The organism is Paracidovorax citrulli (assembly GCF_900100305.1).
GTDB classification, from domain to species: domain Bacteria; phylum Pseudomonadota; class Gammaproteobacteria; order Burkholderiales; family Burkholderiaceae_C; genus Paracidovorax; species Paracidovorax citrulli.
Genome location: NZ_FNEY01000028.1, coordinates 13,497 through 70,222, shown reverse-complemented (window position 1 = coordinate 70,222; position 56,726 = coordinate 13,497). Strand labels below are relative to the sequence as shown.

The following is a 56,726-nucleotide window of genomic DNA, read 5'->3' as shown; positions in this document are numbered from 1 at the left end:
CTTTCAAGGCCGGGCTGGTGCAGGGGCGAGCTCATGGGCATGGAAACGGGCAGGTGCGGCGCCTCTGGAAAGAGGCGCTGTCGCGTGGGAAATGGGCTGAACAGGGGATTCTACGGGCCCGGCTCCGGGGGGCCGCGCCGCGGGCGGTGTCTTGTTTTGTTACGTGCCGGTGGTGGACCGCGCCGGGCCGGCTGCGAATAATTCTCGGCTCCGCCACCGCGGGCCGCCCGGAGGGGGCCGGCCGCGCCGGTGATGAAAACCATTCCAACAAAGCGCAGTGCCGATGAACGCATCTTCCGAATTCCGCAAGGGCCTCCTGAAAGTGGCCTTGCTCACCCTGGTTTCCCTCTTTCTGGTTCCCGCCGCGACGATGCTGTTCGCGCGGCACGTGCAGGGCGCGGAAGATGCCCGGTTCCTGGCGGACATCGAGCGCCGCATCGATGCCGAGGTGTCGATGCCCGCGGCCGAGAAGGAGGCCCAGCGCACGTTCTTCCGCAGCCATCCGCCTTCCGGCGCCTGCCATGACGCGCATCCGCGCGTCGCCGCGGTGCGCGAGGGCCTGTGCGGCCGTTTCTCGCCCGCCTGGCAGTTCGATCTGGCCCACCGGCTGTCGGCCGCGACGCTGCTGGGCGGCGCCGCGCTGCTGATCGCGGTGCTCGGGCTGGGGGCGCTGGCGTTCGTGAACCGGCCGCTGCAGTATGCGAGCTTCGTGGCGGGGTGGCGGCTCACCACCTGGGCGAGCGCGGTTTCGCTGGTCGTGCAGGGCGCCATGCTGACGTGGCTCGCGTTCTGGGTGCCTGCGTTCTTCTTCCACCGGTACTCGCCCAAGCTCATCGTGGTGGTGGCGCTGGGCATGGCCGTGGCCGTGGTCCTGGCCGTGGCGGCGATCTTCCGCAGGCTGCCGCGGGACAACGCGGTGACGGGCGAGACCATCGCCCAAGCCGATGCGCCGCAGCTCTGGCAGCGGGTGCGCGCCCTGGCCGCGCGCCTGGGCACGGAGCCCCCGCGCCACATCGTGGCGGGCATAGACGCCAACTTCTTCGTGACCGAGGCGCCGCTGACCGTGCAGGGGCGCGAGCTCACGGGCCGAACGCTGTTCGTCAGCCTTCCGCTGCTGCGGGTGCTGGACCAGCACGAGGCCGATGCGGTGCTGGCGCACGAACTGGCCCACCTGGGCGGTGGCGATACGCGCAGCAGTGCCCGCCTGGGCCCCAAGCTGGTGCAGTTCGACCACTACCTGAACGCGGTGCGCGGGGGCGGCCTGTCGGCGCTGGCGTCGCCGCTGCTCACCCTCTATCGCACGATCTTCGGGATCGCCCTCGCGCGGGACAGCCGCGAGCGCGAATTCCGCGCCGACCGCACGGCCGCGGACGCGGTGTCGCCCGAGGGCATCGCCCGGTCGCTCGTGAAGATCGCCGCCTACGCGCAGTACCGGCACCGCATCGAGGAAGACCTGTTCGGCCGGGACCAGCGCCACGGCCAGGCGCTCGGCATCGCGGGCTTCATCGCGCAGGGGCTCGGGCCCTATGCGGAGTCGCCCGGTTTCGCCGAGGCCATGCGCTCGGCCCACGTGCCGCATCCGTTCGATTCGCATCCGCCCACGCCCGAACGCATCGGGCGCGTGGGGGTGTCGCTGGCCGAAGCCGACTATGGCGCCATCGTGCGGCGCGCGCCGGCCTCCACCTGGGCGCAGGAGATCCTCACGGCGGAGGCGATCGAGTCGCGGCTGTGGTCGGAGTACGAGGCGGCTTTCGCGGAAAACCACGAACGCAGCCTGGCCTACCGCTATGAGCCCGCGAACGATGCGGAACGGGCGATCGTGCTGCAGTACTTTCCCCCGCAGTCGTTCGAGGTCAAGGGTGGCCAGATGGTGGAGGTGAGCATCGACGGCATCCGGGCCACGCGGGGCGACCAGCACGTGCCCTGGGATGCCGTGAAGGCGCTGCAGTTCAGCGAGAGCGCGTTCACGAACGCGCTGGTGGTCACCCACCCGGAAAGGCGCCTGCTGCGGCACCGCACGACGAATATCGCGCTGGCGGGCATGCGGTCCGAGAAGGACCGGTTCAAGGCCGTGGTGAATGCCTACTGGCAGCGCCACCAGGTGATGCGCATGCACCAGGCCGAAGGCTGAGTTCGGCTGCGTCCCGCCACGGCCCCGCGCGGGCCGGACTGCAGACCGACTGGCCTGCCCGCGTGCCTGCCTCAGGCCGAGGTGCCCGGCACGTACTCCGGCCGGTCGTTGGACTGGGGCTTGAGCGGGGCTGCCGACCTGCCTTCGGCGCGCTCGCGGCGCCACTGCTCCTTGCGGGCCGTCCATTCGGCGAGGCGCTGGTGGGCCACCTTGCTGTCCTTGGCCATGTGCTCCTCGTCGGCCAGCTGGGCGGCCAGTTCGAGCCGGATGCCGTTGGGGTCGAAGAAATAGATGCTCTTGAAGATGTGGTGATCGGTCACGCCGAGCACCTCGATGCCGTGCGCCTGCAGGCGGGCCTTGGTGTTTTCGAGTTCCTCGACGGTATCGACGCGGAAGGCGACGTGGTTGACCCACTGCGGGGTGTTGGGCGAGGGCTCGGGCTTCACGTCGTCGCCCAGGTCGAAGAAGGCGATGAAGGAGCCGTCCCGCAGGCGGAAGAAGAAGTGCGTGTAGGGGCAGTATTCGCCGGTGCTGGGCACGTAGTCGCTCTGGATGATGTGGTAGAGCGGCAGGCCGAGGATGTCTTCGTAGAAGTGCCGCGTTTCTTCCGCGTCGCGCGCGCGGTAGGCGTAGTGGTGCAGTTGCTGCACGGCGGCGGGCGGGGGCAGGGTGGCCGGATCGGGGCGGGGCAGTGCGCTCATGGCTGTCTCCTGGTAGCGAATGGACTGATTGTACTATTCGTAATCAGTTTCATATAGAGCAACTTGCGCAAGACCCTGGAGCGGACGTATAGTCATTGGCAGAGGCCTTCGCGGCCGTCTGTCATCTTTTCTCCATCCCTTTCGCTTTCCTGCCGAGGTATCCGCCGATGCGCCTGTGAGCCCCCCACCCATCCGTTCCACCCCTTTTTGTTGCGGGTGGCCGATCTCGATGGCTTGGAGTGCCCGGCATGGCGACCTTCAACGCGGACAACCGTCCGCCTTCTTCCCGCAGCGCGCCGCGCGCTGCCTCTTCCTTTTCCGATCAGACCTTGTCCTCCCATGGCGCGGAGGGGACGGCCTCGAGGCTTCAGTTGCGCCAGGTGCAGTGGTGTCCTCCCGGCGGCGAGCCGCTGTGGGCCGAGCCGCCGACGTTGAGCCTGCCGCCCGGCGTCACCGGCCTGGTGGGCGACAACGGCGTGGGCAAGAGCGTGCTGCTGTCGATCGCGGCCGGCGTGTTGCAGCCGTCTTCCGGCAATGTGCTGTGCACGGGGACATTGCGGGCCGTGGGCCAGCATCCGCCGGGCGCGACCCTGGCCGCCCTGGCAGGCCTCGACCGCGAGCTGGAGGCATTGCGGCGGCTGGAGTGCGGCCTGGGCAGCGCCGAGGACCTGCTTCTGGCGGACGGCCGCTGGGACTGGCCGGCCCGCTGGCGGCAGGCACTGGAGGGGGCCGGCCTCGGCCACCTGCCGGGCGATGCCGATGCGAGCCGCCTCAGCGGCGGAGAGCGTGCGCGAGTGGCGCTGGCCGGCACCTTTTTTTCGCAGGCCGAGGTGCTGCTGCTGGACGAGCCCACCAACCACCTGGATGGCGAGGCACGGCGCTGGCTGCGGCAGGCGCTGGATGGCGGGCGTGGCGGACCGCGCGCCGTGCTGGTGGCGAGCCACGACCGGGCGCTGCTGGAGGGCGCGGACCGCATCGCGGAGCTGTCACCACGCGGCTTGCGCCTGTACGGCGGCGGCTGGAGCGCGTATGCGGCACGGAAGGCTGCCGAAACCCAGGCCGCGCACGAAGCGTTGCGGCAAGCGCGTGCGCAGCGCGATGGGGCGTTGCGCGAACTGCGCCGCCAGCAGCAGGCCCAGGCCCGGCGCACCGCGCGCGGAAGTGCATCACGCCGGGACGCCAACCAGTCGCCCCTGGTACTGGACCGCATGAAGGACCAGGCCGAAGCGCACGCCGGACGGGAGGGCGTGCGCCGGCAGCAGGTGCGTGAACGGATCGAGGAGAGCGTGCGCGAAGCGTTCGCCAGGGTGGGGCCGGAGGCGGCCGTGGCGCTGCCGCTGCCTGCCAGCGCCATTCCGCCGGGCAAGCCGGTGCTGCGGCTGGAGGGGGCGGTGCCGCCGTTCGGGCCGAAGACGCCGCTCGACGGGCTCTGGAGCGGCCCGGTACGCATCGCCGTGACCGGGCCCAATGGCTGCGGCAAGAGCAGCCTGCTGCGCATGCTGGCGGGGCACCTGGTGCCCGTAGCCGGCCGCGTTGTCTGCCAAGTGCGTTCGGTCTGGCTGGACCAGGATGCCCGGGCGCTGCTGCCGCCGGAGCGCAGCGTGATGGAAGTGCTCGCGCTGGCGGAGTCGCCGCTGCCCACGGCGGAACTGCGCACGCGCCTGGCGCAGCTCGGCCTGGACGCGGACCGTGTGCAGCGCCCTTCCGGCAGCCTCAGCGGCGGCGAGCGCGTGCGGGCGGCGCTGGCCCGTGCGCTGTGGGGTGGCGCGCCCGCGCAGCTGCTGCTGTTGGACGAGCCCTCCAATCACCTGGATGCCCGCGCGGTGCAGGCGCTGCAGGAGGCACTGTCGTCGTTCACCGGGGCGATGGTGGTGGTGTCGCACGACCGGCATTTCCTGCAGGCGCTGGCGCCGCAGGTGGCCTGGAGCTGGGAGGACGGGCGCTGGAACCTCGACGGCGTGCTGGAGCCGGCGGGCTGAGCGGGGCGAGGCGGCCCCCGGGCGCCTTCTGGAGCGCCCGCCAGGCCCGCGGCTCAGGATGCGAGCGCGGCGTGCTTCCAGGCCGTGGCGGCGGCTTCCGTGTCGCCGCGCTGCTCCGCGAGCTCGGCGAGGTGGCGCCAGGCGCGGCAGCGCAGCGGACCTTCGTCGAGCTGCTGGGCGGCCTGGGTGAACAGCTGCTGTGCCTTGCCCCAGAGCTGGCGGCGCAGGCAGGCCATGCCGGACAGGTACTGCAGGCGCGCGTCGCGCGGATTGGCCTGCTGGGCGGATTCGATGCGCGCCAGCCAGGCCGCGTCGAGCGCGTCGAGGTTGCTTTCCAGCACGCGCACGAGCTTGAGCGCATGCGCGTCGGGCAGCGGGTTGGCCGCGTCCACCATCCGCTCCCAGGCGGGCAGCAGCCAGGTGCGCACCTGCCCGTGGTCGCCGCCCAGGGCGGTGAGGCGCTGCGCGGCATGGATGGCCAGTTCGGGCATGGCGCGCTCTGCCGCCTCGAACGACATCCAGGTCTGCTGCAGCTGGGCGGGGTCGTGCGCGCCGTTGAGCAGTTCGATGGCGAGCCCGCGCACGATGCTCTGCGCCGCGGCGGGCGAGAAGGCGCGGTGCTTGCCGAGCAGGCGGGCGGTTTCCAGCGCCTCCTGGGTCTGGTGCGAAAGGCGCGTGGCCTTGAGGCGCGCCCGCAGGGCCAGCGTGCGCCGGGCCGCGCCCTGCGGCAGGGCGGCGAGGTGCTCCAGCGCGGTGGCCGCGTCACGTTCGTCGAGCGACCAGCGGGCGGCGCGCAGCTGGGCGCCTTCGCGCAGCTCCAGCTCGCTCACGGGGGCGCGTGCCGGGATGTTGTCCAGGGCGTTGCGCAGGTGCGCCTCGCGGGTGGCGCGGTCCTGCAGGGCGTGGGAGCTTTCGGCGGCGACCAGGTGGGCCAGCGTGCGCAGCTGGCGCCCGTGCGGCACGGCTTCCCCGGCGGCTTCCAGGGCGTTTTCCTGGGCGAGGGCGGCCATGGCGGCCTTGCGCGAGCGCAGGAAGCGCCCGGCCAGCAGCTGCGAGAGCGCGTCGAGCAGGGCAGCGTGCATGGAGCGCTCCTTCTGCTGCACGCGCCAGCGCCGTGCCTGGCCCGGCAGTTCGAGCAGCGCCGACAGGGCACGCAGCGCGGCATAGAGGATCGCGAAGCCGCCGAAGAACAGCAGCAGCACGAAGTTGAGCGACAGGTCCACGCGGTAGGGTGGCCAGAACAGGGTCACGGTGCCCTGGTTGTTGCCCGCGAACAGGGCGGCGGCCACGGCCGTGCCGAAAAGTACCAGGAACCAGAGTGCTGCGCGCATGGGTGGGTGGTCTCCTGCGCGGGTCAGCGGCCGGCGGCGGCGGTGGCCAGCGCGGCGAAGGTTTCGTCCAGCGTGGGCAGGGCGGCGCCCTTGAGGTGGACCTGCGCCTGCTGCAGCACCGTGGCCGCTGTCTGCGTGCGGCGCGATGCGGGATCGAAGTACCGGCCCAGGGCGTTGTTGGCGGCGGAGAGGTCTGCGCGCGCCGATTCGTACTGGCGCGCCAGCAGCGCGAGGCGGGCGTTCATCAGCTGGAGCTTGAGGTTCTCGCGCAGGAAGAAGGCCTGATCGGGGGCGATGAGGATGGCTTCCGGGCGGTCGATGCGGGTGACGCGCAGCAGCTGGCGGGCCTCGTCGCGCACGACTTCCCAGCCGCGCTGCAGCGCGGCTTGCCACCAGGGCAGGGCGCCGTCGGCTCCGGGCGCGGCCGGGCCCTCGGACGGGCGGGCGGCGGCATTCATGCGCCGCGTGGCCGCGGCCTGGGCCACGGCGTTCTGCAGGGGCAGTTCGTCCACCTGGCGCATGAGGTCGTCCAGGCGGGCCAGCAGGCCGGCCGTGTCGGTGACCTGCGCCGAGCCCACGCGGTCGAGGTCGCGGCCGATGGCGCGCGCCACGGGGGCCAGGCGCGGCTGCGCGGCCCGCTCGATGCGCTGGCTGGCGCTCTTGAGCGCGGCCATGACGGGCTCCAGGCTGCCGGTGAGCTGGGCCTGCTGCTGCGCGAGGCGCAGCGCGGATTCGATGTCCACCACCAGGTTCTCGTCGCGCGAGCGCGAGAGGCTCTGCATGAGTTCCTCGAGCTGGCTGCGTTGCAGGGCGACTTCGCTCACGCGGGTTTCGTTCACGGCGATGCGCGCCGAGACGTCGCGCGCCATGTCCAGCGCCTGGTTGGCGAGGGTGCGGGCCTCGATGGACTGCGCGCCGGCATCGGCCGACTGGCGCGCGAGCTGTTCCTGGATGCTGCCGAGGCGCTGCCACAGCATGACGCTGGTCGCGAGGCCTGCGACGGCCACGACGCCGAGCAGCGTCAGCACGGCGCGCTGCACGCCGGAGGCCTGGGGCGCCGGGCCTGCGGGAGGCGCGGAAGGTGCGTGGGTGGGCTCGGAACTCATGGGTGGGATTCTATCGATGCGACCACGTCGTTCAGGGCCGGGCGGCACTGGCGCACGGCCCCGAATCCGGCGTCCTGCGCGGCCTGCGCGATGCGGGGATGGGTGGCGAGCGCGCGCGCGCCGGACCAGTCCTGTCCGGGCAGCGCTGCGCCCAGATGCGCCACCGCCTCGGAACTGCTGAAGAGCCACAGCGAGCCGTCCGTGGCCGCGGCGCGGGCGAGGGCCAACTGCTCCGCGCCGAGGTCGGGGGCGCCGCGTTCGTAGGCCGCGACGAATTCGGCCTGCCCGCCGGCCGCGGCGATCTGCTGCGCGAGCCAATCGCGGCCGGTGCCCGCCACGGTGTCCGAGCCGTCGCCGTCGGCCTGCGCGCCGCGCACGATGAGGATGCGGCCGCCGTGCCGCACCTGCGGCGCCACCTGTGCCCAGAGGGCTTCGGAGTCGAACTGCGTGGCGTCGGGCGCGGGCCGGTCGATGGCTTCTGCGGGCACGCCGGCCTGCCGCAGCGCCTGGGCGGTGCCGGGGCCCGGCGCCCAGATCCGCGGCAGCGCGGCCGGGTCGCCGGCGAACAGCGCGGCGCCCGTTCCTGGCGGATCGAAGAAATAGTGGGCCGCGTTGCTGCTCACGAACATGACCGCGCGCCAGCGGGGCCACGCCTCGCGCGCTGCCTGCAGTGCCGCGCGGGCCTCGGGACGGGCGCATCCGCGGATGGCGATGAGGGGCAGGGCGACGGCATCGATGCCGCGCGCATGCAGGTGCACGACCCACTGCGTGGCGTCGCGCTCCGGGCGGGTGACGATGGCGCGGCGCGGGGCCGCAGGCGGGGGGGCGCGGTGCACGGGGTGGATGGGGCTCGGTGTGCGGACGCGGCGGTCAGGCCGGGATCTGCGCGCCGTCCGCGCGCAGCCGCGCCGCGACGGCGGAGCCGAGCGCTTCGGCTTCGGGCAGGGAGGCGACCGGCGCGGATATCTGCACCCGCACCAGGGGGCGGATGCCTTCGGGGTCGCCCCAGGCACCGTCCAGGCGCAGCGTGCCGGCGTCCGTCCAGCGGCCATGGGCCGCCAGCGGCACGGAGCAGCTGCCGCCCAGGGCGCGGCTCACGGCGCGCTCGGCGGCCACGCAGAGCCAGGTGGCCTGGTGGGCGAGCGGTGCCACCGCCTGCAGCAGGTCATGGCGTTCGGATCGCACCTCCAGGCCCAGCGCGCCCTGGCCGGCGGCCGGCAGCATTTCGTCGGGCTCGAACAGGGCGCGGATGCGGCCTTCCAGGCCCAGGCGCTTGAGGCCCGCGGCCGCCAGCACGATGGCGTCGTACTGGCCTTCGTCGAGCTTGCGCAGGCGGGTGTCGAGGTTGCCGCGCAGCGGCTGGATGACGAGGTCGGGGCGCAGCGCCTGCAGCAGCACCTGCCGGCGCAGGCTGGAGGTGCCCACCACGGCGCCCTGGGGGAGGTCGGCGAGGCAGGCATGGCGGGGCGAGACGAACGCGTCGCGCGGATCCTCGCGCTCCATCACGCAGGCCAGCTCGAAGCCCTCGGGCAGCTCCATGGGCACGTCCTTGAGCGAATGCACGGCCACGTGGGCGCGGCCTTCCTCCAGGGCGACTTCCAGTTCCTTCACGAAGAGGCCCTTGCCGCCCACCTTGGACAGGGTGCGGTCGAGGATCCGGTCGCCCTGGGTGGTCATGCCGAGCAGTTCGACGGCGTGGCCGCGCGCGCGCAGCAGGGCCTGCACGTGCTCGGCCTGCCAGAGCGCGAGGCGGCTTTCGCGCGTGGCGATGACGATGGGAGGAAGGCCGGAGGCGGCGGAGGTCGTGGGGGGGGGAGAGGGATGCATCGCGGTGTTCCAGGCCGGGCGGGCGGAAGGCTCGGCAGGCCTGGCGGGGATGCTAGCATGCTGCGCCGCAGCACCTGCCCGTCGTGCGCGCGCCCCAGGAGACCTTCTGCATGAATGCGACGCCTTCCCGCAAGACCGACACCGCGCCCGAACCCCAGGCCTCGCCGTCGCCCGGACGCCGCGCCGACAAGGACCAGCCGCTGATCCAGGACATCCGCCTGCTCGGGCGCATCCTGGGCGACGTGATCCGCGAGCAGGAGGGCGTGGCCGCCTACGACCTCGTGGAACAGGTGCGCAAGCTGTCGGTGGCGTTCCGCCGCGATGCGGACCAGGAGGCGGACAAGGCGCTCAAGAAGCTGCTCAAGGGCCTGTCGGGCGACCAGACGGTGAGCGTGATCCGCGCCTTCACGTATTTCAGCCACCTGGCGAACCTCGCCGAGGACCGGCACCACATCCGCCGCCGCACCGTGCACGAGCGCGCCGGCAGCACGCAGGAAGGCAGCATCGAGGTGGCCCTGGCCCGGCTGCGCTGGGCGGGCATCGCGCCGCGCGCCGTGGCGCAGACGCTGGCACGCAGCTACGTGTCGCCGGTGCTGACCGCGCACCCGACGGAGGTGCAGCGCAAGAGCATCCTGGACGCGGAGCGCGACATCGCCGAACTGCTGGCCGAGCGCGACGAGATCCAGGCGCGGGGGCTGTTCTACAAGTCCGCGCGCGATGCGCTCACGCCGCGCGAGCTGGCGGCCAACGAGGCGCGGCTGCGCGCCCGCGTCGCGCAACTGTGGCAGACCCGGTTGCTGCGCTATTCGAAGCTCACGGTGGCCGACGAGATCGAGAACGCGCTCTCCTATTACGAATCGACCTTCCTGCGCGAGATCCCGCGCCTGTACGAGGACCTGGAGCGGGCGCTGGGCAGCCAGCCGGTGGCGAGCTTCCTGCGCATGGGCCAGTGGATCGGCGGCGACCGCGACGGCAATCCCAACGTGAGCGCCGACACGCTGGCGCTCGCACTGCGCCGCCAGGCCGAGGTGGCGCTGCGCCACTACCTGACCGAGGTGCACTACCTGGGCGGCGAGCTGTCGCTGTCGGCCCGGCTCGTGCAGGTCTCTCCGGAGATGCAACAGTTGGCCGAACGCTCGCCCGACACCAGCGAGCACCGCCAGGACGAGCCCTACCGCCGCGCGCTCACCGGCATCTATGCGCGGCTGGCGGCGACGCTGCGCGAATTGACGGGCGGCGAGGCGGCGCGCCATGCCGTGGCGCCCCAGAACCCGTACGGCGACGCTTCGGAGTTCCTGGCGGACCTGCGCGTCATCGAGGCCTCGCTGCGGTCGCACCGCGGGGCGCCGCTGGCGGCGCAGCGGCTGCATCCGCTGGTGCGGGCCGTGGAGGTGTTCGGCTTCCACCTGGCCACGGTGGACCTGCGGCAGAGCTCCGACCAGCACGAGCGCGTGGTGGCGGAGCTGCTGGCCACGGCCCGGATCGAGGCTGATTACGCGGCCCTGCCGGAAGATGCGCGCCAGGCCCTGCTGGTGCGCCTGCTGTGCGACGCCCGGCCGCTGCGCGTGGTGGGCGCGGAATACTCGGAGCACACGCGCGGCGAGATCGCCATCTTCGAGACGGCGCGGCGCATGCGCGACCGCTACGGCGCCCAGGCCATCCGGCACTACATCATCAGCCACACCGAGACGGTGAGCGACCTGCTGGAAGTGCTGCTGCTGCAGAAGGAAGTGGGCCTGATGCACGGCACGCTGGACGGGGCCGATGCCCGCGCCGACCTGATCGTGGTGCCGCTCTTCGAGACCATCGGCGACCTGCGCAACGCCCAGCCCATCATGCGCGCGCTCTACGAGGTGCCGGGCTTCGCGGCGATGGTGCAGCGCGGCGGGGCCGAGCAGGACATCATGCTGGGCTACTCGGACAGCAACAAGGACGGCGGCATCTTCACCAGCAACTGGGAGCTGTACCGCGCCGAGATCGCGCTGGTGGAGCTGTTCGACGCGCTGGAGGCGCGGCACCGCATCCGCCTGCGGCTCTTCCACGGCCGCGGCGGCACGGTGGGGCGCGGCGGCGGCCCGAGCTACCAGGCCATCCTGGCGCAGCCGCCCGGCACGGTGCGCGGGCAGATCCGCCTGACCGAGCAGGGCGAGGTGATCGCCTCCAAATATGCCAACCCGGAGATCGGCCGGCGCAACCTGGAGACGCTGGTGGCGGCCACGCTGGAGGCCACGCTGCTGCAGCCCACCAAGCCTGCCACCAAGGCCTTCCACGAGGCCGCGGCCGAACTCTCGCAGGCGAGCATGGCGGCCTACCGCGCGCTGGTGTACGAGACGCCGGGCTTCGCCGACTATTTCTTCAACTCCACGCCGATCCGGGAGATCGCCGAGCTCAACATCGGCTCGCGCCCGGCCTCGCGCAAGCCGAGCCAGAAGATCGAGGACCTGCGCGCCATCCCCTGGGGGTTCAGCTGGGGCCAGTGCCGGCTCACGCTGCCGGGCTGGTACGGCTTCGGATCGGCCGTGGAGGCCTTCGTGAAGGCCGCGGGCGAGGATCCCAAGGCCCGCATGGCGCTGCTGCAGAAGATGTACCGGCAGTGGCCGTTCTTCCGCACGCTGCTGTCCAACATGGACATGGTGCTGGCCAAGAGCGATCTGGCCCTGGCGTCGCGCTACAGCGAACTGGTGGCGGACGCGCGCCTGCGGCGCAAGGTGTTCGGTGCCATCGAGGCCGAATGGCAGCGCACGGTGGATGCGCTGGCGCGCATCACCGGCGACCGGCAGCGGCTGGCCCACAACACGGCCCTGGCGCGCTCGATCCGCCACCGTTTCCCCTACATCGATCCGCTGCACCACCTGCAGGTGGAACTGGTGCGGCGCTGGCGCGCGGGCGAGGGCAGCGAGCGCGTGCAGACCGGTATCCACATCTGCATCAACGGCATAGCGGCGGGTCTGCGCAATACCGGCTGAGGGCGCGGGCCTGCTTCTTGCTCGCGATGGTGCCGGCGCGCGATGGCGCCGTGCACGGACACCGGCGAAGGCAGCGTGAATGGAACCGAGAACAACGACAACCACGATGGCGGCGGCCGGCCAGGCGGCGGAGCGCGGGCGTGCCGGCTGGCTGCGCCGGCTGTGGGCGCAGGACGCCTTCGTTTACAGCCTGCGCGTTTTCATCGCGCTGAGCGGCGCGATGGCGCTGTGCTGGTGGCGCGACCAGGTGGCGCTGGTGACGCCGCTCTTCCTGGGCATCATCGCCAGCGCGCTGGCAGAAACCGACGACAGCTGGCGCGGGCGCCTGCGCGCGGTGTGGGTCATGCTCGCGTGCTTCGCGCTCGCGGCGTTCTCGGTGCAATTGCTGCTGCCGCATCCGGCCTGGTTCGTGGCGGGCCTGGCATGTTCCACCTTCGGCTTCACGATGCTGGGCGCCATCGGCGAGCGCTACCGGGCCATCGCGTCGGCGACCGTGATCCTGGCGCTCTACGCGGCCATCAGCGCGTCTCCGGGGACGGTGGCCGGGCACGTGCCGGCCGGCGGCCCCTGGCATGTACCGCTGCTGCTGCTGTCCGGCGCGGCGTGGTATGCGCTGCTGTCGCTGGTGTGGTGCGCGGCGTTCCCGCACCAGCGCGTGCGGCAGAACCTGGCGGGGCTCTACGACCAGCTGGGCGCCTACCTGCGGCTCAAGGCCAGCCTGTTCGAGCCGGTGCGCGGCGTGGACGTGGAGCGGCGGCGCCTGGCGCTGGCGCAGACGAACGGCCGCCTGGTGGCGGCCCTCAATGCCACCAAGGAAAGCATCTTCAGCCGCTGGGGCGCCGGCGCGCGTGCCCTGCCCACGGGGCGGATGCTGAGGCACCTGAATCTCTACTTCATCGCGCAGGACATCCACGAGCGCGCCAGTTCCTCGCACCACCATTACAACGAATGGGCGGACGTGCTGTTCCACAGCGACGTGCTCTACCGCTGCCAGCGCGTGCTGCAGCTGCAGGGCGTGGAATGCGCGCGCATCGCCCAGGCGCTGCAGATGCACCAGCCCTTCGAGCGGGACGGGGCGGTGGCGCGGGCCATGGCCGATCTGCGCGACGCGATCGCCTACCTGGAAGCCCAGGGCCGGGCCGAATGGCAGCGCCCCCTGCGCAGCCTGCGCGCGCTGGCGCGCAATCTCGGCACGCTGGACGCGCAACTCGATGCCGCGACCCATCCCGACGGCGGGGAGCGGGCGGGGGACAGCAGCCTGCTGGACCGCTCCCCGCGCTCGCTGGCCGACGCCTGGGGCCGCGTGCGGGTGCAACTGCACCGCGGCTCGCCACTCTTCCGGCACGCGGTGCGGCTGTCCCTGGCGCTGGCGGCGGGCCACGGCGTGATGCAACTGATCGATCCCGTGCATGGCTACTGGATCCCGCTGGCCACGCTGTTCGTGTGCCAGCCCACGTACGGCGCGACGCTGGCGCGCGTGGCGCAGCGCATCGCCGGCACGGCCGTCGGCCTGGTCGTGGGCTGGGCGCTGCTGCGCCTGTTCCCGAGCCTGCCGCTGCAGGCGCTCTTCGCGGTGGCCGCGGGGGTGCTGTTCTTCGTCACCCGCACCACGCATTACCTGACGGCCACGGCCGCCATCACGCTGCTGGTGCTCATGTGCTTCAACCAGGCCACCGGCGCGGCGAACGGGCTGATCCTGCCGCGCCTGCTGGACACCATGATCGGCAGTGCCATCGCCGCGGTGGCGATGCTGTGGGTGCTGCCGGACTGGCAGGGACGCCGCCTGGCGGCCGTGGCGGCCCAGGCCCTGGCCGCGCATGCCCATTACCTGCGCGAGATCCTCTCGCAGTACGCCACCGGCAAGTCCGACGACCTGGACTACCGGCTCGCGCGGCGCAACGCGCACAACGCGGATGCGGCGTTCTCCACGACCCTCTCGCACCTGCTGCAGGAGCCGCGCCACGTGCGATCGCATTCGCTGGCCGGCATGCGCATGCTGGTGGCCTCGCACACCTTGCTGAGCTATCTCTCCGCCCTGGGCGCGCACCGGGCGGGGCCTGCGGGCCCTGCCGCGGACCTGGCCCAGGAGGCCGGGGCGCATGCGGTGGCGCGGCTGGAGGCGCTGGCGGCCGCGCTGGAACAGGCGGCGGATGCCATGGCGCTGCGGGGGGATGGTGGTGCGGGGGAAGTGCCGGCGGAGACGTTGCGCATCCTGCTGACGCAGCTGGCGCTGGTGTGTGGGCAGATGGGGGCGATCGAGGGGGCTGTGCGGGAGTTGTTGGGGTGATTTTTTTCCCGGGGCCGGGATGTGCGCCCGGCGGCGCACCTACTTTCTTTTGCTTCGCCAAAAGAAAGTAGGCAAAGAAAAGGCGAGCCCTGGTGTCTGCGTCCCCCTTCGCCCCGCAGGGGCGAAGGGGGCAGCCTGCGGTGCTCGGTCGCGGGGCGGCGCCGTGGAACTCGCTTCGCGCTGGCGCGCTGCGCTCGGACAACCACGGCGAGCCAGATCACGAAGCAGGCGTGTCCTGCGGCACGCCTGCCCGCCCCGCGCCCTGCGCTCCTCGGCGCAGCCACGAGGGCGGGGTGGAGCATACGGGCCATTGCTTCGCTCGGCCCTTGGTGCGCGAGTGCTGCGCACCGCGCACCGTTTTTCTCGGGGCGGAGCGCTGGGGCTTTTTGCCGAGCGCTGCGATGGCCTGGAGGCCGAGCAACGCGAAGGCCCGAGTGCTCCCCATCCCTGCTGGATGCGACCCCGTTCTTTGGTTACTTTCTTTCGGCGAAGCGAAAGAAAGTGACTCGGCCGCCGGGCCGAGACCCGGCCCCCGCCCTCAAAACAAAAACCCTCAATCCCCCAACAACTCCCCGATAGGCCTCAGATCCTCCACCCGATCGCAGACAGCCTTCACCACCATCATCACCGGAATCCCCAGCAACACTCCCCACAACCCCCACAGCCATCCCCAGGCCAGCACGCTGACGAACACCGCGACGGGGCTCATGCGGCTGGTGCGGCTGGTGAGCCAGGGGGTGAGCAGGTTGCCTACGATGGTGTGGATGAGCAGGGATGCGCCGCCGATGGCCAGGGCCATGTCCACGGTGCCGAACTGCAGGAAGGCGACGAGGGCGGAGGCGCCCGTCACGACGATGGAGCCGACGTAGGGAGCGAGGTTGAGCACGCCGGCCACCACGCCCCAGACGGCCGCGTTCTCCAGCCCGAGCAGGGCATAGGCCACGCCGGTGCCGATGCCCACCAGGACGCTGGTGGCCACCTGCACGAGCAGGTAGCGCTGGATCTGTCCGGTGATGTCGTCGAGCACTTCCATGGTGATCTTGCGGCGCTCGAGGCTCTGGCCCGCGATGCGCACCAGCTTGCGGCGGAAGAGGTTGCCCGAGGCCAGCGAGAAGAAGGTGAGGAAGACCACCACGGTGAGCTGGCCCGCGGCCGATACCAGGCCCACGGTGCCGGTCCATACGTAATCGCGGATGTTGAAGGGCGCGCGCTCGATCACCACGCGCTGCACGCCGCGCCGCGTCTGGGGCGGGATGCTTTCGGTGGCGGCCTGCTCGATCTGGCTGGCGGCCTTCTGCATGGTGTCGAGCGGGCTCGGCCCGCGCATGTTCGTCCGCATGGCATCCCGTACCTTGCGCGCGGCCACGGGCAGCGAGTCCACCAGTTCGGCCGCGCCGTCGGAGAGCGACCAGGCCGTGCCGCCGAGGCCGCCGACGATGCCCAGCAGCAGAACGCCGGCACTGAGCCAGCGCGGGATGTACCAGCGCCGCAGCGCCGTCACGATGGGCTGCAGCGCGATGGTGAGCAGCAGGCTCAACATCAATGGAATGAAGACGGCGCTGGCCCAGTGCAGGAGGGCCACGGCGGCGAAGAGCGCCAGCAGGGCGAGCGACAGGTTGCGCACATCCACGGGCATGTGCAGCACGAAGGGGGGCGGTGGCGAGGCGCCTGCCGGTGGCGGCGGAGGCTCCGCCGGGCCGGGGGCCGGCGCGGGCGGGTCGCCTGCCGGCGGCGAGGCCGGCGGTGGATCCCCGGCGGGCGGTGGTTCGGCGGGCGGGTCGCCCGCGGGCGGCGGCGCGGAGGCACGCATGGCGGTGGCGTCGGGCGGGGAGTCCGGGGCGGGGGCGGAAAGCTGCATGCGCGGATTGTGGCGCGGCCGGAGCCCGTGCGGGCGTAGGCGGGCACCCGGCCATGGCATCGGCGGGGCGCGGTCGGCGCGATGGACGCAGGCGCCAGACTGGGCAGGGAAAGCGCCGTTGTTCCGCCCATTCGCCGGGCGCGCGGCCGTTAGCATCCAGCCATGCATTCCGAGGAAAGGTGCGAGCGCATGACCCCCGTTGCGGAATTTCCGCCGTTTTCGAACGCCCGCCGGAGCGGTCCGGCGCTGGCAGCCGTGCTGTTGTGCACTGCCGGGCTGGCCGGCTGCGCGGCGCCTCCGGACCTGCCGCAGCCCGTGGTGCATGCCCCGTCCACGCAGAAGACGGCGCGGGCCGTGCACCACTGGGACGTGCTGGCCGCCGATGTCGCGGCGCGCACGGCCGTGAAGCTGCGCGAATGGCCCGCGGGGGCGCATCCGATCTACGTGGTGCCGGCGGCGGCCGACGGCCCGGACGTGCCCGGCTTCGTCGCCGGATTCCGGACGCTGCTGATCACCCATCTGGTCGAGCGCGGCCTGGCGCTGTCCACGCAGCCTTCCGGCGTGCGGCTCGCCGTGGACGTCCAGCTCGTGCAGCACGTGGCGCCGCCCGGCGAAGGTGGGCGGCCGGTGCTGCTCGGCGATGGCGTGCGCGTGGCGCGGGACGCCTCCATGGAAAACGGCGACTACCTGCTGGCGGCGCAGCCGGTGGCGGTGCCCGCGGCCGCACGTTCCACGCCGCAGGGCCTGGCGCGCGTGCCGGCACGCACCGAGATCCTCGTCACCACCTCGCTGGAGAGCGAAGGCCGCTACCTGGCCCGCACGAGCGACGTCTATTTCATCGACCAGGCCGACGCGGCCGTGTATCTGCCCCTGCCTCCCGCGCCGCAGGGGTACCCGGCGGCTGCCGGCTCCGCGCCGGCAGCGGTCAGGACCTGGCAAGTGGTGGCGCCATGAAGAACGCAGATTCCATCCTGCGGCAGGCGCCGCGGCGCGCCTGGCTGCGCATGGGCGTGGCGGTGGCCGCCGCGGCCTGCCTGCCGGGCTGCGCCCGCTACTACTATGGTGCCGCCGCGCCGTCCGCCGGCGGCAGCGGCGTGATGGGCGCGCTGGGCATCGGCTCGCCGGCGGAGTCGCTGCTGGAGGCCAACCAGGCCGCGGCCGATGCGCTGCTGCGGCAGGTGCCGCAGCTGGATCCGCGCCAGCCCGTGCTGGTGGCCACGCTGGTGCACATCGACCGGCTGGGCGAGGCGTCGCGCCTGGGGCGCCTTTTTTCCGAGCAGATCGCCGGGCGAATGGTGCAGCGCGGCGTGCGGGTGACCGAGCTGAAAATGCGGCAGAACCTCGCGATGGTGCCCGGGCAGGGCGAACTGCTGCTGTCGCGCGAGGTGCGGGACGTGAGCCGTGCGCAGGCCGCGCAGGCCGTGGTCGTGGGCACCTATGCCGCCACGGCGCAATCGGTGTTCGTGAGCCTGAAGCTGGTGGGGCCCGAGGGCAATGCCGTGCTGGCGGCCCACGACTACGTGGTGCCGGTGGACGACAACGTGCGTATCCTGCTGTCCATGCGGTGATCCAAAAAAAATCCCGGCACAAGGCCGGGACAAGGGGAACTCGCGTTTGGAAAAATGTGCCGGGGCATGGGTCCCGGAAATGCGTACCGTGCCGGCGGGCGGACAGCCGCCGGGCCGCGGGAATGGATCAGTGCAGCATCAGCGCGCCGGCCGACTTGCTCTTGCCGGCGCGGGCCGGAGGATTGCACAGCCCGCAGGTGTAGGCACGTGGATTTTCGTACATTTCGGTGACGAAATGGCCGCCGCACCGGGAACACTTGGTGCGCGTGAGCATACCGGCATCCACGAACTTCACCAGGCGCCATGCGCGGGTGAAAGACAACAGGGGTTCGATCTCGGCCGTGGCGACCTGCTCGCTGTAGAGCCGGTAGGCCTTGGTGAGCAGTTCCACGGAATCCAGGCTCACACCCTTGGACAGGTATTCGTAGATGTTCAGGAACAGGGAGCTGTGGACGTTTTCCTGCCAGGTGAGGAACCAGTCGGTGGAGAACGGCAGCTGGCCCTTGGAAGGCGACTTGCCGGCGATTTCCTTGTAGAGCCGGATCAGGCGTTCGTACGACAGGGAGGTCTCCGACTCCAGCACCTGCATGCGGGCGCCCATCTGGATCAGCATGGCGGCGCGCTCGATCTGCTTGGATTCGTTCAGGACGCTCTTCACGGGGGCGGCAGCTGCGGTCATGGCGGTCTTTCGGAGGCGGATGGGCGGGAAGGTCGGACGGCGGCAGGGAAGGTTCAGAGCACTTCCGACACGCGGCTGGCCATGAGGATGTTGGCGTGCAGCGTGTTGGTGGCTTCGTTGCCGACCTTCTTGGGCGTGTTGTGGTTGGTGAGCAGGCTCCAGACGAGGTTGTCGTCCACGCGGAAGCTGCACAGCAGGGTGTTGCGGGAGGCCAGCTTGAGCACCTGGGCCGCCGAGAGGGAGGCCAGGATGTCCGCGGCGTCTTCGTTGATGCCCAGGCGGAACACGGCTTCGGCCTTGTCCTGGCGGATCAGCGTCTGGGCCAGCATCAGGTAGGTGAGGTTGGCTTCGCGGATTTCAGCGAGAAGTTGTTCCGAGGTCATGGTGCATTCCTTTCCGTTAGCAGATCCCGAGGCCCCTGGCGGTGTGCAGGTGTGTCGCGATCCGTTGAAATGGATTGTGAATTCGGTCCAATCGGAAATTAAGTCGGGGTTTGGAGGTGCGTCGTGTCTCGTCGGCAAGCCGGGCATGTAGGAATTTGCTTTACAGGCCCGCCAGCGGCGCGACAGGAATGCGAGGAACAGCGTGCTGCGCAGGGAGGCGGAGCCGCGCCGGGGCGGCAGCCGCGGCTATCGGGTGGATACGGACTGCCTATGGCTCGGCCGTAGCTCGGCCGTAGCTCGGCCGTAGCTCGGCCGTGGCCCACCGCACGCCGGCGGGTCGCGGCGCGTGTGTCGCCGGCCGGATCCGTGGGGCATGTGTGCGGCCTTGCTGCAGTTCGGGCACCACGAGGCATGGCGGCAGTAATCCCGGTACTTGTCCTCGGCCTCCTGGCGGGTGGCGCCGGGCACGGCGGTGAGCCTCCCTCCACCACCTTCACGTCGCCGGGGTGGCGGCCCGCGCGCACGACCTCCGCGCGCAGGGCGCGGACCAGTTCCCGCGTGGGACAGGTGCCGCGTGGGACAGGTGCCGCGTGGCGGCGGCCATGGCGGGCACGACCAGCACGGGGGCGCTGACCGGCAGCTGCACCGATTCGCGCAGGGTGACATCGGCCGACTGGCCGTAGGTGTCGTACACGCCGACGATGTCGGCCAGGAAGAGGCTGTCGAACAGGCCGCGCTCCAGTTCGCGCGCGAGCCCGGTCCGGTAGTCCAGCGAGTGGTATTCGCCCGACCGGTCGCGGGGATGCGTCCAGAGGCCGTGGTTGATGTGCCCCACCGTGTTCATGCTGAACGCGTTGAGGACGATTGGGCGTGTGCGGTGCGCGCCGGGCATCACAGGGCTCCGTGGCGCGGCGGCCGGGTGCCGTTGAGCACATGGTTGCCCACGGCGTGGTACTTCCACCGCACCGGATCGTGCAGCGTGTGGGTGCGCACGTTGCGCCAGAAGCGGTCGAAGCCGTGTTCCGCGGCGGTGGCGGAGGTGCCGCCCAGTTCCAGCAGCTTGTTGGCAGCCAGCAGGCCAGCGCGGTGGGCGAGCGCGCGGGCCTCGGCCACGGCCACCGAAGCGGCGGCCACCGTGTCTTCATCGGGAGCGTGCCGGGCGGCATCGACGAAGCGCGCCGCCCGGCGCAGCATCGCGCGGGCCGCGCGCAGGCGCAGGTCCACCTCGCCCACGGCGTGCAGGGTGAGCGGGTCGTCCGTGGCGCGCTCCACCTGCGCGTCGATCCAGGGGCGCGCGTGGTCGCGGATGAAGGGCAGGGCGGCCTGCAGCGCCCCTTCGCCAATCCCGAGGTCGATGGCCGCGTGCATGAGCTGCGCGAACGGTCCGATGGCCGTGGGCCGGTCGAAGCTGGCCTGGAACGGCACGATCCATTCGGGCTGCACCGGCACGCCGTCCAGCGCGACCGATCCGCTGCCCGTCACGCGCTGGCCCATGCCGTCCCAGTCGTCCTCCACCGTGATGCCGGGGGCATGGCGCGGCACGAAGGCGATCACGCTCACCTCGCGGCCATCATGGAACTGCTGCATCGCCTGCGTGGGAATCCAGTGCGCGAAGATCGCGCCGGTGCAGTAGGACTTGCGCCCGTGCAGCACCCAGCCGCTGCCCGAGCGCTCCAGGCGGGTGCGGCGCCGGTAGTCCCGGTGGCCGGTTTCGGACAGGGCGTTGCCGAAGCGCTCGCCCTGCAGCACGCGCCCGTGGAAGAAGCGCTGCTGGGCTTCGGTGCCGCCCACGCGCAGCACTTCGAGGGCGTGGAAATGGTTCTGCGGGATGTGGCCCAGCGATCCGTCCGCCGCGGAGACCGTGGCGATGGTCTGCGCGAGCGTCCAGGCGTCGGCGCCCGGACCGCCGTGGGCCAGCGGCACGGTGATGCCCCAGAGCCCGCTGGCACTGTAGGCCTCGATTTCCGTCCAGGGCAGCCGGCGCTCCCGGTCGCGCGCCAGCGCCTGGGGCGCCCATGCGCGGGCGAGCGCGGCGGCGGTGCCGAGGATCTGTGCGGGCGTGTCCAGCACCGGCGGCCGGTGCGCGGGCGCCGGCGGCACCGGCGATGCCGGCGGGGTGGGGCCTGCCTGCTGCAGGGAGTGCCGTTCCTGCGGGGTGTGTGCGGTCATGGGCGGTCTTTGGTCAGTTCCACTGGTGGCGGCGCGGCGCCTGGCCGTTCAGCACGTAGCGGCCGATGAGGTGGTATTTCCAGCGCACGGGGTCGTGCAGCGTGTGGACACGCGCATTGCGCCAGTGCCGGTCCAGGTTGTGGACGGTGCGCGATGCCGAGGCGCCGGCCAGTTCCAGCAGGTGTTCACCGGCGTGCAGCGCGGCCTCCGTGGTCAGCACCTTCGCGCGCGCGACCGCCACCGAGGCCTCGGCGCTGGCGGCGTCCGTGAGCGGTGCCTGGGCTGCTGCATCCAGCAGGTCAGCGGCCTCGGCCAGCACTTCGCGCGCCGCATGCACGTCGATGGCCAGTTCGCCGACCTCGCGCAGGATGTGCGGATCGTCGTGGGCGTGTTCCACGCCGGAGTCCACCCAGGGCCGGGTTTTCTCGCGCACGTAGGCGAGGGCGTCCTCCAGGGCACCCTCGGCGATTCCCAGGTCGATGGAGGCCTGCAGCAGTTGCGAGAACGGCCCCGTCAGCGTGGGCCGGTCCTGCGATGCGTGGAGGGCGACCACGTCGCCATCCTCCACGGGCACGTCCTGCAGCACGACGCTGCCGCTGGCCGTGGTGCGCTGGCCGAAGGCGTCCCAGTCGTCGATCACCTGCAGCCCGGGCGCCGTGCGGCGCACCCAGACCTGCACCGGGCGGCCGGACTCGTCCTGCGCGCGGAAGGGCACCCAGTGCGCGAACAGCGCCCCGGTGGAATAGTGGCGCGTGCCGCTGGCGCGCAGCGTTCCCTGCGCATCCCGCCGCAGCCGCGCCGTCGCATGGTGGACGGCGGCCGCGCGGGCCTTGCGCTCCGGGCCGGCATTGCCCAGCCGGTGCCCCGCCAGTACGTCCGCGAAAATGCGGCGCTGCAGCGACGGGCTGCCGAACTCCACCAGGTGGCGGATGAGCGCATGGTGGTTCTGCGGAATCTGCCCCAGCGACGGATCGGCCGCGCACAGGATGGCGAATACCTCCGCCAGCGTGCGGAACGAGGCGCCGATGCCGCCGTGGGCGCGCGGCACGCCGATGCCGCCGAGGCCGCTCGCGGTGTAGCGCTCGATCTCGTCCCAGGGCAGGCGGCGCTCGCGGTCGCGCGATGCCGCGTCCTGGCGGAATTCGCGCGCCAGCGCGCGGGCGATGTCGAGTGCCTCGGCCTCGCTGGCGATGCGGTGCGGCGTACGCGGCGGCAGCGGCAGCCGTGGTGTGGAGTCGGTGCGGTCATCTTCGGCCCTGGGGCGGTCATGGGCCATTCTCATGACGGTCCCCGCCGCAAGGGAACGAAGATTTCCAGACTAGCTTATGCGTTTCAGCCGCGCTCGACGGGGCGGGACGGATCGCCGCACCACTCGCTCCAGCTGCCCGCGAACAGCGCGGTCCGGCCCAGCCCGGCGACCTGCATGGCCAGCACGTTGGGCGTGGCGCTCACGCCGCTGCCGCACTGGTGCACCACGGTGGAAGGATCGCGGCCCGCCAGCAGCGATTCGAACTCGGCCCGCAGTTGCGCGGCCGGCTTGAAGCGGCCGTCGGGCCCGAGGTTGTCGGAGAACGGGCGGTTCAGCGCGCCGGGAATGTGGCCGGCGACCGGATCGAGCGGCTCCACCTCGCCGCGGTAGCGCGCGGGCGCGCGCGCATCCACCACCGTCTGGCCCGGCTGGCCCAGGGCGGCCTGGACCTCGGCGGCCGTGGCCAGCCGCTGCAGGGGCTCGCCCAGGGCGAAGTTCGCCTGGAAGTGCGCGGGCTCCTCGCCGTGCGCGAGTTCGCCGCCGGCCTGTTCCCAGGCCTGCAGCCCGCCGTCGAGCACCGCCACGGCCTCGTGGCCCACCCACTGCAGCATCCACCAGAGGCGCCCGCAGAAGTTGGCGCCGTTGCGGTCGTACACCACCGCCTGCATCGCGTTGGAAAAGCCCACCGAGGAGAGCCAGGCCGCGAAGCGCTCGGGGTGGGGCAATGGATGGCGGCCGCCGGATACCGGCATGTCGCCTTCCGTCGCCACGATCGTGCCGCCCGCGCCGGGCGCACCGTGCCGGGCGCTGAGCGATTCGTCGAGGTGCGCGTACACCGCTCCGGGGATGTGCGATTCGAGGTACTGCTGGTGCCCGCGCGAAGGATGCGCCAGATCGAAGCTGCAGTCGAAGACCATCAGGGGGGTGCCGCTCGCGCGCAGCGCCTTGAGTTCGTCGGCGGAAATGAGGGTGGTGTAGGCCATGGCGTGTTCAGTCGATGGAGCGTGAGGGAATGGGAAACCGGCGTTCCCGGAAAGTACGGCCGGGCAGGCTCCCATGGTGCGGATTGTGCGGCGTGCGGGGCCTGCCCGGCGTCGGCGCAGGCCGCCAACCGCGTGGCACGACGTCGGCATGCCGCGCCCGTGCCCCGCGCCGGCTCAGTGCTCTTCCGCCGGCGCTCCCGGTGCCGCACGCGCGCGCAGCACCGTGGCGACGATCCCGCTCACGATGATCAGTGCCATGCCGGCCCAGCCGATGGGCGGAATGTCGTCGCCGAACAGCACCACGCTGTACACCCCCGCGAACACGATGCCGGAATACTGCAGGTTGGCGACCACCAGGGTGCCGCGCTGCGAGCCCGCCCGCGCGTAGGCGCGCGTCATGCAGAGCTGGCCGGCGGCGGCCAGGAAGCCGATGGGCAGAAGCCACAGGCCCGGCCAGCCCGGCCAGGCCGAGGCGCCCGTGAGCAGCATGGCCGCGCCGCCCGCCACGGCCGAGCCGACCGCGAAATAGAACACCGTGCGCGTTTCCGGCTCGCCGATGCGCGACAGCGCCATCACCTGCATGTAGGCGAAGGCGGCGGACAGGCCCGACAGCAGGCCGATGAGGCCCGCGAACATCTGGTGCGCGTCCAGGCTGGGGCGCAGCATCATGACCACGCCCGCGAACCCGGCCATCACGGTCATCACCAGCGGGGCCTGCAGGGGCGGGCGCGTGCCGCCGGTGCCGCCCGACGGCCGCCAGGCCAGCAGGGCACCGCCCACGATGAAGGCCGCGATCCACACGCTGCTAATGTAGTTGAGTGTCATGGCCGTGGCGAGCGGCAGGTGCGCGATGGCGTAGAACCATGCGCCGAGCGAGACGACGCCGATCAGGCTGCGCCAGGCGTGCATGCCCGGGTAGCGGGTGCCCAGTCCCACGCCCTGGCGCCGCGCCAGCGCCCAGAGGATGGCCATGCCGATGATGCCCCGGTAGCACACCAGTTCGGCCGCGTTGAAGTGTTCCGATGCCATCTTCACGCAGACCCCCATGCTCGCGAAGAGGAATGCGGCGAGGACCATCCAGAGGGCTTGCATGGGCGTGGAGCGGAAGATGAGGGGCGGGTGGGGGGCGTCCCGCCGATGTTAGGCCAGGCCCGAGGGCCCGGCCCGGAAAGATGGCACGCAAAAGCCCACCTTCCGGGATTCGCGGCGGCCGGGCGCATGCCCGGGCCGCCGCCAGGCGCTCAGTCCCGCGGGACGGCGGCGCCCATGGCGTCCCGGTACCACTCGTGGAAGTGCTGCATGCCGTCTTCCATCGGGCTCTGGTAGGGGCCCACCTCGTTGTCGCCGCGGTCGAACAGCGCCCGGCGCCCCGCATCCATGCGCTCGCCGATCTCGTCGTCCTCGATGCAGGTTTCCATGTAGGCCGCCTGCTGCGCCTCGACGAACTCGCGCTCGAAGGCGGCGATCTCCTCGGGGTAGTAGAACTCCACCAAGTTGAGTGTCTTCGTCGGGCTGACGGGGTGCAGCGTGGACACGGTGAGCACGTGCGGATACCACTCCACCATGATGTGGGGGTAGTAGGTGAGCCAGATCGCGCCGCGCTCGGGCATGCGGCCCTCGCGGTAGTTCAGCAGCACCTCGTGCCATTTCCGGTACACGTCCGAGCCGGGCTTGCCGAACGTGGAGGCCACGCCCACGGTCTGCACGGAATAGTGCTTCTGGAACTCCCAGCGCAGGTCGTCGCAGGTGACGAAGTTGCCCAGCCCCGGATGGAACGGGCCCACGTGGTAGTCCTCCAGATAGACCTCGATGAAGGTCTTCCAGTTGTAGTTGCACTCGTGCAGTTCGACCTTGTCGAGCACGTAGCCGTCGAACGACAGCTCCGAGCGCGGGCCCATGCCGGCGAGGTCGGCGGCGATGTCGCGGCCGTTGTCCTCGAAGAGGAGGCCGTTCCACTCGCGCAGCGGGTAGTTGTTCAGGTTCAGGCAGGGGTCGTGCGAGAAGTGCGGCGCGCCCAGCAGTTCGCCCTGGGGCGAGTACGTCCACCGGTGCAGCGGGCAGACGATGTTCCCCGCGGCGTGGCCCTTGCCGTTCGTGCGCAGGTTGCCCCGGCCCTGCAGCATCACCGCCTGGCGGTGGCGGCACACGTTGGAGACCAGTTCGATGCCACCCTGCGCGTTGCGCACCAGGGCACGGCCCTGTCCTTCCTGCGGCAGCGCGTAATAATCGCCCGGTTCGGGCACGCTCAGCTGGTGCCCCACATAGCGGGGCCCGCGCTGAAAGATGGTGTCCAGCTCGCGCCGGAACAGCGCATCATCGAAATAGCTTGAAACTGGTAGTTGGCTTGCGGCCTGCTGCAGTTGAAGACTTAAATCAGACATGGGTGACCTGACCTAAAGACTCCCCACAGGGAGGGTGCGCGTGCGCACGGGACGTGGAAAAAAACGAAACCGGCCGAGCAAAGTACCCACAGCCGGTTCGACGAAGAAATGGGATTGTAGCCAATGGGGTTATTTCCGCGCCCCTTGTGCGTGTATTGTGTTTTCGTGGCCGGCGTGTGACGCATGCCTGCGCGACGCTGCCGCCGCAGCCATGCGCCTAAAATGGCCCGTTTTACCCGTGCCCGCCGGCGCGGCTGCTTCCATGCCCAAGGCCTCTTCCCCCGCTTCCACCCCCCCGTCCCCCGAGCCCGCGAGTTACGAAGCCGCGCTGGAGGAACTGGAACAGCTGGTGGGCCGCATCGAGTCGGGCCAGTTGCCGCTCGAACAGATGCTGGCCGGCTACCAGCGCGGCGCGCAGCTGCTGGCGTTCTGCCGCGGCCGCCTGGAGGCCGTGCAGGACCAGATCAAGGTGCTGGAGAACGGCACGCTGCAACCGTGGACGCAAGACTGATGGGCACCGCTGCGCTTTCCCCGCACGCCGGCGACGCCGGCTTCGACCTTTCCGCCTGGAGCGCGCAGGCACTGCGGCGTGTCGAGCAAGCCCTGGAAACCTGGGTGCCCGCCGATGCACCGGGCGGCCTGGGCGATGCCATGCGCTACGCGGTGCTGGGCGCCGGAAAGCGGCTGCGTCCGCTGCTGGTGCTCGCCGCGGCCGAGGCAGTGTCGGGCCATGCCGGCGCGGCCCTGCGCGCGGCCTGCTCGGTGGAGCTGATCCACGCGTATTCGCTGGTGCACGACGACATGCCCTGCATGGACAACGACGTGCTGCGCCGCGGCAAGCCCACGGTGCACGTGCAGTTCGGGCAGGCCCAGGCGCTGCTCGCGGGCGATGCGCTGCAGGCCCTGGCCTTCGAACTGCTCACGCCCGAGGACGACGTGCCCGAGGCCATGCAGGCCCGGCTGTGCCGCCTGCTGGCGCGGGCCGCGGGCGCCGACGGCATGGCCGGCGGGCAGGCGATCGACCTGGCCAGCGTGGGCGTCGCGCTGTCGGAAGACGAGCTGCGCCGCATGCACCGCCTCAAGACCGGGGCGCTGCTGCAGTCCAGCGTGCTGATGGGCGCGGCCTGCGGAGCGGTGGCGCCCGCTGCGTGGGACGCCCTGTCGCGCTACGGCGCGGCCCTCGGGCTGGCCTTCCAGGTGGTGGACGACGTGCTCGACGTGGTGGCCGATTCCGCCACGCTGGGCAAGACGGCCGGCAAGGACGCGGCCAGCGACAAGCCCACCTACGTCTCGCTGCTGGGGCTGGACCGCGCGCGCGCCTATGCGGCCGCGCTGCGCGACGAGGCGCACGCCGCCCTGCAGGACAGCGGCCTGGCGGGCACGCGCGTGCTGGCGGCGCTGGCCGACATGGTGATCGACCGATCCCGCTGAGACTGGGGGCCGGACCGCGCCGCGTCCCGCCCCGTTCCCCGGCGCATGCGTGCCGGCGCCACCCAACCAAGAGCAATATGTCCACGAATTCCTTCCCTCTCCTGCAGACCGTGAACGACCCGGCCGACCTGCGCCGCATGTCGCGCGCCCAGCTGAAAGAGCTGGCCGCGGAGTTGCGCGCATTCGTGCTGGACAGCGTGTCCAAGACGGGAGGGCACCTCAGTTCCAACCTGGGAACGGTGGAACTCACGGTGGCGCTGCACACCGTGTTCGACACGCCGCGCGACCGCCTCGTGTGGGATGTGGGCCACCAGACCTATCCGCACAAGATCCTCACCGGCCGGCGCGACCGCATGCCCACGCTGCGCCAGCTGGGCGGCCTCTCGGGCTTTCCCCAGCGCACGGAAAGCGAGTACGACACCTTCGGCACGGCCCACTCCAGCACCAGCATTTCCGCGGCGCTCGGCATGGCCATGGCCGCCCGCCAGCGCGGCGAGGACCGCCGCGCCGTGGCCATCATCGGCGACGGCGCGATGACGGCCGGCATGGCCTTCGAGGCGCTGAACAATGCCGGCGTGGCCGACGCCAACCTGCTCGTCATCCTGAATGACAACGACATGAGCATCAGCCCGCCCGTGGGGGCGCTCAACCGCTACCTGGCACAGCTCATGAGCGGGCAGTTCTACGCGGCCGCGAAGAACGTCGGCAAGACGGTGCTCGGGCCCGTGCCGCCACTGCTCGAACTCGCCAAGCGCTTCGAGCAGCAGGCCAAGGGCATGGTGTTGCCGGCCACGCTGTTCGAGAAGTTCGGTTTCAACTACATCGGCCCTATCGACGGGCACGACCTCGATTCGCTCATTCCCACGCTGGAGAACATCAAGGGCCTGAAGGGCCCGCAGTTCCTGCACGTGGTCACGAAGAAGGGGCAGGGCTACAAGCTGGCCGAGGCAGATCCCGTGGCTTACCACGGCCCTGGCAAGTTCGACCCGAGCGTGGGCCTGACCAAGCCCGCCACGCCGCCGAAGCAGACCTTCACGCAGGTGTTCGGGCAGTGGCTCTGCGACATGGCCGCGCAGGACGACCGGCTCGTGGGCATCACGCCGGCCATGCGCGAGGGCTCGGGCATGGTGGAGTTCGAGAAGCGCTTCCCCGGCCGCTACTACGACGTGGGCATCGCCGAGCAGCATGCCGTGACCTTCGCCGCGGGCATGGCCTGCGAGGGCGTGAAGCCGGTGGTGGCGATCTACTCCACCTTCCTGCAGCGCGCCTACGACCAGCTCATCCACGACGTGGCGCTGCAGAACCTGCCGGTGGTGTTCGCGCTGGACCGCGCAGGCCTCGTCGGTGCCGACGGCGCCACGCACGCGGGTGCCTACGACATCCCCTTCGTGCGCTGCATCCCGAACATGAGCATCGCCTGTCCGGCGGATGAGCGCGAGTGCCGGCAGCTGCTGTCCACCGCCTACGCACAGGACCATCCCGTGGCCGTGCGCTATCCGCGCGGCAGCGGCGCGGGCGTGGCACCCCTGCCGGGGCTGGAGGGGCTTCCCTTCGGCAAGGGCGAGGTGCGCCGCACCGGGCAACGCATCGCGATCCTGGCATTCGGCACGCTGCTCTATCCCGCGCTGCAGGCCGGCGAGACGCTGGACGCCACGGTGGCCAACATGCGCTGGGCCAAGCCGCTGGATACCGCATTGCTGCTGGAGATCGCGGCCGGGCACGACGCCCTGGTGACGGTGGAAGAGGGCGCCGTGCTGGGCGGTGCGGGCAGCGCCGTGTGCGAAGCGCTGAATGCCGCCGGCATCCAGAAGCCCGTGCTGCAGCTCGGCCTGCCGGACGTGTTCATCGAGCATGGCGACCCGGCCCGCCTGCTCGCGCTGCAGGGTCTCGATGCCGAGGGCCTCGTGCGCTCCATCACGGCGCGCTTCGGTCCCGCCGCCGGCTGATGCATGGCGCCCGGCCGCACGGCCGGGCCGAACCCCACCGAACGAACCGCGCGGCAAGCTTGCAGAAGGCTGAAGGGCCGCCCGCGCGGCTTTTTCTTTCGCGGGAAAACCCCCAACGGCCCGCAGTGGCCCCTTCCTACAATCGTTTCCGGCTGAAACAGTCCGTCCCGGCCGCCCCGTGATCCGGAGCCCCGCGGCCGTTCGCTCGCAAATCATTACCGGAGACCCATCCATGGATCGTCGTTCCATCCTCAAGCACGCTGGCATCGCCGGCGTGCTGGCGGCCGGCGCAGCCCCCGCTGTGCACGCCCAGGCCAGCATCCGCTGGCGCCTCGCGTCCAGCTTCCCCAAGTCGCTCGACACCATCTATGGCACGGCGGAAGTGTTCTCCAAGAAGGTCAGCGAAGCCACCGGCGGCAAGTTCCAGATCTCCGTGCATGCCGGCGGCGAACTGATGCCCGCCTTCGGCGTGGTGGACGGCGTGCAGAACGCCTCCGTCGAGATGGCGCACACGGCGCCTTACTACTACTACGGCAAGGACCCGACGTTCTGCCTGGGCTGCGCCGTGCCCTTCGGCCTGAACGCGCGGCAGATGAACGCCTGGATGTACGAGGGCAACGGCCTGAAGCTGATGCGCGAGTTCTACGCCAAGTACAACATCATCAGCTTCCCCGGCGGCAACACGGGCGCGCAGATGGGTGGCTGGTTCCGCAAGGAGATCAAGTCCGTCGCCGACCTCAAGGGCCTGAAGTTCCGCACCAACCCCTTCGCGGGCAAGGTGCTCGAGCCCTTCGGCGTGATCCCGCAGTCCATTCCCGGCGCCGACCTGTATCCGGCGCTGGAAAAGGGCACGATCGATGCGCTGGAATGGGTGGGACCGTACGACGACCAGAAGCTGGGCTTCAACAAGGTCGCGCCGTTCTACTACTACCCCGGCTGGTGGGAGGGTGGCCCGCAACTGGACTTCTACATCAACACCAAGGCCTGGGAAGGCCTGCCGGCCGAGTACAAGGCCGTGGTGGAAGCCGCCGCCTCGCACGCGCACGTCACTATGCTGTCGAAGTACGACGCGCGCAACCCCGTGGCGATCAAGCAGCTCGTGGGCTCGGGCACCAAGCTGCGGCCGTTCACGCAGGACGTGATGAACGCGGCGTTCAAGTCGGCGCAGCAGATCTACGCGGACCTGAACAACACCAATCCGGAGTGGAAGAAGGTCTATACGGATTACGCCAAGTTCCTGGCGGACGAGAACGCGTGGTTCCGGTTCACGGAAGGCACGTTCGATCGATTCATGCAGGCGCAGAAGCTCTGAGCTGGTTGCCGGGTACAAGAAGAAGCTACGTGTTTCTTTGGGGCGGCCTTCGGGTCGCCTTTTTTCTTTTTGGAGGTGGTTTTTTCCCGGGGCCGGGATGTGCGCCCGGCGGCGCACCTACTTTCTTTTGCTTCGCCAAAAGAAAGTAGGCAAAGAAAAGGCGAGCCCTGGTGTCTGCGTCCCCCTTCGCCCCGCAGGGGCGAAGGGGGCAGCCTGTGGTGCTCGGAGGCAAGGCGCGGCTGCGGAACTCGCTGCGCGCTGGCGCGCTCCGCTCGGACAACCGCAGCCAGTCAGATCACGAAGCAGGCGTGTCCTTCGGCACGCCTGCGCGCCTTGCCTCCTGCGCTCCTCGGCGCAGCCACGAGGGCGGGGTGCCGTACACGGGCCATTGCTTCGCTCGGCCTTTGGTGCGCGAGTGCTGCGCACCGCGCACGATGTTTTTTGGGGGCCGAGCGCAGCGACGGCCCGGATCACCCCTTCTGGTTGCGCCTGGGGCGCGCAGGGGGTGGGGTGGCGGGCGTGCCGCAGGACACGCCCGCTTCGTGAACTGACTTGCCGTGGTTGTCCGAGCGCAGCGCACGGAGTGCGCGCAGCGAGTTCCACGGCACACCCCACCCCCGAGCACCTCAGGTTGCCCCGTTCGCCCTTTGGGCGAACGGGGTCGCGTCCAGCAGGGTCGCCCTTTCTTTGGTTACTTTCTTTCGGCGAAGCGAAAGAAAGTGACTCGCCCGCCGGGGCGAAATCCCGGCTCCGGGAAACAAACCCTCAGCGAGCCTGTGCCTCAGGCGGAGAAGAGGACAGGGCCGAAGGCACAGCCCCCACCCTCACCACACTCTCCCCGAACGCCACCAGCAACCCCGCATCCGCCGCATGCACCCACGTGATCCCCCCGCCCTTGCGCCGCAGCAGGATGCGCGGCGCGATGACGGCCTGGAACCACGGCCAGTGCACGATCTTGAAGCTGGCCACGTCGGCCGCGCGCACCCGCTTGTCCCAGAGCCATGTCTGCACGATCACGCCACCGTCTTCGGTCGAACGGAAGCGCGTGCGGCTGAAGACCATCCACCAGCCCATCCAGCCGATCAGCACGGCCGCGATGCCGAAGGTCGCCAGGGCGGGAAAGGTCCATTGCGCGTTGCGCAGCGCGGGGATGGACCAGAGCGCGAAGGCCGCCAGCCCGCCCACGATGGCCACGGCGAGCAGCCGCACCAGGGGCGGGAAGGCGGCGCTTTCGATGTCGATGGCGGCCCTGCCGTTGCCGGGCGTGGGCTGCTGCCCATGGTGCTGCGTCATCGCGGCGTGCTGGCCGCGCCTTCCGGCGCCGCCGGCTCGGGCATCGGTTCCGGCATCGGTTCCGGCATCGGCATCGCGGGCTCCGCGCCCGGGGCGTCCGAGGCGCCGTCCGCGGGTTTGCCGGTGCCGAAGGGGTCGTCCATGTTGATGGTCGGTTCCGCCGAGCTGTCCGCGGGCATGTCGAGCTGCACCTTGTCCAGATCGACCACCTTTTCCTTGTCGAGGAAGATGGTCACGGTCTGCGGGAAGAAGATCACGATCGCCACGAGGATCAGCTGCATCACCACCCACGGGATGGAGCCCATGTAGATGTCGCTCGATTTCACCGGCCGGTCGATGCGCTTTTCCTTGAACAGCGTGTCGGCGATGCCGCGCAGGTAGAAGAGGGCGAAGCCGAAGGGCGGGTGCATGAAGCTGGTCTGCATGTTCACGCACAGCAGCACGCCGAACCACACGAGGTCGATGCCCAGCTTGTGGGCCACGGGGCCCAGCAGCGGCAGGATGATGAAGGCGATCTCGAAAAAGTCGAGGAAGAACGCCAGGAAGAAGATGAAGAGGTTCACCACGATCAGGAAGCCGATCTGGCCGCCCGGCAGGTCGCTGAGCATGTGCTCGATCCAGATCGCCCCGTCGACGCCCTGGAAGACCAGCGAGAACACGCGCGAGCCGATCAGGATGAACACCACCATGGCGGTGAGGCGCATGGTGCCGTCCATGGCTTCCTTGATGAGCTTCCACGTCAGCCGCTTGTGGATGGCCGCGAGGATCAGCGAGCCCACGGCGCCCATGGCGCCCGCCTCGGTGGGCGTGGCGATGGCGTGGTCCATGAACGGCAGGCCGCCCATGGAGCCGAGCACCGCGAAGATCAGGATGGCCGAGGGGATGATGCCACGCAGGCATTTGCCCCAGAGGGCCCAGCCGTGCAGCGTGCGCGCCGATTTGGGCAGGCCGGGCACGTATTCGGGGCGGATGCGGCCCAGCAGGAAGGTGTAGATCGCGAAGATCAGCACCTGCAGGATGGCGGGACCCCACGCGCCCTTGTACATGTCGCCCACCGAGCGGCCGAGCTGGTCGGCCATGACGATCAGCACCAGCGAGGGCGGCACGAGCTGGGTGATGGTGCCCGAGGCGGCCAGCACGCCGGTGGCGTAGCGCATGTTGTAGTTGTAGCGCATCATCACGGGCAGCGAGATCATCGCCATGGCGATCACCTGGCCGGCCACGGTGCCGGTGATGGCGCCCAGGATGAAGCCCACGATGATGACCGAGTAGCCCAGGCCGCCGCGCACGGGGCCGAAGAGCTGGCCCATGGAGTCGAGCATGTCCTCGGCGAGGCCGCATTTCTCGAGCACCGCGCCCATCAGCGTGAAGAACGGGATGGCCAGGAGCAGGTCGTTCGACAGGATGCCGAACATGTTGATCGGCAGGTTGGCCATGAAGTTGGCCGGGAACCAGCCCATCTCGATGGCGAAGAAGCCGCTGAACAGGCCCAGGGCCGCGAGCGAGAACGCGACCGGAAAGCCGATCAGCATGATCACGATCAGCCCCGCGAACATGATCGGGGCGAAGTTTTCCATGTGCATGGGGAGAGTCTTCCTGGAGAAGTCGGGTCGGTCGGCGCTTTTTGTCGATGCGTTTACTGCACCGGCTTCTCGTAATGGGTGCTGATCTGCAGGTGCCCCGTCAGGTAGGCCACGCGCTTGACGATCTCGGCCAGGCCCTGCAGGAAGACCGCGCCGAAGCCCACGGGCAGCAGCAGCGCCGCGGGCCAGCGGATCAGGCCGCCGATGTTGCCCGACATCTCCTTGGTGACATACATGTTCCAGAAGAACGGCCACGTGAGCCAGGTGAGCAGGCCCATCACGGGCAGCAGGAAGAAGATGAGGCCGAACAGATCGACGAGGACCGGCCCGCGGCCGCGCAGCTTGCCGTAGATGATGTCCACGCGCACGTGTTCGTTGAGCTTGAGCACCACCGGCGCGCCGAGCATCACGGTGGTGCCGAAGAGGTACCACTGGATCTCGAGCCACGCGTTGGAGCTGAGATCCAGCCCGTAGCGCACCAGGGCGTTGCCCGCGGAAATCAGGGCGGCGGCGAGCACGGCCCAGCCCGCGATCTTGCTGAGCCTGGTGGAAACCCAGTCCATGCCCCTGGCCAGTTGGAGGAGTCCTGTCACGCTTGCTGTCTCCTGTCGTTCACGTTGTTCGATGGATGCGCGCGGCAGGAAGAAACCACGGCGCCGCGCCCGCCCGGGATTAAAGCGGATCGTACGGCGCCTGGGCTGAGAAAAGGCTGACGCGGGGGGCTGGGGTTTTCCCGTGCGTGGCGGTGCGCAGCAGGCCGGGGGCGCAGGGCGGCAGCCCGCCGGCACCGGTGGATTCCATCCTGCGGCAGGATCGGCGGGGCGGCCGGAGCGTCCGGAGGGGAAATGAAAAAGCCGGCCCGGGGCCGGCGTCGTTCAGGGTCGCGGATCCCGGGGCGGCAGCCTGTCCGCGCCCGCGGGCGGTTCGCGCCGCCGGCGCGGCCACCACTGCTCGATGCACTCGGCGGCCCGGTCCCGCCCGCCCAGGCCGAAGGCCAGGGCCAGCGCGAAGACCACGCCCGCCAGCAGGATGAGGAAACTCTGGCGCACGATGTCGCCGCCGATGCCGAGCTGGTCCAGCGCGATCAGCACCGAGAACACCACGATGGCGTACTGGGCCGCCTTGCCCGGCAGGGCCGTGTCGGCCATGCCGGCGCGGCGCAGGTACGCGGAGACGAGTTCGCCGACCACGCGGCCGAAATACGTGCCCAGCACCAGGATCAGCAGCGCGACGAAGAGGTTCGGGATGAACCACAGCACGCGGCTCAGGAGGGCGGTGACGTAGCTCAGGCCCAGGCTGTTGAAGGCGACCAGCAGGGCCGCCAGCAGCACCAGGCCGTACGCCAGCAGGCCGAAGATGGCCGTGGCGTCGCGGCGCGAGCCGGCCTGCCGCAGGAAGTCGTCCAGGCCCGCGCGTTCGGTGAGCACGTGGAAGTTGATGGCGCGCAGCCCGCGCGTGACCGCGAAGCGCACGGCCTTCGCCACCAGCCAGCCCGCCGCGAGGATGAGCAGGGCGAAGAGCAGGCGCGGCAGGTAGGCGCCGAGCTGGAAGAGGAAGGCACGGGCCGGTTCCAGGTGGATGGATAGGTTGTCCATGGGAAGAAGCCTCGGGGATCGGTCGGTGGCGGGAAAGCGGCGGCGCCGTCAGGCGGGGGTGTCGGGCAGGTTCGGCGTGGGCGTGGGCGCCGCGGCCGCGCCGATCAGCGCCAGGATGCCCTGCAGCGGCACCTGGGCCCAGTCCACGCGGTTGCCCAGTTCGTAGCGGAGTTCGTAGAGCGCCTTCTCCAGCTCGAACAGGGAGATCAGGGCGGGATCGGCCGCAAGGCCTTCCGCCGCGTAGGCGGCCAGGAAGGCATCGCGGACCTGGTGCTCCCAGTGCCGCGCGGCCTCGTCCAGGCGCACCATCTCCTCGGTGGACTGGGTCATGTGCTTGAGGGCGGCCCAGCGCGCGTAGTTGAACGAGCGCAGCATGCCGGCCACGTCGCGCAGGGGCGAACTCTTGGCGCGGCGTTCCTCGAACGGCCGGCCGGGTTCGCCTTCGAAATCGATGATGACGAAATCATTGCCCGTCACCAGCACCTGGCCCAGGTGGTAGTCGCCGTGGAAGCGGGTCTTGGTGCCCGCGGGCGCGTCCGCGCCGCCGGCCGCGAGGCGCTCCATGATGAGGGCGCGCCGCGCCAGCACCGCCTGGGCGTCCGTCTGCGCCGCGGGCGGCAGTTCGTCCAGGCGCTGCTCCAGCAGGACGAGCGTGTCCTCGGCCTCGGCGCGCGCGCGCTGGCCGAAGGCGGCCACGTCCTGCGTGGTGACGGGTTCGGGGTCGAAGGCGGCATCGCCGGTGCGCCGGGCCAGCGCCTGGTGCAGTTGCGCCGTGCGCTGGCCCAGGGTGGCGGCCAGGGCCAGATAGCCGCCGTGCATGTCCGCCACGGGGCCGGCCGCCTGCGCCAGGCGTGTGTCTTCGAGGAAGCGCTCCAGGTAGCCGAGCGTGTACTCCCATCCGTCGCCCTGGTTGGCCACATAGGACTGCACCAGCGCGAGCGTCATGGTGGCGCCGTCCGGCGCCACGTACTCCACCGATCCCGCCACCGGCACGCAGTGCGGGAAGCGGGCGACCTCCGTGAGGAAGCGGCCGACCTCCAGTTCGGGATTCACGCCCTCGCGCAGGCGGCGGTAGCCCTTGAGGAACAGGGTTTCGCCGAGGGCGACCACGGTGTTGCTGCTCTGGGCGCCGGGGCGCTCCACGGGCAGCGTGTCCAGTTCCGCGGCCAGCGCGTCGAAGGCCGAGGTGCGCCGGAATCGCACCCGTCCGCCCTGGTCGGTGGCGAGTTCGGTGCCTTCGCCCATGGCACGCACCACCATGCGGCAGAAGGACTCGTCGTGGAAGGCATCGCCCATCACGCCCACCTGGGCCTGCTGGCGCACGCGCGCCACGCCGGCCGGAGAGATGCGGCGCATGCGCTCCTCGCTGCCTTCTTCCCAGGCCAGGGCCAGGGGCACGAAGTAGGTCGCGCCCGCCCCCTGGGCGCCGCCGGGCTTCGCGGCCGGCTCCACGCCCAGCAGCGGCAGCATCCATTCGCAGCCTTCGCCGGCCTTCCAGACCGTGTGGTCCAGGATGCGCGCGCCGGCGATGGTCGCGCCCTTGTCCGCATACCAGCGCTGCAGCTCGATGAAGCGCGGCAGGGTGTCGTCCTCGAATTGCGCGCGCATGCGCTCGGCCATGCCGATGCGCCAGGGCATGACGCGTTCGCGGAAGAAGCTGGTCCACCCGTCGAACAGCACGAGCACGGGCCTTTCCTGCAGGTCCAGGCCCTCCTGGTGCCATGAGGGCATCGGGGCCTCGTTGGAGAGGCGGAACCAGTAGAAGCCGTAGGAGTGCAGGGTGAGCAGGTAGGGCAGGTCGCCGATGGGCGGGAAGGTGACCCGACCCAGCATCTCGATCGGCGTGCGGCCCCGGTAGGCCGACAGGTCCAGCTCCACCGGCTGGGCGGCGCGCGAGAGGTTGAACACCGTGAGGATGACGTCGTCCTCGTGTTCGCTCACGTACGCCAGGATCTTGCGGTTGCCGGGCTTGAGGAAGGTGCGGCGCCCGCGGCCGAAGGCGCGGCTGGTCTTGCGCACGGCCAGCATGCGGCGTGTCCAGTGCAGCAGGGAGCTGTGGTCGCCCGACTGGGCCTCCACGTTCAGCGCCTCGTAGCCGTACACCGCGTCCATGATGGGCTGCAGGTAGAGCCGCTGCGGGTCGGAGCGCGAGAAGCCGCCGTTGCGGTCGGGCGACCACTGCATGGGCGTGCGCACGCCGTTGCGGTCCCCCACGAAGACGTTGTCGCCCATGCCGATCTCGTCGCCGTAGTAGATGATGGGAGAGCCCGGCATGGACAGCAGCATGCCGTTCATGAGCTTGACCCGGTCCAGGTCGTTCTCCATCAGCGGCGCGAGCCGGCGGCGGATGCCCAGGTTGATGCGCGCGCGCATGTCGGCCGCGTACATGCTGTACATGTAGTCGCGTTCCTTGCTGGTCACCATCTCCAGCGTGAGCTCGTCGTGGTTGCGCAGGAAGATGGCCCACTGGCAGCCTTCGGGGATGTCGGGCGTCTGCTGCAGGATCTCGACGATGGGGTGCCGGTCTTCCTGGGCGATCGCCATGTACATGCGCGGCATCAGCGGGAAGTGGTAGGCCATGTGGCACTCGTCGCCGTCGCCGAAATACTCGCGCACGTCCTCCGGCCACATGTTGGCCTCGGCGAGCAGGAAGCGGTTCCTGTATTCGGCGTCGATGGCCGCGCGCAGTTTCTTGATGACGGCGTGCGTCTCGGGCAGGTTCTCGTTGCTGGTGCCGTCGCGCTCCACCAGGTAGGGAATGGCGTCGAGCCGGAAGCCGTCCACGCCCATGTCCAGCCAGAAGCGCATGGTCTTGAACACGGCTTCCAGCACCAGCGGGTTGTCGAAGTTCAGGTCCGGCTGGTGGCTGAAGAAGCGGTGCCAGTAGTACTGCTTGGCCACCGGGTCCCAGGCCCAGTTCGAGGTTTCGGTATCCGTGAAGATGATGCGCGTGCCCCGGTAGATCTGGTCGGTATCGCTCCAGACGTAAAAGTCCCGCTCGGGGGAGCCGGGCGGGGCCCGCCGCGCGCGCTGGAACCAGGGGTGCTCGGACGACGTGTGGTTGATGACCAGCTCGGTGATCACGCGCAGGCCGCGCGCGTGCGCGGCGTCGAGCATCTCCTTGAAGTCCGCGAGGGTGCCGTACTGCGGATGCACGTTCTCGTAGTCGGAGATGTCGTAGCCGTCGTCGCGCAGCGGCGATGGGTAGAACGGCATGAGCCAGATCGTGTTGACGCCCAGGTCCTTCACGTAGTCCAGCTTGGCGGTCACCCCCTTGAAGTCGCCGTAGCCGTCGTTGTTGCTGTCGAAGAACGCTTTCACGTTCAACTGGTAGATGACGGCGTCGCGGTACCACTGGGGGTCGCCCTGCGTGTCGATCTCCGGGGTTTCGGGCATCACCACGGGGCCCGGCTCGGGCAGCGGCCCGGCGGCGGCGGCGTCCGCGGCCGGGAGGGGTTGGCGCAGCAGGGGAGCGTTCATGGCATCACTGGAAGGGGTCGATGTCTCCGGCGCCCGCGACGCGGCGCCGCACGGCGAAGATGTGGGCGGGCGCGCGCTGCGGGTCCAGCAGCACGTAGTGGGTGTCGCCCTGCCAGAGGAAGCGCTGCTGGCTCAGCAGGTCGTGCATCTGCCAGTCGGCCGCGGGCGGGTCGCCCGCCGCGATGGCGATGTCGGCCGGGGTCAGGCGCATCCAGCCCGACTGCGCGTGGTGCGGATCGAGGTTGACCACCGTCACGATCACGTCGCGGCCGTCCGGCGATCGCTTCAGGTAGGCCAGCAGCATCTCGTTGTCCACCGGCAGGAAGCGCAGGCTGTGGTCGGCCTGCAGGGCAGGGTGGGCGCGACGGATGTGGTTCACGCGGGCGATGAGCGGCCGCAGGTTGCCGGGCCGCTCCAGGTCCCAGTGCCGCAGCTGGTACTTTTCGGAGTCGCGGTACTCCTCGCTGCCGGGCTCGCGGGGCACGTGCTCCAGCAGTTCGTAGGCCGGACCGTAGATGCCGTAGTTGGCCGAGAGCGTGGCGGCCAGCACCAGCCGCAGCGCGAACATGGCGGGCTCGCCGCCCTGCAGTTGCGCATGCAGGATGTCGGGCGTGTTGGGCCACGCGTTGGGGCGGAAGTAGTCCCGTCCGGGCGCGGTGTTGAGCTCGGTGAAATAGTCCTGCAGTTCCTGCCGCGTGTTGCGCCAGGTGAAGTAGGTATAGGACTGGGTATAACCCCGCTTCGCCAGGCCGTGCATCACCTTGGGGCGCGTGAAGGCCTCCGCCAGGAAGATCACGTCGGGGTGCTCGCGCTGGATGTCGCCGATCACCCATTCCCAGAAGCCGAAGGCCTTGGTGTGCGGGTTGTCCACGCGGAAGATGCGCACCCCCTCGCCGATCCAGTGCGCGAACACGCTGCGCAGTTCCTGCCAGAGGCCCCGCCAGTCCTCGCACTCGAAGTGGAAGGGATAGATGTCCTGGTACTTCTTGGGCGGGTTCTCCGCGTATTGCACGGTGCCGTCGGGGCGCCAGCGGAACCAGTCAGGATGCTCGCGCACGTAGGGATGGTCCGGCGCGCACTGGAAGGCGATGTCCAGCGCGATCTCGATGCCGTGTTCCCGGGCCCGCGCGACAAGGCGCCGGAAGTCTTCGGGGGTGCCCAGTTCCGGGTGGATGGACTTGTGCCCGCCTTCGTCGGCGCCGATCGCCCAGGGGCTGCCCACGTCGCCGGGCGCGGCCGCGAGGGCGTTGTTGCGGCCCTTGCGCTGCACCCGGCCGATGGGGTGGATGGGCGGGAAATAGAGCACGTCGAAGCCCATGGCGGCGATGTCGGCCAGCCGGCCCTCCACGTCGCGGAAGGTGCCGTGCATGCCCGGCACGGCCGCGGTGGAGCGCGGGAAGAGTTCGTACCAGGTGCTGAAGCGCGCGCGCTCCCGGTCGGCCCGCAGCGGCAGCGCGACGGGGTGGCGGGTTTCCAGGCTGCGGTCGGGGTGGCGGCGCATCGCCTCGGCCGCGGCTTCCTGCAGCGCCAGCGCCTTGAGCGGCGCCGCATCGGTGCTGTCCTCGCGGGCGCCACGTTCCAGCGCCTCCGCCCATTCCTCGAGCTGCCGCGCGTCGGCCGGCGCGGGATGCGCCGCGGCCCGCATCGCTGCGGCCCGGGCGTCGGCCGCGCCCACGCGCGCCGCCACGCGGATGTCCGCCGGATCCACGCGGCGCTGCATGTCGTGCCGCCAGGATTCGAAGGCGTCCACCCAGGCGACCACCGTGTAGCGGTAGAGCCCCGGGTCGGGCGGCGTGAACTCGGCCCACCATTCATCGTTCACCTCGGGGTGCATCGGCACCTCGGCCGGCGCGGTGGGGGCGCCGGGGCCTTCTTCCTTCCACCACTGCAGCATCGCCCGCGGCACGTCGTGCCCGTCGGTGAAGCAGTGGGCGGTGATGCGCACCGCCTCGCCCGCCACGCGCTTGACCGGGAAGCGGCCGCCGTCCACCACCGGCAGCACCGCGTCGATCACCGCGCGCGCGCGCCCGTCTGCCGGAAGCGGCGGCGCGGCGCGCGGCACGGCCTGGGCGGTGGCGGCGGGCGGGGGCAGGCGGCGCCCCGCGCCGGCGGGCGCGGGGGACGGCACGGGCCGGCCGGTGCGGGAGGAGGGCGCGGAGTCAGGCGGGGAAGGCATGGCGTGCAGGCTCCAGTCGGAGGATGAGGGTGGACAGCGGCGGCAGCGTGAGGCACAGCGACTGCGCCCAGTGGTGCGAGCGCACGGGCGCGGCTTCCACTCCGCCCAGGTTGCCCCAGCCGGCGCCGCCGAACTCGCGGGCATCGCTGTTGAACAGTTCCCGCCAGTAGCCGGCGGAAGGCACCCCCACGAGGTAGTTCTCTCGCGGCACCGGCGTCATGTTGCAGACCACCAGCACCGGCGTGGCGCCCTGGCGCTGGGCCTCGGCGCCGGGTTTGCGCAGGAAGGCGATCACGCTGCGGTCGGCGTCGTCGGCTTCCACCCACTGGAAGCCTTCGGGGGAGAAATCGATGTCGTGCAGGGCCGGCTCGCTGCGCAGCACGCGGTTGAGCTCGCGCACCATGCGCTGCAGGCCGCCGTGCAGCGGGCCGTCGCAGACCCACCATTCGAGCTCGCCCTCGTGCGTCCATTCGCGGCGCTGGCCGAACTCGCCGCCCATGAAGAGCAGTTTCTTGCCGGGGTGGGCCCACATCAGGCCGAACAGCGCGCGCAGGTTGGCGAACTGCTGCCATTCGTCGCCCGGCATCTTGTTGACGAGCGACCCCTTGCCATAGACGACTTCGTCGTGCGAGAGCGGCAGCACGAAGTTCTCGTTGAAGGCATACACCAGCGAGAACGTGAGCTTGTGGTGGTGGTAGCGGCGGTGGACCGGGTCTTCCTTGAAGTACGACAGCGTGTCGTGCATCCAGCCCATGTTCCACTTCATGCCGAAGCCCAGCCCGTTCATTTCCACGGGGCGCGACACCATGGGCCAGGCGGTGGATTCCTCGGCGATGCTCACCGTGTCCGGGTGGTCGCGGTAGAGCGAGCGGTTGAGCAGCCGCATGAACTCGATCGCCTCCAGATTCTCGCGCCCGCCGTGGCGGTTGGGCACCCATTCGCCATGCTTGCGTGCGTAGTCCAGGTAGAGCATGGACGCCACCGCGTCCACGCGCAGGCCGTCCAGGTGATACTTGTCGATCCAGAACAGGCCCGAGGAGATGAGGAAGCTGCGCACCTCGTTGCGGCCATAGTTGAAGATGGCCGAGTTCCACTCCGGATGGAAGCCCTGGCGCGGGTCGGCGTGCTCGTACAGGTGCGTGCCGTCGAACTCCGCCAGCCCGTGCCCGTCCATCGGGAAGTGCGAGGGCACCCAGTCCAGCAGCACGCCGATGCCGCGCTGGTGCAGGTGGTCCACGAAGTACATGAAATCCTGCGGCGTGCCGTAGCGCGCCGTGGGCGCGAAGTAGCCGGTGGTCTGGTAGCCCCAGGAGCCGTAGAACGGATGCTCGGTGATGGGCATCAGCTCCACGTGGGTGAAGCCCATCGACTGCACATACTCGCCCAGTGCATGGGCCAGCTCGCGGTAGCCCATGAACTGGCCGTCCCTGCGGCGCCAGGAGCCGGCATGCACCTCGTAGATCGACATCGGGGCGCCCAGCGCATTGCGCGGGCCGCGCGAGGCCATCCATTCACCGTCGCTCCACGTGTAGTCGAGGTCCCAGATGCGCGATGCGGTGCGCGGCGGCAGCTCGGAGCAGATGGCCAGCGGGTCCGCCTTTTCCAGCACCCGGCCGCCATTGCGCGACACGATGCGGTACTTGTAGGCCTGCCCGTGGGTGGCATCGGGCGCGAAGCCTTCCCACACGCCGCTGTCGTCGCCGCGGGGGAGCAGCGGGTCGGCCTCCGGGTTCCAGCCGTTCCAGTCGCCGATCACCGAGACCGAGGCCGCGTTCGGGGCCCATACCGCGAAGTCCGCGCCGCGCACCTCCTGCACGGGCACGCCTTCCACGCGGCGCAGGTGGCAGCCCAGCGACTGGTAGAGGCGCGCATGCGTGCCCTCGCGCAGCAGGTAGGCGTCGTGGGCGGTCAGCAGGGAGGGATCGTTGGACGGCACGTGGAATCCTGGAAGGGGTCGTGGAGGAAGGAACGCAACAAGAAAGCCGGCTTCCGCACGACCGTGTCGGCTGAAAGCCATTGGCGCACGCAGCGGCCGGTCGAGCTCGCGCGGTAGCGGCGACTGGGCCTGTAGGACGGAGCCGCTTTGGCGGCCGCGCCCTGCCCGGTTTCACTCGCGCATCGCCATTTCGCGCATCCGGCGCCGCAGGGCGCGTTCGCGTCTGCGTTCGGCCTCGTGGTCCTCGCGCACCGCCCGCATCAGGGCCACCGCCATCAGCAGCAGCACCAGCGCGAACGGCAGCGCGAAGACGATGGTGGCGGTCTGCACCGCCTGCAGGCCCCCCGCGAAGAGCAGCGACAGCGCGATGCCGGCCACCAGCAGGCCCCAGACGATCTTCACGCGCGCGGATGGATTGGGGTCGCCGCGCGTGCTCATCGTGCTGAGCACCAGGGTGGCCGAATCGCCCGAAGTGATGAAGAACACGATCACCAGCATCGTGGCCACGACGGACATCGCCAGCCCCATCGGCATGGCGCCGAACATGGCGAACATCGCGGTGGCCGGGTCGGCCTGCGCGGCCGCGGCCAGGGGGACCTGCCGGAAGATCTCCAGGTGCAGCGCGGTGCCGCCGAAGATCGAGAACCACAGGAAGCCCACCAGCGTGGGGGCGATCACCGTGCCCAGCACGAACTCGCGGATCGTGCGCCCGCGCGACACGCGCGCGATGAACAGGCCCACGAACGGCGACCAGGCGATCCACCACGACCAGTAGAAGATGGTCCAGTCGCCCACCCAACTGCTGTCCCGGAAGGGCGACATGCGCAGGCTGGTGCGCACGAATTCGCTCAGGTAGGCGCCCAGCGTGTTGGTGAAGGTGTTCACCAGCGACACCGTGGGCCCGAGCAGGAACACCGCCAGCGCCAGCAGGGCGGCGAGCATCAGATTGGCGCTGGAGAGCCATTTGACGCCCCGCTCCACGCCGCTCACCGCCGAGGTGATGAACAGCGCCGTCGTCACCACGATGATCGCGGCCTGCGACCAGGGGCCCACCGGCACGCCGAACACCGCCTGCAGGCCCCCGTTGATCTGCGCGGCGCCCATGCCGAGCGAGGCGGCGACCCCGAAGGCCGTGGCCACCACCGCCAGCACGTTCACCAGCGGCGAGAGGTGGCGCATGCCGCGCCAGGGCAGCGACTCGGTCGCGGAGCTGACCAGGGCCGGGGCCTGCCGGCGGAACTGGAAGAAGGCGATCGTCAGCCCGACGATGCCGTAGATCGCCCAGGGATGCAGGCCCCAGTGGAAGAAGGCGTAGCGCATGGCGGCGCCCGCGGCCTCGGGCGTCTGCGGGACGATGCCGGGCGGCGGCAGCCCGTAGTGCGAGATCGGCTCGGCCACGCCCCAGAACACCAGGCCGATGCCCATGCCCGCCGCGAAGAGCATCGCGAACCATGTCGCGGCGGAGAACTCGGGTTCCTCGTCCTCGTCGCCCAGCTTCAGGTCGCCGTAGCGGCTCAGGGCCAGGAACAGGGCCAGCCCGACCAGCCCCAGCACCACCCACAGGTACAGCCACCCGAAATTCCGCGTGATGTCCGACAGCAGCGTGCCGAAGAACGTACCGAGGCTGGCGGGAGACACCAGTCCCCAGAGCACCACCACGGCGATCATCCCGGCCGAGACCGTGAGCTGCAGGTTGCCGAGCGCCGCGCTCCTGGCGCGTGCGATGAGGGAGGTGTGCCCTGGAGGCGGAGGGGAGGCGGATGGTGCTTGCATCCGCGCAGTGTGGGCGACGGCAGAGCCCCGGTCTGTCAGCCGATGCCGGAAACGGATGAGCCGCCACCCCCTTCCGTTCCCGCCGTTCCGGTCATCCCAGCAGGGCCACGCCCTTGACCTGCGCCACCACCTCCCGGCCCGGCGCCAGGCCCAGCGTGCGCGCGGACCGCCCGGTGATGCGCGCCAGCAGCGGCGTGCCCGCGGCATCCAGGGTCACCAGCACCTGGCCCGCGGGCTCTTCGTGCAGGGCCAGCACGCGGGCGGGCAGCAGGTTGAGCACGCTGGTCGCCGCCGGTGCCGGCGCCAGCGCCAGGCTCACGTCGCGCGCCTGCACGCGCAGCCGCACCGGCGTGCCCGGGGGCAGGGCGCTTTGCGCGGCCAGCAGGAGGGCCTGGCCTCCCGGCAGGCGCACGGTCGCGATGCGGTCGGTCGCGTCGTAGCCGTCGGCCACGCCCTCGGCCAGGGTCGCGGCGAACTCGCCGTGCGCCAGCGGCAGGTCCGGCCGGGCCATGAGCGTGCCGACGGGGCCGCTGGCCAGCACGGCACCCTCGCGCAGCAGCACCAGGTGCGAGGCCAGCCGCGCCACTTCGTCGAGCGCGTGGCTCACGTAGAGCACCGGGATGTCGAGTTCGCGCTGCAGCCGCTCCAGGTAGGGCATGACTTCCGCCTTGCGTTCCGCGTCCAGCGCGGCCAGGGGTTCGTCCATGAACAGCACGCGGGGGCTGGCGGCCAGGGCGCGCGCGATCGCCACGCGCTGGCGCTCGCCCCCCGACAGCGCATGGGTGCGCCGCCCGAGCAGGTGTCCGATGCCCAGCAGTTCCACTGCCTGCTCCAGAGGAACTTGCCGCCGCGCGGAGGGCGTGCGCCGCAGGCCGTAATCCAGGTTGCCGCGCACGTCCAGGTGGGCGAAGAGGCCCGGCTCCTGGAAGACGTAGCCAAGAGCGCGCCGGTGCGGCGGCAGCCACCGGCCGAGTGCGTCGTCCTGCCAGATGTCTCCCGGCACCGCCACGCGGCCGGCACCGCGCTCCAGCCCCGCCATGGCGCGCAGCAGGCTGGTCTTGCCGCATCCGGACGGGCCGGACACCGCGGTGATGCCCCGTCCCGGAAGGCGCAGGTCCGCTTCCAGCGTGAAGCGCCCGGGCCGCGGCAGGCGCAACCGCACCTCGATGGCATCGCCCGGGGGCAGGCCGGCGGCCGTCATGCGCGCCTCCGTGCGGGCTGCAGGGCGTGCAGCGCCAGCAGCACCGTGAACGAGAAGGCCACCATGGCGCCCGCGAGCCAGTGGGCCTGGGCGTACTCCAGCGCTTCCACGTGGTCGTAGATCTGCACCGACACCACGCGCGTCACCCCGGGAATGTTGCCTCCCAGCATGAGCACCACCCCGAATTCGCCCACCGTGTGGGCGAAGCTCAGCACCCCCGCCGTCAGGAAGCCGCTCCGCGCCAGCGGCAGCGCCACGGTGAAGAAGCGGTCCAGCGGCCCCGCGCCCAGCAGCGCGGCGGCCTCCAGCGGGCGCTCGCCCACGGCCTCGAACGCGCGCTGCAGGGGTTGCACCGCGAAAGGCAGCGAGTACACGAGCGAGCCCACCAGCAGCCCGCCGAAGGTGAACGGCAGCGTGGCCAGGCCCAGCGACTGCATCAGCCGGCCCACCGCCCCGTGCGGCCCGAGCAGCAGCAGCAGGTAGAAGCCGATCACCGTGGGCGGCAGCACCAGCGGCAGCGCCACCACGGCGGACACCGGGCCGCGCCAGCGCGAGCGCGTGCGCGCCAGCCACCACGCGAGCGGCGTGCAGAGCACGAGCAGCAGCAGCGTGGTGAGCCCCGCCAGCCGCAGTGTGAGACCGATCGCGACGAGGTCTTCGGCGGAAAACGGCATGGCCCGGCGTCAGAGGCCGTAGCCGTACCGGCGGATGATCTCGCGTGCCTTGTCGCCGCGCAGGTACTGCATCAGCGCCGCGGCGGCCGCGTTGTCCTTGCCGGTGGCGAGCAGGACCGCATCCTGGCGGATGGGCTCGTGCATCGCATCCGGCACCTGCCAGGCCGAGCCCTTGGCGATACGCCCGTCTTCCATCACCTGCGACAGGGCGACGAAGCCCAGCTGCGCATTTCCGCTGGCCACGAACTGGTAGGCCTGGGCGATGTTCTCGCCCGTCACCAGCCGGGGCTCGAGCGCATCGGACAGGCCCAGTTTCTCCATCGTCTGCACCGCCGCCAGGCCGTACGGTGCCAGCTTCGGGTTGGCGATCGACAGGTGCGTGAAGTCGCCGGTACGCAGCACCTGGCCCTGGCCGTCCACGTAGTTCCCGCGCGGGCTCCACAGCACCAGCCTGCCGACGGCATAGGTGAAACGCGAGCCCTGCACGCCCAGCCCTTCGCTCTCCACGCGCCGGGGCGTGGCGTCGTCCGCCGCCAAGAAGACCTGGAACGGCGCGCCGTTGCGGATCTGGGCGTAGAACTTGCCGGTCGCGCCGAAGGACAGCACGGCCTTGTGGCCCGTGTCCTGCTCGAAGGCGGCGGCGATCTTCTGCATCGGCGCCGTGAAGTTCGCCGCCACGGCGACATGTGCCTCGCCTGCCCATGCGGAAGACAGCGGGCCCAGGCAGACGCAGGGTAGCAGCAGCGTGACCACCGGAAAACACAGGTGGAAGGATGGGATGGATTGGAGCATTGCGCTATTCATCGACTGAATAGCGTTTTAGTATAGATGCAAAGTCCTGCGGGGAGGCTGCACGGCCAGGCCGCATGCATGAGGCGGCACTGGATGTGCGCCGCGCGGCCGGCAGTGCAGTATGGGGCGGAGAGGGGTCGAGACGCGCGCCAGGCGGCCTTCGGCCCGCTCGCATCACTCGTACGTGATTTGCACGTCCGTGCCGGCGCTGGTCGCGACTTCTTTCACTGGCACAGCCGCGCCGGCCGCACCGAGGCGGTAGATGGAAGTGTTGACGATGGGAGTGCCCAGCACTGGCTTCGCCGTCGTAACGAGCGACAGCAGCAGAGTGGAGTCCGTATCGGCCTGCACCGAATAGTTCACCGTTGCCGTGCCCAGCTGCAGCGACTTGGTGGAGTCGTTATAGATCTTCATCGTGTACCAGGTGCCAGAGTCGCCTGCCTTGGCGGTGGCGGGCAGCGGCTGGGAGGCATCCGTTACTGAATACAGGCCGCTGATTACCGCGCCGCGCGGGGCCGTATAGTCGTTGTCGTAGTAATTGATGAGCGTACTTGCGATCGTGGAGGATCCACTGCTCGTCTGGAAGTTCAGAGTGATCACCGTGTCCTTGCGCAGGGCGGGCTGGCCCTCGAACGTCACGGGTACGGCGGGATCGCGCACGGTGACGCCGGTACCGCTGCCTGCCTGGTTGTTCACGGTGCCGGCACCGTAAACCGATTGCGTGCCCGAACTCGCCATGTAGGCCGACATGGGCGCGCCGAGTGGCAGCGTGAGCGGCGTGGGCTCATCGGCCGCAAGCGCCGAGAAGGCCAAGGTAATTGCCGGGATGCCCAGCCAGATGGATTTCATTGCGAATGATTGCCGCATGGTCAAATTTGCAAGAGTTGAATGGAAGGTGTGTGTGGAAGTGTCGACGCTCCGTGTGCATGACTATGAGCGCATCCTTGGCTCAGTGCGCGTTTCGCACCTGTGCATGACGTTCTTCCTTGCATAAGTCGAAATTCCGGTGATGTGATCAATGAAATCAAAAGCGGGCTGCTCCCTCCCGCCATGTTCGGGGGGCTCGTATGCGTGTAAATATGTCCGCTGCGGCATCATCGGCCCATGCCTTCGAGTGCTACCCGTCCCCCAGGTCCCTCCCGCAACGCTCCCCTGGCACCGGCCGCCCTGTCCGATGCGCTGGCCCATGGCCCGGCCGACCGGCGGGTGGCGGTGCTGCGCGAGATCGGTGCCGGTGGCTCGATTTCGCAGGCGGCCCGCGTGGTGGGCGTGAGCTACAAGGCCGCCTGGCAGGCGGTGGACACCCTCACCAATCTGGCCGGCGTGCCCCTGGTGGAGCGTGCCGTGGGCGGGGCCGGCGGCGGGGGCGCGCGGCTGACCGAGGCCGGGCATGCGCTGCTCCGAACGGCGGATGCCCTGGCGCAGGCGCGGGCCGGGGTGCTGGCCAGTGCCTGTGCGCCCGGGGCGCAGGCGTCCATTCCGGGCGGTCAGGCCCGCGCCGCGCGTTCCGCCCCGGGCCTGGCGCTGCGCACCAGCATGCGCAACCAATGGCCCTGCATGGTGCAGGCACTGGAGCCGATGGGGCCCGTGGTGCGGGTATGGCTGCAGGGCGAATCCGCAGCCGGGCAGGGCGCCAGGGCGCCGAAAGGTGCCTTGCGACTGTGCGCCCGCATCACCCGCGAAAGTGCCGAACTGCTCGCCCTGCAGCCGGGCACCGCGGTGCTGGCGCTGTGCAAGGCCACGGCTGTGCGCGTGGGGCCCGCACAGCCCGCTGGCGCCGCTGTCCGGCGCGCGCCTGAAGAGGGACCTTCCAACGCGTGGTCAGGCCGGGTGGCGCGCCTGTCGCGCGGCGGCGCGCAGGGTGACGAGGTATCCGCCGAACTCGATGCCGGTGTCCGCATGGTGGGCTTCGCGGAGCCCGGGGCCGGCCTGCGCGTGGGCCGGCGCGTGGTGATGTCGGTGGACGAGTCGGCGGTCGTCCTGGCCGTGGTGGACGCGCTGTAGCCGCCGCGACAGCGCGGGGGCTCGGGCTACTCCACGCCGAAATGCTCGCGGAACGCCTCGCAGAAGGCTTGCGTGCCGCAGAGCGAGAGGGTGACGGTGTGGCGCGGCGCACCCGTGGCGCCCGGCTCGGCCACCACGCGGCGTTGCGCCTCGTCGTAGCGCAGCGACTGCCCGGTGGAGGTTTCCTCCACGGCCTGCAGGTCGTAATCCCACGCCCCGTCCTCCTCGATGGGGCCGCGCTGGTTGCCGAACCGCCCGTGGGCCCAGTCCAGCACGGCGGCGATTTCCGCGTGCAGCGCCTCCACGTGCTCTCCGGTGACGCTGGCCATCGCGTCCCAGGTGCCGCCGCCTTCGCCGTCTTCGCTGTAGTCGAAATCGAGGTAACGCAGGATCATGGGGCGGGAGTGGGTCTGGACAATGGAAGGATGGGTGATTGTCGGGCAGGCTGCGCTGCAGATTGCCACAGAATGTAGGCCGATTTTTCGGCGCCGCGCTTGCCTGCCATGACTGCTCCATCGCCCGACCCGTCCCGCACTGCTGCCCCGTCCGCCATGCCCGTCCTATGGTCGGGCCTGGGCCTGCGCCACACGCCCCCGGGTGCGGCCACACCGCTGTTCGTCGGGCTGGACCTGCGCATCGGGCCGGGCACCACGCTGCTGCGGGGCGGCGACGGGCGCGGCAAGACCACGCTGCTGCGGATCATCGCGGGCGCGCTGCGTCCGCAGGCCGGACGCACGGGGGCGTGCGGCGGCGGTGTTTTCTGGGCCGATCCCCGGGGCGAGGGCCCGGGGCTGCCCGCCGTGCAACAGACACCGGTGGATTGGTGGGCCGGGCAGGCGCAGCGCTGGCCGGACTGGAGCGCGCGGGCCCTGGCGCTGCACGTCGAGGGGTTCGGCCTGGCCGGGCACGCCGGCAAGCGGATGGAGCAGTTGTCCACCGGAACGCGCCGCAAGGTCCTGCTGGCGGCCGGCTTCGCCTGCGGCGCGGCGCTCGTGCTGGTGGACGAGCCGGTCGCGGGGCTGGACCGGCCTTCGGTGGACCATCTGCGCAAGGTGCTGGCGGGCTTCCGGCCCGCCGACGGTCCGGGGGCGCAAGGCGTGGTGGTCGCGCATTACGACACGCTGGGCGAAGTTCCCTGGAGCCAGGTGGTCGAACTGGGCGACTGACCGGCCGCGCCTCGGGGCCGATCATGCGCAGGGCTGCGGGGGATGCAGCCTTGAAAATACAAAATTGCTAACAAATTTTGCAAATATGATTCAAATGTGATTAAATTAATAGCATTGATCAGATGCATGCGCCCGTGCGGGCCGGCGCGAATCCCTGGAAGGCAAGCCCATGTCCCATCCGAAAGTTCCCATCCGCCTGGCTTTTGGCCTCGGCGTCCTGGCGTTGCTCGGCATCGCGACCGCATTCCTGGGCGTAGCCAATCTGCGCTCGCTGTCCCATAGCCTGCAGGAAATCACCGCGGACCGGATGGTCAAGGTGGCGCAGTTCACCGAACTGAAAGACAACCTGAACGCCATCGCCCGCTACGCGCGCAACATCGTGATATCCGGCGACGCCGCCGTGCAGCGGCAGGAAAAGCGCAAGCTCGCCGAGATGCGGGAGGCCAACGAGAAGATCCTGCAGGCGCTCGACATGTCCGTGGTCCAGCCGGAGGCCAGGATGTCGATGGACGCCATCTGGCAAAACCGTACCGAATACAACAGTGTGCTCGAGCGCGCGGTGGACCTGGCGGAGCGGGGAGAGCGGGTGGCCGCAGGCACGGTGCTGCTGGGCGAGGTGCGTCCCCGGCAGAGCCTGATGTTCAAGGCGGTGGACGATTCCCGGATCTTGCAGAAGCGGCTCGCGGACACCCTGGCGCAAGAGACCATTCGATCCGCCAGCCGCGCCACCCTGCTGCTGGCGGCGATGGGCACCGGGATCGCGTTGCTGGCCCTGCTGCTGGGGTGGAGCTCGTGGCGCGATCTCTCCCGTGCTCGGGGCGTGGAACCGGCTGGGCCGGCAGGGCCGGCCTTTGCGCCGCGGCGGAGGCGGCACGCCGGCCCCGGTGTGCCGCCGCATGGACTGCCGGGGGATGCGGCCGGCGCGAGCAGGGCGCGGACCGAGGCCGCCATCCGTCCGTAAGCGCGGCGGGGCGCGGGCCGCGGGCGACGGCGGTACCGGCCAGCGCGAAAGTTGCCGCTGCATGCGCGTCGCCGTCTGGAAGGTCGTAAGATCCCTGCACATCATGGCGCTGTGCAGGCCCGCGCGGGCCTGCGCGGGGTGCCATCCCCGAAGGCTCCTCCAGGATTTCCCATGGACGCTCTCCTGTTCGCTCCCGTGGCCGTGGCGATCGCGCTCACGCCCGGCCCCAACAATTTCTGCGGCCTGAACAACGGCATCCGCGCCGGCGTCGGAGCGGCGATGTTCGCCACCATCGGGCGGGCGGCGGCATTCGCGATCTTCCTGACCATCTCCGCCGTGGGCCTGGGGGCCATGCTGCTGGCTTCCGAGGCGGCCTTCACGGCCGTGAAGTGGGTGGGCGCGGCCTACCTGTTCTGGCTGGGATGGCGGGCCTGGAACAGCCGGGAGTTCGGCGGGCTGGACCTGGTGGAGGGCGGTGGCGCGGCCGCCACGCCCGCGGGCCGTGCCGCCGTGCCGACCTGGCGCGCGCTGGCCGCGCAGGAGTTTCTGCTGGGCATCACCAACCCGAAGGCGATCATCCTCTTCGCGGCCATCTTCCCGCAATTCATCGATCCGGCGCAGCCCGCCGCGCGCCAGTTCCTGGTGCTGGGCACCGTGTACCTGCTGGCGGAGTTCGTCTCCACGGCCGTCTATGCCACCTGCGGCCGGCAGATCCGCCGCGTGATCCGCTCGCAGCGCGGCGTGGTGCGCCTCAACAAGGCCACGGGCGGCTTTTTCATGGGCGCGGGCGGGCTGCTGCTGGCCGCCAACCGCTGAACCGCTGGCGGCGCCGCCGCCCTCGGTCACATCGCCTTGAAGCGGTGCGCGTGCAACCGGCTCACGGGCAGGCGCTCGGGCCGCTCGCGCAGGCGCAGGTGCAGCCGCCCCGACTCGTCCCGCTCCACCGATTCGATGCCCGACGCGCGCACGAGCGTGCCGCGGTGGATCTGCCAGAACGCATCGGGCTCCAGTTGCGCTGCGAGTTCCTTGAGCGGGGTGCGGATGAGGTATTCCTGCCGGGCGGTGAGCACGCGCACGTATTTGTCCGCGGCCTCGAACACCAGCACGTCCGCCACGGGCACGAAGTGGATGCGCGCGCCGCTGCTGGCCTGGATGACGGTCAGGGGCGCGGCCCCGGACGAGGGCGCGGCCGTGCCCGGCACCAGCCCGCGCAGCCGTTCCAGCAGGGCTTCCAGGCCGGCCTCGTCCCGGGACGGAACGCAGGGGCCCTGCCCGCCGGCGTCCGCGTGCGGCGCGGCGCGGGCCGCCAGCACCGCCTGGATCTTCTGCACCGTCTTGAGCAGCCGGGGGGCCTGCACGGGCTTGAGCAGGTAGTCCAGCGCCTGCGCCTCGAAGGCATCGACCGCGTACTGGTCGTAGGCCGTCACGAAAACCAGCGCGGGGAACGGCGCGGCGTCGAGCGGCCAGGCATCGGCCAGCTCCAGTGCCGCCTCCAGCCCGCCGAGGCCGGGCATGCGGATGTCGAACCAGAGCACGTCCGGCCGCAGTTCCAGCGCCTGGCGCACCGCGCTGCGGCCGTCGCCGACGGTCGCGGCGATCTGCAGCCCGGGCCAGGCCCGCGCGAGTTCCTGGCGCAGGGCTTGCGCCAGCAGCGGTTCGTCTTCGGCGATCAGGGCGCGGGGGGCGTGCATGGCGGCGGTCCGGTGAAAGGGGTGGTGGATGCGGCCACGGCCGACCTTTCCAGCGGAAGGACGATGCGCACCCGCGTGCCGTGGCCGCCGTCGCCCGGGCCCAGCTCCAGCATGGCCGCCGGTCCCCGCAGTGTGGCGAGGCGTTCGCGCACCTGGGCGAGGCCGAAGCGGCTGCCGGGCTGCACGGGAAGCTCGCCCAGCCCCGCGCCGGTGTCGTGGACGGCCAGCTCCAGCCGGTCGGGCGCGCCGGGCAGCGTGCGCGCGGCCACCGTGATGCGTCCGCCTTCCACCTGCGGCTCCAGCCCGTGGCGGATGGCGTTTTCCACCAGCGGCTGCAGCAGCAGGGGCGGCACGGGCACGTCGCGCAGCGGCGCGGGCAGGTCGATTGTGTACGCCAGCCGCGCGCCCATGCGCACGGACATGAGTTCCAGGTAATCGCGCAGCAGTTCGAACTCGTCGACCAGCGGATGCGCGGTCGCGCGCGAAGCGCCCAGGGTGGCGCGCAGGTAGGCGATGAAGTGGTCCAGCATGGCCTGTGCGCGCAATGGGTCGGCCGCGATGAGCATGCGCAGGTTGGCCAGGGTGTTGAACATCATGTGCGGCTCCAGCTGCGTCTGCAGCAGCCGCAGCCGCGCCTCGGCCGCGTCCCGCTGCGCCTCGGCGATGCGGCCTTCCAGGTAGCGCGCCTTGCCCTGCGCGTAGAAGAAGAGCGAGATCGCCAGGCAGGCGAGCATCGTCGTGATGACCGCCGGGCCCGGGGCGCCCGGCGACGGAGAGACCGGTCGCGTCAGGCCGATGGCGCTGCAGTAGGCGTCGCCGATGGCCGAGCCGACCTGGAAGCCGATCGTGCCGCCAGCGGCCACCAGCGCCCAGCCGCGCCAGCCCAACGGCCAGGGAATGGGGCTGCGGCGCGTGAGCCAGAACCGGCCCGCCTCGATGAGCAGCCAGCTGCTCAGGCCGATCGAGAGCGAATACACCGCCTGTGCATGCCAGGGCCCCCGGCCGTAGGCCACCTGGATCGCGGCGATGGCGCAGCAGAAGGCGGCCACGAGCAGGCCGTGGCGGACGAGGTGGCGCGGTGTAGTGGGCGGCATGGGCACTCCGCCCCGATTGTGCGCCCCGGCCGTGGTGCCGGTCACACGCGGCGGCGCAGCGCGGCGCGTTCGCGTTCCAGCAGGCGGCGGTAGAGGTTCGCGCCCGGGCCGGACAGGGCCACGGCTGCGCCGTGCGCGAGCAGGCCCGTGCCCCAGCCGAGCGCCGGAAACACCGCCCAGTGCCTGCCTTGCCAGGCGCACAGCGCGGCCAGGCCCAGGTTCACGCACAGGTACACGCCGGCATGGATGAGCCAGCCCATCCTGGCGCCGGCGCGTCGCCGGGCGAGGCGCTCGGCATCGACGGACAGCCCGCCGTCAGGGGACAGGGAAGCGGTGGAGGTGGAATTGGATGGCATGGCCGGACTGTGTCGCGCGGTGCCGCCAGAGGCCTGCGCCGTGCGACGGGCCGCCTCCCGGGCGGCGTGGAATGCGCTGGCGTGGCGTGGACGTATGCCTTGCCACCGCCACCGCGGCTGGTGCGGTGTAGGGGATTTACGTTTCTTCGCATGCCAGCGGGAAAAACGCCATGTTGAGCTTCTACGATCGGGGACGCCGGTCATCCCGCCCGTCGGGCCGGCCGGCCGTGACGCGCGGCCGCCTGCCCAACGGTTTTTCCCGCCACCGCTTCCCTCAAGAACATGCGCTCCACCGATCCCCACGCCGCTCCTTCCGCTGACTCCGCGCCCGGCCCCGGCGCAGCGGGCCGGCCGCCGGGGCGGCGCGCGCGCTGGCTGGGCACCGGGGTGGCACTGCTGGCCGTGGCGCTGCTGTGCGGCGGCGCATGGTGGCTGGTGCAGCGCTCCAAGGCGCCGGTCGCCGGCCCGGGTTTTCCCGCCGCGGGCGGGCCGGGAGGGCCCGCCCGGCCGGCCGGCGCCGGGCCCGCCGGTGGCCGCGCGCTGGTCACCGTGGGCGAGGCGACGGCCCGCCGGCTGCGCATGCCGGTGGCCATCGAGGCCCTGGGCACCGTGATACCGGTCACCACCGTCACGCTCCGGCCCCAGGTGGCGGGCGTGCTCACCGAGGTGCTGTTCACCGAAGGGCAGATGGTGCGCAAGGGCCAGGTGCTCGCGCAGATCGACCCGCGGCCCTACGAGCAGGCGCTGATGCAGGCCGAGGGCACGCTGCGGCGCGACGAGGCGCAGCTGGAGAACGCGCGCATCACCCTCGAGCGCTACCGCACCCTGCTGTCGCAGGACTCCATCGCCCGGCAGGACGTGGATACGCAGGCCGCGCTGGTCAAGCAGCTGGAAGGCACCGTGATGACGGACCGGGCGCAGGAGCGCAGCGCCCGGCTCAACCTCGGCTACACGCGCGTGACGGCGCCGGCCGCGGGCCGCATCGGCCTGCGTTCCGTGGATGCGGGCAATTACGTGACCACCGGAGATACCTCGGGCCTGGCCACCATCACCCAGACCACGCCGATCGACGTGCAGTTCTCCATCCCGCAGGACCGCCTGGCCGACGTGCAGGCCGCCGCCGCCGAGGCCGGCGCCGCCGGGCTGCCGGTGGTGGCCAAGGACCGCACCCGCACCACGGACCTCGCCCAGGGGCGGTTCTCCACCCTGGACAACCTGGTGGACACCGCCACCGGCACGGTCCGGGCCAAGGCGCGCTTCGCCAATGCCGACGGCCGGCTCTTCCCCAACCAGTTCGTGAACGTGCGTCTGGAGCTGCGCGAGGTGGAGGCCCTGGTGGTGCCCGTGACCGCGGTGCGGACCGGGGCGAACGGCGACTTCGTGTACGTGATCAACGACGACCGCACGGTGACGCTGCGCAGGGTGCGGCGCGGCCAGTCCACGGTGGAGTGGGTGGCGATCGCGGAAGGGCTGAAGCCCGGCGAGCGCGTGGTGACCGAAGGCGGCGACCGCCTGCGCGACGGCGCGCGCGTGCAGTTGCCGGAACCCGGCGGGCCGGGAGCGGCGCAGGGCGCGCCCGGGCGGCGCGGGCGGGCTTCCGGGGCTTCCTGGCCGGCGGGCGCGGAGCACGGCGGCTCCGACGGCGCACCGCACCGCCAACGGCACCGGCCGGATGCCGGGGAGGCGGCGCCGGCCGCGCCGGCGGCGTCGGTGCCGGCCAGCCGTTCCTGATCCCCGCGTGCGCTTCCGCCCATGAGTCCGTCGCGTCCCTTTATCGAGCGGCCCGTCGCCACAGCGCTCCTCATGCTGGCCATCGTGCTGGCGGGGCTGGTGGGGTTCCGCTTCCTGCCCCTGTCGGCCCTGCCGCAGGTGGACTACCCGACCATCCAGGTGCAGACGCTCTATCCCGGCGCCAGCCCGGAGGTCATGAGCCGCAACGTCACCGCGCCCCTGGAGCGGCAGTTCGGGCAGATGCCGGGCCTGGCCCGCATGGCCTCCACCAGCGCGGCGGGCGTGTCCATCGTCACGCTGCAGTTCGACCTGGGCCTGGCCATCGACATCGCCGAGCAGGAGGTGCAGGCGGCCATCAATGCCGGCTCCTCGCTCCTGCCCACGGACCTGCCCGCGCCGCCGGTCTATGCCAAGGTGAACCCGGCCGACGCGCCGGTGCTCACGATGGCGATCAGTTCCGACACGCTGCCGCTCACCGAAGTGCAGAACCTCGTGAACACGCGGCTGGCGCAGAAGATCAGCCAGGTGCCCGGCGTCGGCCTGGTGACCCTGGCCGGGGGGCAGCGGCCGGCCGTGCGCATCCAGGCCGACACCAAGGCGCTGGCCTCCTACGGCATCGGGCTGGACACGCTGCGCAGCGCCATCTCGGCGGCCAACGCCAACAGCGCCAAGGGGAGCTTCGACGGGCCGCAGCGCGCCTACACCATCAACGCCAACGACCAGCTGCTCACGGTGGACGACTACAAGCGGCTCATCGTGTCCTGGAAAAACGGCGCGCCGGTCCGCATGATCGATGTCGCCCGCGTGGTGAACGGGGCCGAGAACGACCGGCTGCGCGCCTGGGCCGGCGTCCGCGCCGCGCCGGGCCGCCCCAAGCAAGCGGAGGCCCCCCCGGGGGGCAGCGAACCAGGCGAAGCCGGGAGCGTGGGGGCC

46 protein-coding genes and 1 pseudogene (1 of these 47 only partly in view) are annotated in these 56,726 nt (G+C 70.9%); 16 read left to right on the top strand and 31 right to left on the bottom strand.

Annotated elements, in window-relative coordinates:
- A protein-coding gene (locus BLR99_RS17395) for a valine--tRNA ligase (RefSeq protein ID WP_041827934.1) crosses the window boundary here: on the bottom strand, positions 1–35 show its 5' portion. Its footprint begins 2,851 nt before the window's first position; the window shows 35 of its 2,886 coding nt (coding positions 1–35); it begins with the start codon at positions 33–35; the stop codon falls past the left edge of the window.
- A gap of 248 nt (positions 36–283) precedes the next feature.
- Here BLR99_RS17395 and BLR99_RS17390 point away from each other — a divergent pair, with 248 nt between their 5' ends.
- The gene (locus BLR99_RS17390; protein WP_011795118.1) at positions 284–2,131 is read left to right on the top strand and encodes a M48 family metallopeptidase; all 1,848 of its coding nucleotides are present in this window, start codon (positions 284–286) and stop codon (positions 2,129–2,131) included.
- A gap of 71 nt (positions 2,132–2,202) precedes the next feature.
- On the opposite strand, the gene BLR99_RS17385 is transcribed toward BLR99_RS17390, so the two are convergent.
- Positions 2,203–2,832 (bottom strand): VOC family protein, encoded by a 630-nt coding sequence (locus tag BLR99_RS17385; protein ID WP_011795119.1) that lies wholly within the window; start codon positions 2,830–2,832, stop codon positions 2,203–2,205.
- 329 nt (positions 2,833–3,161) lie between these two features.
- On the opposite strand from BLR99_RS17385, the gene BLR99_RS17380 reads away from it, so the two are divergent.
- Positions 3,162–4,811: an ABC-F family ATP-binding cassette domain-containing protein gene (locus BLR99_RS17380; RefSeq protein ID WP_233424438.1), complete on the top strand. Its 1,650-nt coding sequence runs from the start codon at positions 3,162–3,164 to the stop codon at positions 4,809–4,811.
- Positions 4,812–4,864: 53 nt separating this feature from the next.
- Here the strand turns inward: BLR99_RS17380 and BLR99_RS17375 are convergent, their stop codons facing one another.
- From BLR99_RS17375 to hemC, 4 genes are read right to left on the bottom strand one after another with little or no spacing between them, the layout of a single operon-like run.
- Complete coding sequence (locus tag BLR99_RS17375) at positions 4,865–6,142, bottom strand: heme biosynthesis protein HemY (protein ID WP_011795121.1); 1,278 nt, start codon at positions 6,140–6,142, stop codon at positions 4,865–4,867.
- Positions 6,143–6,165: 23 nt separating this feature from the next.
- Positions 6,166–7,248 (bottom strand): uroporphyrinogen-III C-methyltransferase, encoded by a 1,083-nt coding sequence (locus BLR99_RS17370; protein WP_011795122.1) that lies wholly within the window; start codon positions 7,246–7,248, stop codon positions 6,166–6,168.
- Positions 7,245–8,084 carry a uroporphyrinogen-III synthase gene (locus tag BLR99_RS17365; protein WP_011795123.1) on the bottom strand — a complete coding sequence of 280 codons (840 nt, stop codon included), beginning with the start codon at positions 8,082–8,084 and terminating at the stop codon, positions 7,245–7,247. Before BLR99_RS17365 ends, BLR99_RS17370 begins: the two co-directional genes overlap by 4 nt.
- A 34-nt stretch (positions 8,085–8,118) precedes the next feature.
- Positions 8,119–9,075: a hydroxymethylbilane synthase gene (gene hemC, locus BLR99_RS17360; protein WP_011795124.1), complete on the bottom strand. Its 957-nt coding sequence runs from the start codon at positions 9,073–9,075 to the stop codon at positions 8,119–8,121.
- Positions 9,076–9,185: 110 nt separating this feature from the next.
- Here hemC and ppc point away from each other — a divergent pair, with 110 nt between their 5' ends.
- Both ppc and yccS read left to right on the top strand, forming a co-directional pair.
- The gene (gene ppc, locus BLR99_RS17355) at positions 9,186–12,041 is read left to right on the top strand and encodes a phosphoenolpyruvate carboxylase (RefSeq protein ID WP_011795125.1); all 2,856 of its coding nucleotides are present in this window, start codon (positions 9,186–9,188) and stop codon (positions 12,039–12,041) included.
- Between the two features lie 79 nt (positions 12,042–12,120).
- The gene (gene yccS, locus BLR99_RS17350; protein ID WP_233427240.1) at positions 12,121–14,328 is read left to right on the top strand and encodes a YccS family putative transporter; all 2,208 of its coding nucleotides are present in this window, start codon (positions 12,121–12,123) and stop codon (positions 14,326–14,328) included.
- A 553-nt stretch (positions 14,329–14,881) separates the two neighbouring features.
- Here yccS and BLR99_RS17345 read toward each other — a convergent pair.
- Positions 14,882–16,186, bottom strand: coding sequence for an AI-2E family transporter (locus BLR99_RS17345; RefSeq protein ID WP_011795127.1), 1,305 nt, complete (start codon positions 16,184–16,186; stop codon positions 14,882–14,884).
- Between the two features lie 189 nt (positions 16,187–16,375).
- Here BLR99_RS17345 and BLR99_RS17340 point away from each other — a divergent pair, with 189 nt between their 5' ends.
- Both BLR99_RS17340 and BLR99_RS17335 read left to right on the top strand, forming a co-directional pair.
- Complete coding sequence (locus BLR99_RS17340) at positions 16,376–17,140, top strand: hypothetical protein (protein ID WP_011795128.1); 765 nt, start codon at positions 16,376–16,378, stop codon at positions 17,138–17,140.
- Entirely contained in the window at positions 17,137–17,754 is a 618-nt protein-coding gene (locus BLR99_RS17335) for a FlgO family outer membrane protein (protein ID WP_011795129.1), read from the top strand. The genes BLR99_RS17340 and BLR99_RS17335 overlap by 4 nt, the downstream gene beginning before the upstream one ends.
- A gap of 127 nt (positions 17,755–17,881) precedes the next feature.
- On the opposite strand, the gene flhC is transcribed toward BLR99_RS17335, so the two are convergent.
- The 8 genes and pseudogenes from flhC to BLR99_RS17295 all read right to left on the bottom strand — a co-directional run bounded on the left by flhC (position 17,882) and on the right by BLR99_RS17295 (position 25,598).
- Entirely contained in the window at positions 17,882–18,433 is a 552-nt protein-coding gene (gene flhC / locus BLR99_RS17330; protein ID WP_011795130.1) for a flagellar transcriptional regulator FlhC, read from the bottom strand.
- Between the two features lie 53 nt (positions 18,434–18,486).
- Complete coding sequence (gene flhD, locus BLR99_RS17325; RefSeq protein ID WP_013595547.1) at positions 18,487–18,816, bottom strand: flagellar transcriptional regulator FlhD; 330 nt, start codon at positions 18,814–18,816, stop codon at positions 18,487–18,489.
- A gap of 562 nt (positions 18,817–19,378) precedes the next feature.
- Positions 19,379–19,708: pseudogene (locus BLR99_RS23180) on the bottom strand (dibenzothiophene desulfurization enzyme A); the annotation flags it as partial.
- Positions 19,708–20,985, bottom strand: coding sequence for an SfnB family sulfur acquisition oxidoreductase (locus BLR99_RS17315; RefSeq protein ID WP_011795133.1), 1,278 nt, complete (start codon positions 20,983–20,985; stop codon positions 19,708–19,710). The pseudogene BLR99_RS23180 and the gene BLR99_RS17315, both read right to left, overlap by 1 nt.
- 13 nt (positions 20,986–20,998) lie before the next feature.
- A complete protein-coding gene (locus BLR99_RS17310; RefSeq protein ID WP_074687396.1) occupies positions 20,999–22,261 on the bottom strand; it encodes an SfnB family sulfur acquisition oxidoreductase in 1,263 nt (420 codons plus the stop codon).
- A 56-nt stretch (positions 22,262–22,317) separates the two neighbouring features.
- Positions 22,318–23,217: a sulfurtransferase gene (locus BLR99_RS17305; RefSeq protein ID WP_011795135.1), complete on the bottom strand. Its 900-nt coding sequence runs from the start codon at positions 23,215–23,217 to the stop codon at positions 22,318–22,320.
- 174 nt (positions 23,218–23,391) lie between these two features.
- Positions 23,392–24,309, bottom strand: a complete 918-nt coding sequence (locus BLR99_RS17300; RefSeq protein WP_074687395.1) for a DMT family transporter — start codon at positions 24,307–24,309, stop codon at positions 23,392–23,394.
- 149 nt (positions 24,310–24,458) lie between these two features.
- A complete protein-coding gene (locus BLR99_RS17295) occupies positions 24,459–25,598 on the bottom strand; it encodes an aromatic ring-hydroxylating oxygenase subunit alpha (protein ID WP_074687394.1) in 1,140 nt (379 codons plus the stop codon).
- A 262-nt stretch (positions 25,599–25,860) separates the two neighbouring features.
- Here BLR99_RS17295 and xseB point away from each other — a divergent pair, with 262 nt between their 5' ends.
- The 4 genes from xseB to BLR99_RS17275 all read left to right on the top strand — a co-directional run bounded on the left by xseB (position 25,861) and on the right by BLR99_RS17275 (position 30,287).
- Positions 25,861–26,109, top strand: coding sequence for an exodeoxyribonuclease VII small subunit (xseB, locus tag BLR99_RS17290; RefSeq protein ID WP_017439337.1), 249 nt, complete (start codon positions 25,861–25,863; stop codon positions 26,107–26,109).
- A complete protein-coding gene (locus BLR99_RS17285; protein ID WP_011795139.1) occupies positions 26,109–27,029 on the top strand; it encodes a polyprenyl synthetase family protein in 921 nt (306 codons plus the stop codon). The genes xseB and BLR99_RS17285 overlap by 1 nt, the downstream gene beginning before the upstream one ends.
- Before the next feature lie 77 nt (positions 27,030–27,106).
- Positions 27,107–28,975 (top strand): 1-deoxy-D-xylulose-5-phosphate synthase, encoded by a 1,869-nt coding sequence (gene dxs / locus BLR99_RS17280; RefSeq protein ID WP_011795140.1) that lies wholly within the window; start codon positions 27,107–27,109, stop codon positions 28,973–28,975.
- 232 nt (positions 28,976–29,207) lie between these two features.
- A complete protein-coding gene (locus BLR99_RS17275; protein WP_046059670.1) occupies positions 29,208–30,287 on the top strand; it encodes a TRAP transporter substrate-binding protein in 1,080 nt (359 codons plus the stop codon).
- Positions 30,288–31,052: 765 nt separating this feature from the next.
- On the opposite strand, the gene BLR99_RS17270 is transcribed toward BLR99_RS17275, so the two are convergent.
- The 12 genes from BLR99_RS17270 to BLR99_RS17215 all read right to left on the bottom strand — a co-directional run bounded on the left by BLR99_RS17270 (position 31,053) and on the right by BLR99_RS17215 (position 47,639).
- The gene (locus BLR99_RS17270; RefSeq protein WP_011795142.1) at positions 31,053–31,580 is read right to left on the bottom strand and encodes a hypothetical protein; all 528 of its coding nucleotides are present in this window, start codon (positions 31,578–31,580) and stop codon (positions 31,053–31,055) included.
- Positions 31,577–33,163, bottom strand: a complete 1,587-nt coding sequence (locus BLR99_RS17265; RefSeq protein ID WP_011795143.1) for a TRAP transporter large permease — start codon at positions 33,161–33,163, stop codon at positions 31,577–31,579. The genes BLR99_RS17270 and BLR99_RS17265 overlap by 4 nt, the downstream gene beginning before the upstream one ends.
- A 53-nt stretch (positions 33,164–33,216) precedes the next feature.
- Positions 33,217–33,756 carry a TRAP transporter small permease subunit gene (locus tag BLR99_RS17260; RefSeq protein WP_011795144.1) on the bottom strand — a complete coding sequence of 180 codons (540 nt, stop codon included), beginning with the start codon at positions 33,754–33,756 and terminating at the stop codon, positions 33,217–33,219.
- Positions 33,757–34,038: 282 nt separating this feature from the next.
- Positions 34,039–34,758, bottom strand: a complete 720-nt coding sequence (locus BLR99_RS17255; protein WP_011795145.1) for a mechanosensitive ion channel family protein — start codon at positions 34,756–34,758, stop codon at positions 34,039–34,041.
- Positions 34,759–34,806: 48 nt separating this feature from the next.
- Positions 34,807–38,238, bottom strand: coding sequence for a maltose alpha-D-glucosyltransferase (gene treS, locus BLR99_RS17250; protein ID WP_048857300.1), 3,432 nt, complete (start codon positions 38,236–38,238; stop codon positions 34,807–34,809).
- Between the two features lie 4 nt (positions 38,239–38,242).
- A complete protein-coding gene (locus BLR99_RS17245) occupies positions 38,243–40,414 on the bottom strand; it encodes an alpha-1,4-glucan--maltose-1-phosphate maltosyltransferase (RefSeq protein ID WP_138919889.1) in 2,172 nt (723 codons plus the stop codon).
- The gene (gene glgB, locus BLR99_RS17240) at positions 40,398–42,350 is read right to left on the bottom strand and encodes a 1,4-alpha-glucan branching protein GlgB (protein WP_139160170.1); all 1,953 of its coding nucleotides are present in this window, start codon (positions 42,348–42,350) and stop codon (positions 40,398–40,400) included. The genes BLR99_RS17245 and glgB overlap by 17 nt, the downstream gene beginning before the upstream one ends.
- 171 nt (positions 42,351–42,521) lie before the next feature.
- Complete coding sequence (locus tag BLR99_RS17235) at positions 42,522–44,123, bottom strand: BCCT family transporter (RefSeq protein ID WP_017438916.1); 1,602 nt, start codon at positions 44,121–44,123, stop codon at positions 42,522–42,524.
- 91 nt (positions 44,124–44,214) lie between these two features.
- Positions 44,215–45,324 carry a molybdenum ABC transporter ATP-binding protein gene (gene modC, locus BLR99_RS17230; RefSeq protein ID WP_048857301.1) on the bottom strand — a complete coding sequence of 370 codons (1,110 nt, stop codon included), beginning with the start codon at positions 45,322–45,324 and terminating at the stop codon, positions 44,215–44,217.
- Positions 45,321–45,998: a molybdate ABC transporter permease subunit gene (gene modB, locus BLR99_RS17225; RefSeq protein WP_048857302.1), complete on the bottom strand. Its 678-nt coding sequence runs from the start codon at positions 45,996–45,998 to the stop codon at positions 45,321–45,323. Before modB ends, modC begins: the two co-directional genes overlap by 4 nt.
- A 9-nt stretch (positions 45,999–46,007) precedes the next feature.
- Positions 46,008–46,790 carry a molybdate ABC transporter substrate-binding protein gene (gene modA / locus BLR99_RS17220; RefSeq protein WP_017439493.1) on the bottom strand — a complete coding sequence of 261 codons (783 nt, stop codon included), beginning with the start codon at positions 46,788–46,790 and terminating at the stop codon, positions 46,008–46,010.
- A gap of 174 nt (positions 46,791–46,964) precedes the next feature.
- On the bottom strand, positions 46,965–47,639 hold the full coding sequence (locus BLR99_RS17215; protein WP_017439494.1) for a hypothetical protein: 675 nt from the start codon (positions 47,637–47,639) through the stop codon (positions 46,965–46,967).
- Positions 47,640–47,894: 255 nt separating this feature from the next.
- On the opposite strand from BLR99_RS17215, the gene BLR99_RS17210 reads away from it, so the two are divergent.
- Positions 47,895–48,794 carry a TOBE domain-containing protein gene (locus BLR99_RS17210; protein WP_011795154.1) on the top strand — a complete coding sequence of 300 codons (900 nt, stop codon included), beginning with the start codon at positions 47,895–47,897 and terminating at the stop codon, positions 48,792–48,794.
- A gap of 26 nt (positions 48,795–48,820) precedes the next feature.
- On the opposite strand, the gene BLR99_RS17205 is transcribed toward BLR99_RS17210, so the two are convergent.
- Positions 48,821–49,189, bottom strand: a complete 369-nt coding sequence (locus BLR99_RS17205; RefSeq protein WP_074687393.1) for a hypothetical protein — start codon at positions 49,187–49,189, stop codon at positions 48,821–48,823.
- A gap of 156 nt (positions 49,190–49,345) precedes the next feature.
- Between BLR99_RS17205 and BLR99_RS17200 the strand changes: the two genes are divergently transcribed.
- From BLR99_RS17200 to BLR99_RS17190, 3 genes are all read left to right on the top strand, one after another.
- Positions 49,346–49,960, top strand: a complete 615-nt coding sequence (locus tag BLR99_RS17200) for an ABC transporter ATP-binding protein (protein ID WP_074687392.1) — start codon at positions 49,346–49,348, stop codon at positions 49,958–49,960.
- Between the two features lie 169 nt (positions 49,961–50,129).
- Positions 50,130–50,921, top strand: a complete 792-nt coding sequence (locus BLR99_RS17195; protein WP_074687391.1) for an MCP four helix bundle domain-containing protein — start codon at positions 50,130–50,132, stop codon at positions 50,919–50,921.
- Positions 50,922–51,092: 171 nt separating this feature from the next.
- Positions 51,093–51,737 carry a LysE family translocator gene (locus BLR99_RS17190; protein ID WP_074687390.1) on the top strand — a complete coding sequence of 215 codons (645 nt, stop codon included), beginning with the start codon at positions 51,093–51,095 and terminating at the stop codon, positions 51,735–51,737.
- Positions 51,738–51,763: 26 nt separating this feature from the next.
- Here BLR99_RS17190 and BLR99_RS17185 read toward each other — a convergent pair whose 3' ends face one another.
- The 3 genes from BLR99_RS17185 to BLR99_RS17175 are packed head-to-tail and all read right to left on the bottom strand — an operon-like array spanning position 51,764 to position 54,062.
- Positions 51,764–52,612: a LytR/AlgR family response regulator transcription factor gene (locus BLR99_RS17185; RefSeq protein ID WP_074687389.1), complete on the bottom strand. Its 849-nt coding sequence runs from the start codon at positions 52,610–52,612 to the stop codon at positions 51,764–51,766.
- Positions 52,591–53,706 carry a sensor histidine kinase gene (locus tag BLR99_RS17180; protein WP_074687388.1) on the bottom strand — a complete coding sequence of 372 codons (1,116 nt, stop codon included), beginning with the start codon at positions 53,704–53,706 and terminating at the stop codon, positions 52,591–52,593. Before BLR99_RS17180 ends, BLR99_RS17185 begins: the two co-directional genes overlap by 22 nt.
- A 41-nt stretch (positions 53,707–53,747) precedes the next feature.
- Positions 53,748–54,062 (bottom strand): 2TM domain-containing protein, encoded by a 315-nt coding sequence (locus BLR99_RS17175; protein WP_049762151.1) that lies wholly within the window; start codon positions 54,060–54,062, stop codon positions 53,748–53,750.
- 282 nt (positions 54,063–54,344) lie between these two features.
- Here BLR99_RS17175 and BLR99_RS17170 point away from each other — a divergent pair, with 282 nt between their 5' ends.
- Both BLR99_RS17170 and BLR99_RS23530 read left to right on the top strand, forming a co-directional pair.
- On the top strand, positions 54,345–55,793 hold the full coding sequence (locus BLR99_RS17170) for an efflux RND transporter periplasmic adaptor subunit (RefSeq protein WP_011795161.1): 1,449 nt from the start codon (positions 54,345–54,347) through the stop codon (positions 55,791–55,793).
- A 21-nt stretch (positions 55,794–55,814) separates the two neighbouring features.
- A partial coding sequence (locus tag BLR99_RS23530; protein WP_233427237.1) for an efflux RND transporter permease subunit occupies positions 55,815–56,726 on the top strand: 912 nt, incomplete at its 3' end.

Excerpts from the sequence above, each read along its gene's own strand:
- BLR99_RS17390 (WP_011795118.1), top strand. The coding sequence starts at position 284 with ATGAACGCATCTTCCGAATTCCGCAAGGGCCTCCTGAAAGTGGCCTTG.
- BLR99_RS17385 (WP_011795119.1), bottom strand. The coding sequence starts at position 2,832 with ATGAGCGCACTGCCCCGCCCCGATCCGGCCACCCTGCCCCCGCCCGCC.
- BLR99_RS17375 (WP_011795121.1), bottom strand. The coding sequence starts at position 6,142 with ATGCGCGCAGCACTCTGGTTCCTGGTACTTTTCGGCACGGCCGTGGCC.
- BLR99_RS17370 (WP_011795122.1), bottom strand. The coding sequence starts at position 7,248 with ATGAGTTCCGAGCCCACCCACGCACCTTCCGCGCCTCCCGCAGGCCCG.
- hemC (WP_011795124.1), bottom strand. The coding sequence starts at position 9,075 with ATGCATCCCTCTCCCCCCCCCACGACCTCCGCCGCCTCCGGCCTTCCT.
- ppc (WP_011795125.1), top strand. The coding sequence starts at position 9,186 with ATGAATGCGACGCCTTCCCGCAAGACCGACACCGCGCCCGAACCCCAG.
- yccS (WP_233427240.1), top strand. The coding sequence starts at position 12,121 with ATGGAACCGAGAACAACGACAACCACGATGGCGGCGGCCGGCCAGGCG.
- BLR99_RS17345 (WP_011795127.1), bottom strand. The coding sequence starts at position 16,186 with ATGCAGCTTTCCGCCCCCGCCCCGGACTCCCCGCCCGACGCCACCGCC.
- BLR99_RS17340 (WP_011795128.1), top strand. The coding sequence starts at position 16,376 with ATGACCCCCGTTGCGGAATTTCCGCCGTTTTCGAACGCCCGCCGGAGC.
- BLR99_RS17335 (WP_011795129.1), top strand. The coding sequence starts at position 17,137 with ATGAAGAACGCAGATTCCATCCTGCGGCAGGCGCCGCGGCGCGCCTGG.
- flhC (WP_011795130.1), bottom strand. The coding sequence starts at position 18,433 with ATGACCGCAGCTGCCGCCCCCGTGAAGAGCGTCCTGAACGAATCCAAG.
- flhD (WP_013595547.1), bottom strand. The coding sequence starts at position 18,816 with ATGACCTCGGAACAACTTCTCGCTGAAATCCGCGAAGCCAACCTCACC.
- BLR99_RS17315 (WP_011795133.1), bottom strand. The coding sequence starts at position 20,985 with ATGACCGCACACACCCCGCAGGAACGGCACTCCCTGCAGCAGGCAGGC.
- BLR99_RS17310 (WP_074687396.1), bottom strand. The coding sequence starts at position 22,261 with ATGGCCCATGACCGCCCCAGGGCCGAAGATGACCGCACCGACTCCACA.
- BLR99_RS17305 (WP_011795135.1), bottom strand. The coding sequence starts at position 23,217 with ATGGCCTACACCACCCTCATTTCCGCCGACGAACTCAAGGCGCTGCGC.
- BLR99_RS17300 (WP_074687395.1), bottom strand. The coding sequence starts at position 24,309 with ATGCAAGCCCTCTGGATGGTCCTCGCCGCATTCCTCTTCGCGAGCATG.
- BLR99_RS17295 (WP_074687394.1), bottom strand. The coding sequence starts at position 25,598 with ATGTCTGATTTAAGTCTTCAACTGCAGCAGGCCGCAAGCCAACTACCA.
- xseB (WP_017439337.1), top strand. The coding sequence starts at position 25,861 with ATGCCCAAGGCCTCTTCCCCCGCTTCCACCCCCCCGTCCCCCGAGCCC.
- BLR99_RS17285 (WP_011795139.1), top strand. The coding sequence starts at position 26,109 with ATGGGCACCGCTGCGCTTTCCCCGCACGCCGGCGACGCCGGCTTCGAC.
- dxs (WP_011795140.1), top strand. The coding sequence starts at position 27,107 with ATGTCCACGAATTCCTTCCCTCTCCTGCAGACCGTGAACGACCCGGCC.
- BLR99_RS17275 (WP_046059670.1), top strand. The coding sequence starts at position 29,208 with ATGGATCGTCGTTCCATCCTCAAGCACGCTGGCATCGCCGGCGTGCTG.
- BLR99_RS17270 (WP_011795142.1), bottom strand. The coding sequence starts at position 31,580 with ATGACGCAGCACCATGGGCAGCAGCCCACGCCCGGCAACGGCAGGGCC.
- BLR99_RS17265 (WP_011795143.1), bottom strand. The coding sequence starts at position 33,163 with ATGCACATGGAAAACTTCGCCCCGATCATGTTCGCGGGGCTGATCGTG.
- BLR99_RS17255 (WP_011795145.1), bottom strand. The coding sequence starts at position 34,758 with ATGGACAACCTATCCATCCACCTGGAACCGGCCCGTGCCTTCCTCTTC.
- treS (WP_048857300.1), bottom strand. The coding sequence starts at position 38,238 with ATGAACGCTCCCCTGCTGCGCCAACCCCTCCCGGCCGCGGACGCCGCC.
- BLR99_RS17245 (WP_138919889.1), bottom strand. The coding sequence starts at position 40,414 with ATGCCTTCCCCGCCTGACTCCGCGCCCTCCTCCCGCACCGGCCGGCCC.
- BLR99_RS17235 (WP_017438916.1), bottom strand. The coding sequence starts at position 44,123 with ATGCAAGCACCATCCGCCTCCCCTCCGCCTCCAGGGCACACCTCCCTC.
- modC (WP_048857301.1), bottom strand. The coding sequence starts at position 45,324 with ATGACGGCCGCCGGCCTGCCCCCGGGCGATGCCATCGAGGTGCGGTTG.
- modB (WP_048857302.1), bottom strand. The coding sequence starts at position 45,998 with ATGCCGTTTTCCGCCGAAGACCTCGTCGCGATCGGTCTCACACTGCGG.
- modA (WP_017439493.1), bottom strand. The coding sequence starts at position 46,790 with ATGCTCCAATCCATCCCATCCTTCCACCTGTGTTTTCCGGTGGTCACG.
- BLR99_RS17215 (WP_017439494.1), bottom strand. The coding sequence starts at position 47,639 with ATGAAATCCATCTGGCTGGGCATCCCGGCAATTACCTTGGCCTTCTCG.
- BLR99_RS17210 (WP_011795154.1), top strand. The coding sequence starts at position 47,895 with ATGCCTTCGAGTGCTACCCGTCCCCCAGGTCCCTCCCGCAACGCTCCC.
- BLR99_RS17205 (WP_074687393.1), bottom strand. The coding sequence starts at position 49,189 with ATGATCCTGCGTTACCTCGATTTCGACTACAGCGAAGACGGCGAAGGC.
- BLR99_RS17200 (WP_074687392.1), top strand. The coding sequence starts at position 49,346 with ATGCCCGTCCTATGGTCGGGCCTGGGCCTGCGCCACACGCCCCCGGGT.
- BLR99_RS17195 (WP_074687391.1), top strand. The coding sequence starts at position 50,130 with ATGTCCCATCCGAAAGTTCCCATCCGCCTGGCTTTTGGCCTCGGCGTC.
- BLR99_RS17190 (WP_074687390.1), top strand. The coding sequence starts at position 51,093 with ATGGACGCTCTCCTGTTCGCTCCCGTGGCCGTGGCGATCGCGCTCACG.
- BLR99_RS17185 (WP_074687389.1), bottom strand. The coding sequence starts at position 52,612 with ATGCACGCCCCCCGCGCCCTGATCGCCGAAGACGAACCGCTGCTGGCG.
- BLR99_RS17180 (WP_074687388.1), bottom strand. The coding sequence starts at position 53,706 with ATGCCGCCCACTACACCGCGCCACCTCGTCCGCCACGGCCTGCTCGTG.
- BLR99_RS17175 (WP_049762151.1), bottom strand. The coding sequence starts at position 54,062 with ATGCCATCCAATTCCACCTCCACCGCTTCCCTGTCCCCTGACGGCGGG.
- BLR99_RS17170 (WP_011795161.1), top strand. The coding sequence starts at position 54,345 with ATGCGCTCCACCGATCCCCACGCCGCTCCTTCCGCTGACTCCGCGCCC.